This window comes from Psychrobacter sp. TB55-MNA-CIBAN-0194 (assembly GCF_040309505.1).
Classification (GTDB): Bacteria; Pseudomonadota; Gammaproteobacteria; order Pseudomonadales; family Moraxellaceae; genus Psychrobacter; species Psychrobacter fozii.
On sequence record NZ_JBEOOW010000001.1, the window covers coordinates 288358 to 346028 of the forward strand.

Genomic DNA, 57671 nt, shown 5'->3' on the forward strand with positions numbered 1-57671 from the left:
AACACCTAAAGATACGCTTATTTTACTGCATCAAATGGGCAATCATGGTCCTGCTTATTACCAGCGTTACCCTAGCGAGTTTGAAGAGTTTAACCCTGTCTGCATGACCAATGAGCTAGCCAAATGCGATGACCAATCTGTTATCAATGGTTACGATAATGCCATTCGTTATACCGATTACTTCTTAGATAACGTTATTGATACGCTAAAAAATTATGAGCAAGACTATGATGTGGTGATGGTATATATCAGTGATCATGGAGAGAGCTTAGGAGAAAACAATATTTATTTGCATGGCCTACCCTATAGTATTGCACCCGATACCCAAAAGCAGGTACCAGTCATCATCTGGTCGCCTACTAGCAACAGCATTGATAACCATAGTCTTGCTCGTATGACTGATCAGCCCGTATCACATGATTTCATTACGCCCACTTTACTCAGTTTCTTCGGTATCATAACCGATGAAGTGGCAGCAGAACCCACCTTTTTTAAGCTGGCCAGTTAGCGTTTTAATCCATTCACAACTGGCATTTATGCACGAGACATCTATGTACAAAATACTTATTATTGAAGATAATCCTGATATTGTGGCCAATATTTATGCTTTTTTTGAGCCCAAAGGCTTTGAGTTGGACAATGCTCACAATGGTATCAGCGGCTTAACGCTCGCTGCTAATAATCGTTATGACGTGATTTTATTAGATGTGATGCTACCGGGCATGGACGGTACAAAACTGTGTAAAAAGCTAAGAGATGAGCTACATAATAAAACCCCAGTACTCATGTTGACGGCGCGCGATACTATTTCAGATAAAGTCGCAGGATTCGATAGTGGTGCCGATGATTATCTGGTTAAGCCCTTTTCTTTAGTGGAACTAGAGTCACGCATCAAAGCCCTTATACGTCGACATCAAGACGACCACTTCCAGCATAGTATAGAAGTCGGCAAGCTGTCGTTAAACATAGAAGAGCACACCATTACACGTGAAGGAAAGTCGCTAAAACTCACGCCAACAGGCTTTAAAATACTAAATGTGCTCATGAGCACTTCTCCTCGAGTCGTCAGTAAAAACGAGCTAGAAGAAAAGGTATGGGGTGAGGACATTCCTAGTAGCGATGCCCTGCGCACACATATGCATGGTGTACGTGCACAAGTCGATAAACCTTTTGTACAAGCCATGATAGTCACGATACCTGGTGTGGGTTACCAAATCATTGATCCAGATAAAGTATAAAATTCGCTGCTAGCTTTAACAACCTGTCCTTGTGATAAAGAATGTTTAGCTATTTCTATGGCCGCTTCTTTCTTTTTCTTTTTGCCTTTCATTACGAAGTAAATACCATGTTTAGTATCGACTCCATCGTTAATAAGTTTCGAATCTCTTACTTCTTATTTGCCTTATTGCTTTGCGCAACTTTCGTCAGTATTTTTCTGTACGCGGAAAGCAGAATAGAACAGGAGTTAGTCAAGGCCCGTCTATTACAGCAGCTTGATCTTAGTCAAGAGAAGTACGGCGATCAGCCTATTTACACTGCCGACCCAAGTATTAAAATTTACCGCTACGATGTTGCACCTGCCAACCTACAAGCATTGGCGAATGAAAAAGTGCAAGAAATGTCGGTCACTATCAACGATGAGTCTGGCAAAACTCACGCCAACCTTCATTTTTTTATCGATCAGCAGGGTGAGCAAGCTTATATCTTGACCTACGTAGAAGGGGTTGAGATGGTGATGAGTCACTATCCGGTTTTAGAAATCTTCGAAAGCTTAGAAGATATTTTTGCCAATGCCTTGAGAGCGGCTGTCATTTTGAGTTTATTAATCGCAGCGATATTCTCTCAGCTGTCCTCTAGGCAAATCACCAAACCGCTATTAGATTTAAAAAAAGCCGTAGAAACCGATCATCAAAATCTATCCCAACTGACACATATGCCTTCAGAGGTTGGCGTCTTGGCTCGAGCTATCGATGATAAAAACCATAAGCTAGAGCAATATCTAAAGCGTGAGCAGTTGTTTACAGGCGATGTCAGCCATGAGCTGCGCACCCCTTTGACTATTATCATGGGAGCATCAGAGGTACTGGCCTCACAATTAGAACATGACAGTCACTTAAGTGAATTTACCAACCGCATTAGCAATACTGCTAAAGAAACTTCTGAGATTATCAGTGCTTTACTATTACTCTCTCGTGCGCCTGAAAAGCTAGACACGCCGCAAACCTCCATCAATGATATTGCCTCAAATGAAGTGGCGCGCTTAAGATACTTGCTACGCAATAAGGCAGTGACTTGCACCGTAATGGCTGAACAAGAATGTTTCGCGTACGTACGACCCGAGTTACTAAAAATGGCATTGGGCAATCTAATAAAAAATGCGTTTCAATACACTGATGATGGTGAGGTAGTCATTACGATTGATGCCGAAAAAATCACCGTCACGGATACAGGGCTTGGTATTCCTGAAGTGATGATGCCTTTGCTATATGAAAGATTTGAGCGTCTAGAACAACAGAACAATGATCAACAACTGAATACCGCGTTATTGTCAAAAGGTCAGTCTAGCTACCATGTTGAAGGCAGCGGTTTAGGGCTTAGTATCGTGCAACGCATCATGACTCATATGGACTGGCAACTAACGCACCAAGCCAATGAGGCTGGCGGTAGCACCTTTAGTATTTATTATACGTAGCCTCTTCTATAGTCAGTCCTCTATAAAAGAATGCCAGCTTGAACCTCGCTTGAAGTATTGCATCCACACTTAACAATCGCATACGTACATCGCATAAATATAAAAAAGCAAAAGCATCTCATCTTAACGTTTTCTTAACAGCGCCCCGCTCATACTAATACCCAAGTGCTAACCAGTGACCTCCTACACTGGGATCATTAAAACAATAATTATAGAAATGATCGCACTTACTCTATATTTTCAGAGATAAGAAAGGCGAGTAAAAGCACTACGTACTCCTTGCCATACACTCAAAATATCCCTAACGATTGAGCCATCAATATGAGCATCAATACAAGCAACGTCAAAATCAGCTCTATCGTCAATCAACAGATAGATTCCTATTCTAAAAATAAGAGCACACCTGATACTCTTTTGATATCCGAAAACTTTGCGAGCAGTGCAAAAGGTAAAAAAGGTCTGGATCGGATCCTAAACGCAACAGGATATTCTATAGATGGTTTCCGTGCTGCTTATAAGTTTGAAGCCGCATTCAGACAAGTTCTCTGGCTCAATCTACTGCTGTTCATCTTTATTATATTTATGCCTTTTGCTATCAGCATCAAAATGATGCTGGTGTTCGCCTCTTTCTTATCCTTAATCGTTGAGCTTATTAACACAGGTATCGAAGCGAGTGTCGACCATACCTCTACTGAGCAACATCCATTAGCAAAAATAGCCAAAGACGTCGGTTCGGCTGCTCAGTTTCTAGCATTACTATTATTGTTTATTTTGTGGCTAATGGCATTATCGACCTTTTTATCTTAAACAGTATTTGGTGCTCAGTATCACTACCATAATGTATGTATAGTTTATTCAGTTTAAAAGAGAGACAAGGCAACCGAGTGTAGATGTATATGTGATACTTCAAGCGAGGTTAACGCGGTAACTCTTTTATAGAGAATTTACTATAGGGCTAGTTGAGGTTTCAAATGATTCTAGAGGATGATTCAACAGATTGGGTTTGGCTTAAACTCTTGTGCTTAACGATTATTGCGGCTTTAACTTTTGAGCATAGCCAATTTGATATTCGTATTAGTGAGCTGTTTTATAGCCATGGACAATGGCTCATCCAAAAAGATGCACAGCCTTATGCTTTCATTTTTTATGATGGACCTAAAGCCTTATTGATTCTCCTAGCACTCTATTTGATTACCGTATTAATCTTGAAATACAGACAATATCCAAACAGCATTTCTACAACCAATAGCAGTAAGCTCCGTAAATTTATTATCCCTTTATCCATGCGTGAGATAAGCTATCTTTTGACGATTCTTATCGTAGTCCCTACGTCTATTGCACTATTAAAAGGGATGACACATGTGAGTTGCCCCAATCATTTAACACTCTTTGGTGGGAGCTTACCGTATCTAAATGTCTGGCAAAACATAGTCGCCGACACGCCAGCCAAATGCTTTCCAGCCGCACATGCGAGCGCAGGATTTTCTTTGTATGGTTTGGTATTTTTACCCACTCTAAAAAAATATCGTTATAGAATATTTGAGAGTGTGACGGTCTTAGGCTGGACGATGGGACTATACAAAATGCTCTTTGGTGACCATTTTTTCAGTCATACATTAGTATCGATGCTGCTGTCACTAACCATTGCTTGTGCGCTTTCTAGCCTATTTTTTAAGAAGAAGACTACCAGCACAATTAAAAGCATTACCCTCAATGTTTAAAGAACTTTATAGATATCTTTAATAGCAAAAAACATCCTAAAACGATTTGACCGTAACGATGATGCGGCCATCGTCGAGCAAACACTACTTAGGTCATCCATATTACTCCCACTAAAATATTGCTACTAAATATTTGAAAAACAATGTATAAATAATCAATAGTAACCAATATATGAGTCGATAAAAATATGAATCGCACTCGTCGTAATCGTCATTGATGTGTAGATGACCTACAAAGGAATGTAGCCATGAGCCTTCTATTTGAGTGTCAGAATAAGCTGCTACGATAGAAGCCGCCCATACGACTGATGCTGCGAGCAAGCGTTATAGATAGGAGCTATTACTAGCATTATAGGGATATTATGAAACCACTTTCTATACCGATATCAGCACTGGTTGTTAGTCTGGCTTGCAGTACGGCCTATGCTGATAATATCTATCCTGCGCATACTGATTTGCTTTCTAGAACTAGCCTGCCAAATGTTAGTCCACTGAATAGGGATCTCGCCAATCGCGGGGCTTATGTGGCACGTACGGCAGATTGTATGGCTTGCCACCGTGAAGATTACAGCGGCGGCGTACCGATAGAGACGCCTATTGGCAATATTTATTCAACCAATATTACGCCTTCTACGCAGTATGGTATCGGCAACTATACTGAAGTTGATTTTAAAAACGCGCTTCGTAAAGGTCGTTCGCCAAAGCACCAAATCTATCCTGCCATGCCCTATCCGTCCTATCACGGTATATCTGATGCTGATATCAGCGCTTTGTTTGCTTACTTTCAGACAGTACCTGTCATTGACACACCTCCTGAAAAGACCACTCATTTGCCATTTCCATTAAATATCCGTAGCTTGATGCTGGCATGGAATGTCATCAATGTACCCTCTGCTGAAAATCGCTCAGGACTGACTCCCGTACAGCAGCGCGGTGAATATTTGGTAAATAATCTAGAGCATTGCGGCACGTGTCATACGCCGCGCAATCTTACCCAAGGCCTCGATAAAGATCGCTATCTATCCGGAGCACCGCTCGGTAAGTGGTTTGCCCCTAATATCACGCCTGACAATGAGACGGGTATTGGGCACTGGTCTGAGCGTGACATCATCGCTTATTTGCGTACTGGAAAGCTTGATAAGCAAGCTTATGCCGGTGGCCCTATGGCCGAAGCGGTAGCACATAGTACGCGCTATCTCACTGATGAAGACTTGAGTGCGATGGCGTCTTATCTAAAAGTCGTCCCAGCAATCAAGACGGATGATTACTTAATACCAGTTAATGTCGCTCGACTCCCCAGCCCGAAAAGCACTTCTATCACCTATGATTTACTTGAGCAAAAGGATTATTTGACGAAGGCAAAAGCCGACAAGTCTCATGTCGCTATTTATCAAAACAATAGTCAAATCAGTAATCAAAGCAGCAGTCAAAATAACAATCCAAACAAAGTAATGGAAAATAGTAATTCACCAAAATCCCTATATCTGACTCATTGCGCCAGCTGTCACGGTGTCGATGGTTACGCTCAACCTGATGCCCGCTATGCTGCTATCGTCGGTCTCAGCAGCATCCGCCGCGCTAAACCTGATGCGCTTATCGGCGTGATTGCGTTTGGGGCAAAAGGTGCATTCAATACCGCACCCAAGATGCCTGGCTTTGAAAAAGACTTGAGCCACGCACAGATTGCTAGTATTGCCAATTATGTGCGAATCAACTTTGGTGGTTTACCCAGTAGTGATGTGAGTGCTGACGAGGTTAAGCGAGTGATAAAAGAGAAAGGCTAACCCCAAAAATTAATTGAACAGTTTGCGTCTCATGTAGTTGATTCAGTTTGAAAGAGAGTCAAGGCAACCGAGTGCAGATGTATATGTAATACTTTAAGCGAGGTTAACGCTGTCACTCTTTTATAGAGGATTGACTATAGCAATATAGAGACTGAGCACCACAAGGACATTTAAATGAAAGATTTGCTGCATTCCCCTACACGGCGACAACTGCTCTCGATGATTGGTAAGACGGCTGGCGCGACGGCCATGTATCAGGCAATGACCACATTGGGCTTCGCTTCCGAGTCTAGCTTTCAAAAAGAAATAGATCTAAAAGGCGCACCTGCTGGGGCCAGCATCGTTATCCTAGGTGCTGGATTGGGTGGGCTGACAGCGGCTTATGAATTACGCAAAGCAGGCTATAAAGTTACTGTCCTTGAGTACCAAAATCGCGGCGGAGGACGCAGTTGGACGCTAAATAGCGGGGATAAATACACAGAATTAGGAGGCGAAGAAGTCACCTGCGACTTCGAAAAAGGCAACTACTTCAATGGTGGACCATGGCGACTGCCCGTGCATCACTATGCGGTCTTTCATTATTGCAAAAAGTTCAATGTGGCATTACAGCCCTTTATTCAAACCAATGATCGTGCTTACCTGCATCGTACCAACCACTTCAATGGTGCGCCGCAGCGCTTGGGTGACGTGCAAAGCGATATTCGTGGCTATGTATCAGAGCTATTATCCAAAGCCGTCAATAAAGGCAGCTTGGATGATACGGTGACTAAAGAAGACAAAGAAAAACTGTTAGAAGGTCTCAAAGGTTGGGGCGTGCTCGATACTGATTATCGCTATGTCAGAAGCCATGAAACGGGGAAACATCGTGGTTATAGTGTCTATCCAGGTGGTGGGCTGATGCCCGATGCCCAACCCTCTACGCCCATTCCAATGGACAAACTGCTCAGTTCAGGCATGTGGTCTGATCTCTATAACAACTATACGGTTCATGTGCATCAACCCGCTATGTTCCAGCCCGTTGGTGGTATGGGTAAAATCGGTGATGCTTTCACTCGTGAATGCCGCGATATGATTCAGTTCAATGCTAAGGTAACTAAGATTCATCAAGATGAAACGGGTGTCACGGTTGATTATGTCGATGCCAGCAACTCTGAAAGCGGTAACTTAACAAGTAGCGTTAAAAGTATTCGTGCTGATTGGTGTATTTGCAATATTCCACTGTCAGTATTGACGCAAATTGACATCAATGTCTCAGAGCCAATGAAGCAAGCCATGGCTGCAGTGCCTTATGACACCTCCTATAAAGTAGGACTTGAGTTTAAGCGACGATTTTGGGAAGAGGATGAATGGATATACGGCGGCATCACTTATACGGATCTGCCCATTACCCAAATCTCCTACCCTTCACAAGATTTATTTACCTCAGGTTCAGGCGTGTTATTAGGTGCTTATGGCTTTGGAGAAGCATCTTATAAATTCAATGCGTTAACGCCAAAAGAGCGAATTAACGTTGCTTTAGAATATGGCAAATATATTCATCCGCAATACACCAAAGAGTTCCGCGCAGGTACATCAGTCGCTTGGCATCGTATTCCTTGGTCACTCGGCTGCTATGGCATTTGGAGTGAGTCGAGCCGTCAGCAGTATTACGAGTCGCTTTGTAGTATTGACCATCGTATTGTATTAGCGGGTGAGCATTGTTCTCATATTCCTGCTTGGCAAGAAGGTGCGATACTCTCAGGGCTAGACGCAGCCAAGCGCCTACATCAAAAGGCCAAGAAACTTGGATAGCACATCTTTAAATAATAAGTCTTTGGTTAACAAGTCTGGCGTTGAAGCAAGAATGATAACAATGAGACTAGGCACATTAGGAACAATCATGAATATGGTGACATCAAACCCAATCCAATCATCTAGCCCGCTTAGCTCGGGTAAGGCAATAATGACCCTCGTTGTTGGTGGATCGATAGCGTTGATAACGTTGTCAGGCTGTAGTCAGCATAGAACCGAGAACGCCGCTACTATCGCCAGCCAGCAAACAGCGCCCATGGTGTTTGACGATCAAGCTAGCCGCAATAATGGGGCTTGGGGTGGTGTCTATCTATCAAAAGAAGCGCTGACACGCCCGCCTATGGATATCGTCGACGTCAGTGCTATACCAAAAATGAGTAACGATGCCAATCTGCAAAAATGGCTAGCCAAATTTGAAGGCAGTACACAAGGCAAAACTGGGTTTTTCGCTACGGATGGTAAGAAGCTTTATGACGACTCATGTGCAGGCTGTCATATGCTCAAAGGTGAAGGTGCACAGGGAGCGGGTTACTACCCACCGTTGGCCAACAACAGTAAAATGGAGTCTAAATATTATATTATTAGCATTCTTATCAACGGATTGCGCGGTATGCCCTCTTTTCATAGCATGATGGATGATCAGCAGATAGCTGCGGTTACCCAATATGTGCATAGCGATTTAAATAACTATACTGATATAGTGACAACTGACAACGTATCTCAGCTACGCCATGACTTTCCACCTGGCTCTGATCCTAGCGAATAAGTATGCTAAGGACGGCTAATATATGGTCATTCTCAATCATCAGACTTCAGGCTGCCGCATGATTGTTTAGCGCTCTTTAGAGCAGACCATTTCTATATTAAAACGAAAATACCTGTCTTCTAGAGGTATCGATCTTAAACACGCCGCTATCAAAACTGAAGGACTACTTAATTTTATCTTGACTGACCATTGCTATGCCGTTACTGTTTATATGTAGCAATCGTATTATTGTTGATTCAGTTTAAAAGAGAGACCAGGCAACCGAGTGCAGATGTATATGGGATACTTCAAGCGAGGTTAACGCTGTCATTCTTTTATAGAAGATTGACTATATTGACTGCCATTTACATTATCAACTGTACGCATCAGCTATCTATCATAAGAAAGGTCAATACAATAATCGTCAAACGCTCTCTAAAACCTCATAAAAAGTGTCACGGATAGCCGCTTTGAAATAACTGAGAGACAAGAGGCCTGACCTATAGTTGAGTTCAAATAATTTCGATATAAGGAAACCGAGTGCAAGCTATACATTAGTATGGTTAGCGAGGATGACGGTGTAGCGAATTTATGTGGATTTGACTATATATATTTTGAGGTAGTTTGCATGCGTATATATCTATCTACTTACTACGAACGCCTACTTCAAAGGCTATCACACTACATAGCTGCGCCTCGATTACGCTTCATCCTTTTCCTCTTAATGCTTATCCTTATATCTAGCCTATTGACGGGTTGTACGCAACGAGTCTGGAACGAACCCATAGCGGATAAAACCACCACTCGTTACGACTTTGATAATAATTTGCCCCAAAACTCAGATGATGTCTTTGTGGTTCTCGCCTTTTCTGGTGGTGGCACACGGGCAGCAGCGCTTAGCTACGGCGTGCTCGAAAAACTGCGTGATACACCCGTGACTATCAATGGCGTCGAGCGTCGACTGTTAGATGAAGTAGATGTCATCTCCTCAGTATCAGGTGGCAGTTACACCGCTGCTTATTACGGCTTGTTTGGTGATGATATTTTTAAGCAGTTTGCGCCAGAGTTTCTGTATGAAGACTGGCAGTCTCGGCTGATCAAGCTTGCATTACGCCCAAAAAGCCTAATCGCTATGAGCAGCTCTGAATACAATCGAGGCGATCTGGTAGCGGATAACTTAGACAGCAGTCTGTTTCAGCAAAAGACCTTTGCGGATATGGGTCGAGGCAAACTACCTTATGTCATCCTCAATGCCAGTGACCTAAATAACGCCATGACGTTCTCATTCACTCAGCAGCAATTTGATTTTTTATGTTCAGATTTATCGAGCTATCCCGTGGCCAATGCAGTGATGGCCTCTTCGTCTGTGCCTGGCATCTTTGCTCCCATCGCCCTACGTAACTTTTCTGACTGCTCCGAGCGTGGGCAACCTTGGGTGGATAAGGCTTTAAATCAAGACGATCATCTACCGCGCAGTTATGCAATTGCCCGTGCATTAGACCGATATTCACAGCCAGATCGCATGCCTGTCCTTCGGTTGGTAGATGGCGGTGTCACCGATAATCTAGGCGTTCGTGGCTCGATGATGAGTCCTGTGACTCAATATGGCGACGTCCCGAATATGGCTGGTGCATTTAGCCCTGACAAATTGCGTCAGGTCAAACAAGTGCTAATCGTCATTGCCAATGCACAAACCTACTCAGAGCATGAGTGGTCAATAGAGAGTAAAGATCCTAGTTTTCTTGATACCATTTCCGCTGCTAGTGAGGTCGCATTAGGTACTTTGAATAACGAGACTGTCTCATCGGCTAAAAAAGAGTTTTTGCAATGGGGTGAGCATGTGAATGCTCAGCGCGACTCAGACTCTCCTCAAGTTGAGGTGCATTTTTCGGTATTAACCTTTGATCAAGTGAAAGATAAAAACGAACGTGCAAAGTTCGATGCAATGCCAACGACTTTTCACTTGCAACCTGAGCAAGTCGATGATTTGCGCTCGCTTGGCAGCAGTCTGCTTGATCAATCTGAAGAATTTCAAAACTTTCGCAATGCTCTTCAGTGATATATAACCAAGTCTTCTAAGCGAAAGAATATAAGCAAGTTAAGCGAAGCGAGCTATTTAAAAATCTCGATTGAGCTTAACCATTAAATTTGAGTGATTACTCAAATTAACTTGAATGCTTGCTTAAGTCCAGTTACTGTAATAGCTACTGATGCTGTTGCTCTAATACTTATAACTGCAAAGCACCTATATTTAAAATTCTTATATATTAAAAGGAGCTTTTATGCCCTCTAACCTATCTCCCTCAATCATCGTATTTGATGTTAATGAGACATTACTAGATATCGATACCCTCACACCTTTATTTGCTCGTCTGTTCGACAACGAAAATATATTAAGAGAATGGTTCGCTCAGTTGGTGCTGTATTCGCAAGCCATGACCTTATCCAGTCTTTATACATCTTTCGGTGAGCTCGGTGTTGGCGCATTACAGATGACAGCTGATATCCATCAAGTCACACTCACCGATGATGATATCCAAGAATTCAAAACTCGCATGGGTAATATGCCCGCTCATCCTGACGCTGCACCTGCTTTGACCAAACTACGTGCGGCAGGGTTTAGACTCGTGACATTGACCAATTCAGCGAGTAGCACCTCCCCTACACCACTTGAAAAAGCAGGATTGAGTGAATTTTTTGAGCAGTCTTTTAGTGTTGAGACGGTAGCGAAGTTCAAGCCTGCACCTGAGACCTATCAAATGGTGGCAAACGAGCTGTCAGTTGAGATGTCTGATATGTGCCTAGTGGCTTCTCATCTTTGGGATACGATTGGCGCACAAGCAGCTGGTTGCCAAGGGGCATTTCTCACACGGCCTTACAACGCTATGTTACCCGCGCCTAATGTTCCAACCCCTAACTTTATAGCGTCAGATCTTGTCACACTGGTTGAGCAAATTATATCAAAAAAGAAAAAATAACCTTAAAACTATAAAACTATAAAACTATAAAACTATAAAACTATAAAACTATAAAACTATAAAACTATAAAACTATAAAAAAGGAACATTTATCATGAATAAATATATAGCAGGAATAATTGCAGGCTTTATCGCTACTATCGTCATGTCTTTGCTACTCATGTTCAAAAGTATGATGGGACTAATGCCTGATTTTGACATCATCGCGATGATCGCATCCAAAATGGGTGGTAGTAAAGCCATTGCTTTGGTGGCTCACTTTATGATTGGTTCTATCGGCTACGGTATTGGCATCGCATTAGCATCTGGTAATAATTTACATAGAAACTTCGTCGGACTAGGTATCGGGATAGGTTTTGTAGGTTGGCTTGTGATGATGGTTGCCGTGATGCCAATAATGGGCAAAGCGATGTTTGGCTTAGATATGCCAAGCGGTGTCATGATACCTATCGCAACCTTGATGCTACACATTGTCTTTGGCGTGGTATTAGGTAAAGCCTATACCAAGCTTGTTCATAAATAATAAAGCCTATATACAACAATCCATTTATTAATGAAGTTTGAATTTACCCCTATTGATACGCCATATCACTCATACCTTTTTCAGCACTCTCTATGTTGCATGAACAAAGGTATGTAAGATATAGTCTTTATTTGAAGTGTTTTTTAAATATACAAGGCGAGCTTGTTCATTATAGTAGATACCTCTGCTGATTAAGATGACTACCCGTCGAAGTAGATAGAATGTCGAAGTAGATAGAGTATAGTTATTACATCACGTACCAAAAGCCCTACCCTAAAGTCACATTTAATGGACCTAAACGATAACAAGGATGATATATGAAAGTACTTAGAACCCCTGATTCGTGTTTTGCGAACCTATCTGATTACGACTTTGAGCCGAACTACTTAATGGTCGACGATAGCGAAGGGGGTGAACTACGTGTGCATTACCTCGACGAAGGCCCAAAAGATGCCGCTCCAGTATTATTGTTACACGGAGAGCCTTCATGGTCTTATCTATATCGCAAAGTCATCCCAATATTAACTGCCGCTGGTCATCGTGTGATTGCCCCAGACCTTCCTGGTTTTGGACGTTCAGACAAACCTGCGTCTCGTGAAGACTATACCTACCAGCGTCACGTCGACTGGATGCAATCGGTACTTGATCAATTAGATTTGAAGGACATTACCCTGTTTTGTCAAGATTGGGGTGGTCTGATCGGACTTCGTCTTGTAGCCGCACACCCAGATAAATTTACTCGGGTAGCCGCTGGTAATACCATGCTCCCTACAGGCGACCATGATCCAGGGGAAGGCTTTCGCAAATGGCAAAAATTCTCACAAGAAACGCCACTATTCAATGTAGGCGGTGCTATCAAGAGCGGTACTACCACAGAGCTATCACAGGCGGTAATCGACGCTTATGACGCACCATTCCCTGATGAGTCTTATAAAGAAGGCGCTAGACAGTTCCCTGTACTCGTACCTACAACACCGAATGATCCTGCCTCAAACAATAACCGTGCGGCTTGGGTTGAACTGAGTAAATGGACAAAACCGTTCATCACTCTGTTCAGCGATTCAGATCCGGTCACTAACGGTGGTGATAAGATAATGCAAAAGCTTATTCCGGGAACTAAAGGCCAAAACCATACGATTATTACTAATGGTGGGCACTTCCTTCAAGAAGATCAAGGTGAAACATTGGGCGAGCTTTTGGTTACGTTCATTAATGACAACCCTGAATAACCTTTTTTACTATAGTTGGTTCAATATAATTTGGATACAAGGAAGCCGAGTGAAAGTGCTACGAGTAGTAGGCTAAGCGAGACTGACACCGTACCCAATTTATAGAGGATTGACTATAACTGGCAATCCTTTAATAAGCATTTGATAGCAGAGCATTAGAAAATATATTAAATGACGTCATCACCATACCATTAGGGCTGGCAATTTTATTAAATTGCCAGCCCTATTAAATTGTTCATCTCTATTTATGGTATATCACACTGAATCAAACGCTCCGTCGAGAACCATCAGCTTAAAACAACCTCTGACAACTTGGGACAGACACATTATCTCTATCCCCTGCTGCCAGATACGGTCGTTTATTATGCAATTGCTGCTGGCTTGCGTAAGTGTTTTATCAGTGCGATGCCAGCTAATATGAGTACTGCAAATAGCAATAGTGCAAATAGCATACACATCATCATGCCACCCATGCCCATACCTTGCATCATGGTTCCGTTCATCATTGATCCATTCATAGCGGTATCGCTCATCATTATATTTCTCCATGGTTCTAAATTTATAGTACTGATATCAAAAATGATGTTAAAGCATTTCATTTTCAATAGGTTGTTTTGTTAATAATAATAGGTATAAGGTGCTCGATATTAATAATTGATAATGATCACACCATACAGGGCTATAGTTGCTGCTGAGCAGACGTAATATCAACATATACTTCTGTTGTGCCATCTTTATTCATCTGCATTACTTGGTACGGCATAAATTTATCTTGTTGCTCCATACCAGGACTGCCCACTGGCATACCTGGTACAGCAAGGCCAATGGCTTGGGCGGGCGGGCTCGCTAAGAACTGCGCCATATATTTTGCAGGCACATGACCTTCAAAGACGTAGCCATCTGCGGTAACAGCGGTATGACAAGTACGCATCTGCTGCGGAACATCATAACGATCTTTAAATAAAGACAAGTCTTCAGGGTGTTGAACACTTGCATCCAAACCATGACTTTCTATGTGTTCTATCCAGTCCTCACAACAGCCGCAATCTGGCGTTTTGTAGACAGTGGCTGAAACATTTTTAAGTGATGTAGACGAGTCGGTTACAGGAGTCATGACTGGCTCTATCTCAGCAGCGCTTGTCTGTACTGCTTGCGAGTCAGTAGTGGCAGATTTATCGTTTGATATACTTTGTATATTCTGTGCATCCGTACTTGGTTGGCTACAAGCAAAGAGTAACGATGTCAGCGCCACTAATAAAATATGACTCGATATCTTGCGATGCCTATATGTATAAGTACTACTCTCGTGTCTCATAAGACCGCCTCTAATTTGTTTCGTACCAAGATTAATTTAATATTGAGATATGCTTGTGTTTCAATATGCACCAATCAAGCCGCCATTGATTTGAGTGACCACATCAGGAAATTCTATTGGTTTGATTAGATGCTAATAAAAGTGATAGGGCTAGCAGGATTGACATTACAGTCCATTAAATCAGCATGGAGTATACACGGTTGATTCTGACTGATAGATGACACCAACATGACAATTTTGTCATGTTGGTGTCTTTGGATTCTAATGCGCGACCGTTTCCTTTAATATGACGTTGAAATTCTATGATTATGTCAGCTGTATGATTTCTATCAAACATATACTGCCACACAGAATTGACGCATCAAAAACTGATATAACTTGAATCCTAGACACCTGATAGCATTAATGGCATCTACCCTATTCACGCCCATGCCCATGCACTTCAGTTATGATAAATACGCGCATCATACTAAATAGAGAAAATATGAAAGTACTACTGGTTGAAGATGAAATAAAACTCGGTGAATATGTCAAAAAAGGCTTAACCGAAGCAGGTTTTATTGTAGACCACTATATGACTGGTTTAGATGGTCATCATGCGTTGATGACGGATGATTTCAGCGTGGTAGTCATGGATGTCATGTTGCCAGACATTAGCGGCTTTGAGTTAATCCGCAATTATAGAGCGGCTGGAAACTATACGCCTGTATTATTTTTGACGGCAAAAGATGATCTGAGCGACAGAATCAAAGGTATTGAGATTGGTGGTGATGACTATCTGACCAAGCCTTTTGCTTTTGCTGAATTGATTGTGAGAATCAAGAGCTTGCTACGCCGTGCTAATCAAGCAGATTATAAAAGCAGCATCATGCAAATCGCAGACTTAAAGATGGATCTCTCCAAGCGCACAGTCAATAGAGGTCACACCACCATAAAACTTACTGCTAAAGAGTTCTCTCTACTGCAGTTCTTTTTAGAGCACCATGGCGAGGTATTACCGCGCTCTGTCATTGCCTCTCAAGTCTGGGATATGAACTTTGATAGTGACACCAACGTCATTGATGTTGCCATTCGTCGTTTGCGTCTAAAAATCGATGATGACTTTGATATAAAACTGATTCATACCGTACGAGGTATGGGTTATAAGTTAGATGTACCCGACGATAGCAATGACAACGCTGAGTACGCACACAATGAAGAGTAATATCCACAATCGGCGCTTGCCTTTGTTATGGCGTACTATTTTCTTACTAACGATATTTGTCGTTATCTCTCAAGCCATCATCTATATCTGGGTTCAGCGCTCTGTCAGTAACCATTTCGATCAAATGGATACTGAAATGCTGTCTCATGCCGCCTTCAACCTGCGCAAGCGTGTCAATAGCACTGATGAACAAACGACTTTATCTAATGCTTTGACATTATCTGCACCTGCTGATGCGGATCACCTGCATTCTTCATGGCTTGATTACGATATAAAAACCCTTATTTTTGATAAAAACGGAAATCTGCTATCGAGCGCCCCTAGCGGATTTTCAGCCTTTTTACCCGAAGACTTTCAAGTATTGCCATTATGGGACACCTACCATGAGCAACAGTTTTCATTGGCAATGAACGGTAAAAACTACCATGCCATTATTATTCAAAACAACCAAACATTGGCACTGATTGCCTTACCTATCGATGTTCATCAGCAATACCTATTACACTTCAATCGTCAGTTAAGTATTATTTTAGGGGTTATCACCCTGCTACTGATATCAGTGGCCGCCATGAGTGTCTACTGGGGTTTTGCACCGCTATCTACCATCGTCCAAAAAATGAAAGGCATTAATCCTGAGCGCTTGGATGAAAGAGTCATCGTTACTGATATGCCTCGAGAGCTACGACCACTGGCTGAATCTTACAATCTCATGATGGCAACCCTTGAAAGCAATTTTGAATCGCTGTCTCGCTTTTCAGATAATATTGCGCACGAGCTACGCACTCCGCTTGCCACGCTCAGCACCCAAACTCAGGTGATGCTCAGCAAAAATAGAAGCTGCAATGAATATGTCGAACAACTGCATCATCAGCATGACACCCTTGAGCAGCTATCTGCGCTAATCAACAATATGCTACTGCTCGCAAAAACCCAAAAAGGACTGTCTGACTCACAGCTCAATAATATCGATACCGAGTCAATGATGACCAACCTTATCTCTTACTATGAGCTGGTAGCGGAAGAGCGTAACATTACCTTTCAAAAGACAGGTAACTTCCAAGCCGTATTGGGAGATGAAAGTTTATTGCAGAGATTATTTGCCAATTTGATATCAAATGCCACTTATTATGCAGCGAGTGATAGTAGCATCACTATTGAAGCCTTTTCGACTGGAGATTCAACGCTGACGCATACAACTAGGAGTGGTCTACAAAAGGTATCATCACCTGCATTAAAGCAGCCTCCTATAAAAATCGTGATGACCAATCGTTTAGATGAGCCAATGATACAGTTAGAGGTAGATAAATTATCTGAGCGTTTTTATCGTCATCATAAGACAGACAACAAGCACACAGGAGCGGGCTTAGGATTATCAATCGTCCAAACGATTGCACAAGCTCATAAAGGTAATGTCAGCGTGACTATTAAAGATGATTATTACTTTCAAGTCAGTGTTGAGCTATTGAGGGCTTAATTTAAGTGAGAGCCATCTAAATTATGGCGGTACGTTAACGATGGGTTAGAAAAACTCAGTGCTAATTAGTACTAAACAGGAACAACCACCACATCACTTCTCTCTTGCCATGGCTGAAACTCAGTCATGGCTTTCTTGTATAAATAATAAGTTAGTACTATCAGCTAGCAACTCTTCTAAATTCCGTACCCCCTGCCTATTGCCAACATGCTGTCTGACTCATCTCTCAATGATAGTCTGGATACTCACCAAGCAACATATCATTCGCCAGCTTATTGCTCGCTGTCATAACAGCAAACTCTATTCGTATCACAATCCATTAATAATACAGTCGCTTACTATAGCGACTAACAAGCTTATCAGAATGTATCAAACCCTCAAAGGGAAAAGCAAAGTAATGATATTAAGTAAGTATCCTCTCTAGAGTATTGCTAATTTTCCTATCACTCGCACAACTCACGTGCGTTAGTGTGAATGATTGAATATTGGCTAGAAAACGTCACCTTTCTTTAACTTTCATAAACGTACGTAACACTGCAATCCGTTATGATTTCCTTATTCGATAGAGCGACGTTCTATTTATATTTCTAACCATTCAATAAATACTCATACTTATAATGAGATTAAAAGGACCTTACTATGAAAAACATTAACTTGAAAAATATCGCCATCAGTTCACTAATTGCTGTATCTACTTGCTTTGCAATGGTCGGCACAGCAAATGCCGCACCACAAGTGATCGTTGTCAAAGAAAAACCTAAAGCAACACAAGTAGTAGTCGTTAAAAAAGTCCAGCCTAAAGCGAAAAAAGTGGTCGTTGTTAAAGCAAAACATAAGGCCAAGCAAGTTGTCGTAGCGAAAGCAAAACATCCAACAAAAAAAGTGGTCGTCGTTCGATAGAGCAAATTTATATTCATACCTCTTTAACCACTTAATAAATGCTTATAATGAGCTTAAAAGGGCTTTACCATGAAAAAATTCAACATGAAAAACATTGCCATCAGCTCACTAATTGCTGTATCTACTTGCTTTGCTGCGATTGGTCAAGCAAACGCTGCGCCCCAACCAGATACGCATCATTTGACCCAAAAACAAAAAAATTCGATAGAGGCCAAGCAAAAAGCCAAGCACAATGCAGAAATTAAAGCCAAAGCTAAACATAAGGCAGAATCAAAGTATCACTCAGATCTGAAATCGAAACAAAAAGCCAAGCATGATGCAGAGCTGCGAGCAAAACAAAAAGCTAAGCAGAAAGACGCGCATCATGACAGCAAAACAAAGCACAAAGATAGTAAGTTCGAACAAGATAGAAAACATGGATAAGTAAAGAGAGCTGTTATTCATGTCTATTTACACGACTGTATTAGACTTACAGCTTTGGGTCTACTGATGACAGACCCTAGGGCGTGTCCTCATTTTAAAAATGGTGATAAAAATGAGATAAATTGCCGTCAAACGAGGAAAATAGTGCAGATAATATCGAGATATTGACCAACTATTTGACGATGTTTGGCAAAATTTAGCTGTTTTCAGCCCATTTAGAGGACACTCGTTTGAATTGAGGACACGCCCTAATATTAAGAAGAAAAAACCACTACCGCATCTCCCTCTTGCCATGGCTGAAACTTCGTCATGGCTTGTATGAATAATGGATGCGCCAACCAATTTTTTAGCCATAGTTGCAATTTCGGATAAGGCAAACTATAAAAGATATCACGATCTACATGGGCAAACTGACGAATGAACGGCATAATACCAATATCAGCAACAGTCACGCTATTGCCTAGTAGATACGTATTCTTAATCAGTAGCGCTTCTAAATCCTGCAAAAAAACCTCACCTTTTTGTCGATACTCTGTCTGAGTCATTTCAGGATGACGATCGGCATATTTGTAGCGATCTAGCCACTGTTTAAACTCATTGTCGTTTTGTGCCATCAAAGATTTGCCCTGAGATAAAACGCTTTCATCCAGCAGTCCTTGCGGATCTTTTTGCTCAAGCACCCACATCATGATCTCTGCACTCTCTTCAATCACCGACCCATCTGAAAGCTGTAATACTGGTACCGTACCTTTTGGACTAATCGCTAGCATCTGCTCTGGCTTATTCTTTAGCGTGATTTCTCGTAGCTCTACCGGTAACTCGGCAAATAATAAACCAAGACGAGCACGCATAGCATAGGGACAGCGACGAAAAGAGTACAAGCAAGGCAGTGAAGCGTTCATAGATATTTCCATAGTTGAATAGGAATTAAACAGTAGGTAAAGAGTAAATAAAGAGAAGCCAGTAGACACAGACCCACTGACATCAATGTGCATTAAGGAGTTGTTGGATATTCGATAGATTTATAATTGGCCACCGCTTCTACCAATGACTGTGGCAGATAATGCTCTGAAAGATGCGCATGTGGATAATGCTGTTCAATCCACGATTGATAGCTATGAATGGTTAGCGTACCACAATATAATAAATATAAAACCTGCACGCCGATGCTACGTGATAACCCCATCACGCAATGGAAATTGATAATCGTAGTGAGGCTATCCTTTACCTGACCATCTTTTACCTGACTACCCTCTACCTGACTCTCATTATTAGCGTTTATCGCTCGCGTTTCTGCTGATTGTGTCAAAGCTTCAAGTCGCTTAAATAGATCAATATAATCTTTAAGCAATACATCACTCAATGGCTGCAAGTCCAGTAAAGGCAAATATAAGTAATGAACAGGCATCTTAGTGATACCGTTAGCAGCTACTTCAAGATGATAAACATGACTAGATATCTCAGCAGCTAAATCAATGACGATAATCTGATAATGAACTGAGGACGGCAGTTTTTCTGGCAAACTCGGCCATTCTAATGAAGTGCAGTCAAACAGCCAATGCGCTAAATGGCTATGCAAATCAGCCTGCCTCAATCGAGGGGAAGCCACAACTTTGACCCTATCATTAATAGCATATGGTGTGAGCAGATGTCTTTGACTTTTCGAGGCAACTTTAAAATACCACTGTCCCAAAAATGACATACCATTATAAATGATAATGATTGGCGCAAACTTCATCCAAGTATATATGGTGAGTCTTCCACTATTGGACTTTTGAAACCAGCGTGTATCCCGTATTGGCTTGGCCTGTTGATAGGCACAAGCCAACATTATAAAACTGATCAGCCAGTATGAAGCAATAATAATGGCTAAGTTTTCTACAACTTCAGACACTATCATACTCATATTGGCAAGGTAAAACCCTCCTATCGCTATCAATAAAAACCCAATGCTACCCAGTACTAAATACTTGATTACCAGTGCGTTACGGATTCGACTTGAGAGTATGAGCACCGCAACGGCCAACACTGCCCCGCCTAGCATGTCTAGCAAATGATGTTGATATGTCAACACCGTTGAAAGTGCTATCAATGTACATATGCTAATAAGCAATAATCGATAAGCGACTGAAATCCAAAGTTTTTCGGACTCTGCAACATCCCATAATGACACGCCAAGCAATATGGCATAAGTGACATGCAAAGATGGCAACTGATTAAATGGCTTGTCCACCAACTGCAAAAACTGATAGCCGAATTGCGTCCAATCATCAGGTATCACTCGATTGAATGAGAAACTAGCAGGATAAAAATAGAAAATCAAACAGGCAAAAATGGTTGCCAAGATTAAGCGCCATGTCAGTAAGGATAATTGCGTAGATGTCCGTACTAAAAAAAAGCTGACCACAAATAAAATCAACGACCAACTATAAGGAACAATCATAGCTGGAATGAAAGGAATGGCGATATCGAACGGCGTGGCCAAATTATGAATGCTCGAAGGGGCTATCTCGTATAATGAAACACTATACAAAGTCGTCACGTTATAAAGCAGATAAAATATCGATAACGCAATGCACAGATGCCGAAATCGTGTTGGTTTTGATGGCGCACGAGTCGTAGACGAAAGATGTGTAGACACAGTGTTCAATTAAATAGCCTTGAGGTATGCTGAAAGGTTTATAGTCGCTAGGGCGTAATTGATGGATTAAATTATATAAAGTATAGCAAATCACTTTAGATCATATAGTCAAATGCATATAAATTCGTTATCCTCGTTATCCTCGTTATCCTCGTTATCCTCGTTATCCATACTAGTGTATAACTTGCACTCGGCTTCCTTGTATCGGAATTATTTGAACTCAACTATATTTAACGTCTTGAAGACACTTACCTTTATTTCATACCTTTCTATAGCTTCCTATAACTTTCTTCAGTCGTAGCATTTTCAACCAAAGCGCCTTTAATCACAGTACCCTGAATAACAGTGCATTCACACAGCTATAAAAGCTTGATAAACAATCACAAGATTAGTAGCTATCAGTAGCTTACGTGTTTAAAAAATATTTAATCCAAAATAACAAAGGTTATCGACTAGATACTATTTAGTGTTAGCATACTACTTCAAATATTATCTAACATATCTATCAAGGACAGCTGTATGCGACACTATTATATTTTCTTAACTACCTGTATTTTGAGTGGTTGTAATGGCTATATTGCGGATGCTAATGACGCCTCTCAAACTAGTACAGATATTGCCACTCCTGAACACCACTCTCATGGTGAAAATGAAAATCATACGCATGACAGCATTGATATTACCAATAAGATATTAGAAAACCGAGCAACGAATTGTGCCGAATATGCAAACACATATACATCTGATGTTTTGGATATTCAAAGAGATTTAGATTTTGAAGGGAACTTAGAAATAGTATTAGAAAATGGTAAATGTTTGTTTAACACAAACTCAATACCCAACCATAACTTCAATGATGGTGGCGCACATTTTGCAACTGCTGTATCAGAAGTCAATAAAACGTTTAAGGTCACTCAAACACCAACCCCTGCAGCGTCTACAACACCTCTTTCTTTAAGAACAGATAATGCGATTTTTCTAAATGGTGTGAAATTAGATTTGATGGCAGCGGGATGTTTCGGCATAGGTGATGGCAGAATTGGTTGTCACAAGATGAATGCTCCTTTTAGATACGACCCTATGTCACCTGCATCAAGCTTTGGGACAGATTCACATAATGCCCATACTCAGCCAGATGGTACTTATCATTACCATGGCAATCCAAATGCTCTGTTTCATTCAGATCAAGCAATTGAATCACCTATCGTAGGATTTGCAGCCGATGGTTATCCTATTTATGGCTCATATTTCGATGATAATGGCACCGTTAGAAAGGCAGCTTCTAGCTACCAACTTAAATCAGGCACTCGTGTAGCACAAAATGGTATTAACCCCGGTGGAAGTTATGATGGTACTTATATCGATGACTATGAGTATGTAAAAAGCCTGGGCGATTTGGATGAATGTAACGGTATGACCATTAATGGAAGCTATGGCTACTATATTACTGACGCTTATCCATGGGTATTAAAATGCTTTAAAGGAACACCAGACTCTAGTTTTAATAAAAGATAATCACCACCATTATAGTGATAATAAGTTATATTTTTAGCAGAATAAGCGTTTGAATCACACCGCAATGAGTAAGGAAACCGAGTACTATCTATTAGTATGGTTAGCGAAGTTGACACCATAGCAGTCTGAATAATGAGCAGGACATAAAAAAGGCCAGCTCTTTTGAGCTAGCCTTTTAACAAACCTTCGCAGAAACCCCCTACCTCTAAGGTAGCGGGTAGTTCATCAATAAATTCCAGTACGTATTCTACATAAGCACTTACTGTTTTTTCTTAAAAAACCATCTTGCGCCTATCAGCAATACTATCACAGCACCAATGCCTAAGACATAAACAGAACCAAACAAGGTTTTGTCTGCTGTAGCCAATGTCGGTGTGCTTGCTAATTTTATTTTATCATCATCTAAAACACTATCTAGTGCTAGATCATCAGCAGATTCATGCGCATGATTATCTACGTCATGGCTGCTTTCAGCATGGCCATCTTCGTCATGGCTGCCTTCATCATGAGGGTGTCCTTCTTGACCACTTTCATCATGAGTATGCGGTTGAGCATCACCTGCCATAGGCAGTGCATCGCTGTTATTTTGTTGCCATTGACCATCAACTAACTTTAGACTTAGCTGATGTTGATTGCTATCACTAAGCGTATATTGCGTCTTTGGAAATTGGTCAGACAGCAATACGACCGTCATTCGGTTGCCATGTAAGTCTTTAAAGAACGTATTGGTCAAATCAATAGATTCAACCGTATCACCAATACCCTGCGCCTCGGCAGAGAACTGTGTGCCGTGACCCAGCTGTACATTAGGGTTTATTACCTTAATGGGCTGATCATTGATAGATAAGGTCAATGATTTAATAAAGTGCTCATTGGCTAACTGCTGAAACTCCTCCGCCGTTTTGTACGCATCGGGCGAGTACGTTTCGTTAATTTGCGCCTCTACCCCAGTCAATGCGCCGTCTAAACGCACAGAGTAGTTACCATCAGCGGCTTTCGACAGTATAAAAGTCGAGGTATTGGGATTGTGGGCAGTCGCATTGACGCTCACGATACTCAGCCCAAATGCAGCCAAGCACGCAAACGTCGTTGATGACAAACTAGTCTTCCGCATACACACCACGCAGTCCGTCGATAAAGTTGTTATTGCCTGCTTTGTCCACATGGTAATGATACCCTCTCACGTCATCATAATGTCCACGTGCTTCATCCAGATCGGTATATTCGTTGCCATCTGCATCAGTATTGGCATAGATACCATAGCCATCAAGCGCATAGCCAATCATTGGCGCATGACCGTCGTCTTGTGCAATTTTGGTCGTCACACCAGTAGCTGCATGATAATGGTAACCTTCATGAGAATTGATGTGACCACCGGCATCGTCAAACGGTGCAATCGTATAGGCTGACAAAATATTACTGACAGGCGCTGGTGCATCAAAACGTACGCCATTAAAGGCAATACCGCGCACCGATGGGCCTCTAGCTTGAGGGCCTGGACCACCGAACTCAGTGATACTGGCTGAGGCTTTTGGTGTGACTGGAATATAGAAAGTATCGGTCAGGTCTTCTACATATTCTGGCAAGCATTCAACACAATAGTTGCGGTATTCGTCACCAACCTTAGGGTCTGCCGCAGCCACACATTCCTCAAGTGTTGAGGTTTTCATGATTTTACCAGTGGTCTTGTTGTACATATTCCAATTACTGTCACCATAAAACTGTGATAAGTTTTTGATGAACTCACCATCAACATCATGAACCTCACCATCCTCTAACCAAATACCCCCTTTTGAGGCATCATCTGCAATATTGCTTGGACACCATGGCCCCATACCTGTATCGCTTGGCTTGTTTTCGGTAACGATTTTATAGCATTCACCAGTGCTTCCATCTGACAACGAGCATGACACCTTACTAATAGGCTCAACCAAACCATCACTCAAGAAATAAGACGGTTGTACCGAAGGCATAACGGTATCTGCATTTTTGCTAGACACACTGGTCGTGGCGCTTGCATTGGTATTCGACACCTCGCTACTACAAGCGAACAGTCCGCCCGATGCTAGTGTCAATGCTAAGCAGCTTAAGCCAAATTTGGCAGTAGAAAGTTGCATGAATAGTGTCCTCTTTATATGAATAATTGATTAATTCCATATATAAATTAATTGTTAACAATTAGAAAGTTTTAATGAGTCTGACAAAAAATGGAGATGACTAGAATTTTACCCAACCTACAAGCCACACAAATTATTGTTGTAGCTTGTAGGGTTTATAAAATGAGACCCGTATGCAAAAGCTTAGCAAGTCAAAGGGTTGACGAGATCAATCTTGGTTGGGTAATGCAGCTTTCAACGCCGCTTCGGTCACACCGAGGTCTTTGGCAGCAGCGGCAGTGTCGAGCTGTCTTCCGCCATTTTTCATAATCGCGCTTAACAAGTCAGCTTCTGAAACACCAAGTGTTGTCGCTGCCGTATCAAAACCTGGGGGCGTAGCCTGGCCTGGACCTCCTGCTCCTGTGCCATTTTCAGCACCGATGCCTTGTTTGGCAGTGGTCGTGAAGTTATCCTGAGCAACTACACCGCTCAAGCAACTTGGCAAGTTCGGAAACTCTGTCGATGCGTGGTAGTGGTAAGTGCCTTTAGGGTTTTCAAGGGTGGCGCTGGTGTGTCCGTTGCAGGCATCCAGATCGGTCGGTATCTTGCCATCGCTGTCCACGCTACCGTAGATAGCATAACCGTCAAAAGCATAGGCAAACAGGGCATCAGCCTTCTGCTCTAGGGCACAACTAGCATCGACATGGTCATGCTCGAACACTGAGTTGATGTCTGTTGAGGTGGCATGCCAGTGGTACCAGCCACCCGGATCAATATGGCCGCCGCACGTGTCGAGCGCAGGCATGTGTCCGGTTTGTAGCACTGAAGGCGCATCCGCAAAAATAGGCACGCCATCAAGAGCCAACCCAACTTTGGCCACAGTCCCTAGACTGGTTTCTTCGTCAGACTTGACAGGCGACAATGGCAATAAAATAGTCATCTCGACCGATTCATCAGCCGAGGCAGACAAGCAGGCATTACTGACCGTTGGCTGGGTCGTACGCACGTCGACGATATTCACCTTGCCGTCAGCGTCATAGAATTGGTAACCCTGCGTCTCCAACATGGTCAAAAACTTTTCATCGATACGATAGAGCCCTGATTTTTCGCCATCCCAGTTCCAGACACCACCTTTGTCATCTAGCGTCTCTGGGCAAAACGGCCCAATTTTCAAGTTATCAGGTTGATGCTTGACCACTATCTTTGCACACTTGGCAGCGTCGCCGTTTTCTAATGTACAGTCTACAGTTTCAGGGGCCTTTACAAGGGCATCTTGGCTGATGCGTGTCATATCAACACCACCATTAGCAATGCGATCAGCTTCTGAAACTGATAGCGTTTGACTAGTCTCGTTAGCAGCTTCTACCGAATATTGCTCAGCAAGTTGACTACAAGCGGTTAGCGTTAATGCCATACTGATCAGTATGCTATTGTAAAGTATCTTTGTTTTCATAAACCCTCTATTGTGAACAGTAATTATCATAAATTATCAAAAAAAAATTAATCTTGTCACTGGTATTCGACCATGGCTCTAATGACATTGACACTTATAACCCTGACAGCGACTATTTTTTAGTCGATTCGCAGGTGAAAATGGTCGTGTTTTTTATAACGAATACCACGCTACCGATTAAAACTTGCCAAGCTCTAACACGGTTTCTGCAGTGACCGTATTGCCTTTATAGGTTTGAACCGTGACGTAATATTCATGGCCACTACCACCAGAACAAGGTGGCATATAGGCTCCCTCTTTGTCCCAGCCAGCACCGCGATGTTCTGCAATTATTTCAAACCCTTTTGGCATCTCATAACTGTGTCCAGCCACAATCGGTAACTGAACCGCAGTTGCGCCTTTTGGTAGGGTGTAATTCATAATGCCATGCCCGCCATTGTTCATTTTTTTAGAGTCGCGGTCACTGTATACCAACACTACACTGTCTGACCCTGCTGGAATATCAGATACGCTCAGCTTGGGCGTACCTGGATTGACCCCATCAAATTTTTGGCACTGTTGTCCCTTGGGTATCGTTGCTCCATCCCATTTGCTATCCACAAAATTTACATCGAGCGCAAAGGCGTAAGAAGACGTGGTTAGTAACGTCAGTAAAGATAGGTGTTTGATAATATTTTTTGATCGAACAAGTGATTGAATAGAGGTCGACATCGTAAATTTCCTGATAGCTAGTTAGACTGAATAGGTGAAAAATCTCTTATAAAAACACTAATATTAAGACTGTTTTAAAGTTAATTATGCGGAAGCTAATTCTTCTGAATTTGAGCTATTCTCGCCTGGTGTAAAACCACCAAACGCATTGCGTAGCTCATGAGTAATCCTGGCAAGTTGCGTCGCATTTTCAGACCCTATCGCCTCATATATTTCTTGATCTAATTCGCGCCATACCTCATAAATCTGCGTTAATAGACCTTTCCCGTGCTTGGAGAGCTTGAGGACGTTACTGCGCAGCTCATGCTCATCGACACGCCTTTCGATTAAACCCGCTGTCAATAAGCGTGCGGTCATCGTGCTCATACTTGCAGCAGACAATCCAAACTCGTCAGCCAACTGCACTTGTGATGCTTGCCCCATTCTTCCGAGCGCATCTAACACGCGTGCTTGACGCGGCATAACCTCCAAAGGGGTCAGTTTGGTACGTAGACGCTCTTCGATGAGATGACCACAATGCAAAAAAAAGTGAAACTGATAAGGTTGATTAGGCATATTAGATATTATTTAGTTAGCATGTTAATTGTTAGTATACTAACTATATAACACTATTGCAAAGAATGACGTTAATCTGCATAGCATTTTATACATATGCTTCATAAATAAAGTGTTATGTAGATTACATACACTAAATCATAAGGAATTATAACGGCATCTAAAATTGTGGAATTTAAAGAAAGGTAACGATATGGTCAGCTATCCGTAATTTTTACCAAATAATCCCCTCTGTATCAAAAATGGAAAATATTTAAAGTTGTCATAATAGCAACTTATTGTTGGCTAAAAATACCCCAAACCTATTGGAAATACAACGGTTTTAAACTTATACTTTAGTATTTTTCGACTTAGAAGGAGTGAGAGATGCAGTTTTTAGGGATGATAAGTCAGCAATTGAGTCGATTTACAGCATTGGTTATTATTTTGGCAGCGGCAGTGACATTTATAGAGCCTGCGACTTTTTCTTGGGTAACAGGCGATACCCAAGTCATCGTGCTGGGTGTCATCATGCTTGCTATGGGCATGACGTTAGGCAAAGAAGATTACAAAGTATTGGCCAAGCGCCCACTAGATATTTTTATTGGTTCTATCATTCAATATACCGTGATGCCAATATTGGCAATTGGCGTGGCAAGACTGTTTGATCTCTCACCCGGCTTGACACTCGGTTTAGTCTTAGTCGGCACTTGTCCAGGTGGTGTGTCTTCGAACATCATGAGCTATCTGGCTAAAGGTGATGTTGCGTTTTCAGTAGGTATGACCACTGTCTCAACCATCATTGCGCCTTTAGTAACACCACTTTGGTTGAATTATTTGGTAGGTCAATCTGTAGAAATGGATGGCTGGGGCATGTTCCGCTTTATGCTTCTAGTGACGTTGTTACCAGTCGCTATTGGTTCTATGCTAAATATTTTATTTCACAACAAGCACTGGTTTAATGATGTACGTGCCATTATGCCAGGCGTTGCTGTCTTGGCTTTTGCCGCGATCGTCGGTGGCGTTGCAGCCGTATTTGGCAGTCAGTTTTTACAATCAGGATTGGTTGTCATTTTAGCCATTGCCGTACACAATATCATCGGCTATGTATTGGGCTACTACTCAGGCGCATTCTTTGGTATGAATAAAGCCAAAAAACGCACCATATCGATTGAGGTTGGGGTGCAAAATGCAGGATTGGCCACGGGTTTAAGTACCAAGTTTTTCCCTGGTAATGCAGAATCTGCCATCGCTGCTGCCGTTGCTTGTATCTGGCATTCTGTATCCGGCTCTGTATTGGCAAATATCTTTGCTTGGTGGGATAAGCGTCAGCAAGCAAAATTACCTACTACTATCGATGCGGAAGCCATCGTAGATCTTGGTAAACCCATCAAAAATAGTTAATATTATTGAAAAAGGTAAGACTAAAAGCACCACGCTAGGGCGTGTCATCCATCTTTCTGATATAAAGACCCACAATCTAAAGGATGATACGCCCTAGATTATTGGCTACTAGCCAGCTAATTCAATATAGTCAAGTCCATATAAATCCGCTACATCGTCATCCTCGCTAAGCATACTAATGTATAACTTGCACTCGGTTTCCTTGTATCGAAATTATATTGAACCGACTATAGCAATACCCTTGATCGCAACTTCATATCTTAAAGCAACTTTATTAAACGACAGTGAATTCATTTTGAAGTACTGTCGTAGAGTGAATGTAAGTTGTTTGATAATTTTGATAAGTTCTAAATGCATTCCGCGAGAAAAATTTATACCAGTGGCACATTAGTTTTGCTATGGTTAGTGTGGTAAATTGCTTGGACAGTCAAAATAATAAAAGCAGCCAATGAATACCCGTCAATAACAATATATTAAAATCATGATTTTCATATATTGCCAACCCATTTAATGAGAAGGTTAATGATGACTATAGATAATAACGTATTACGTGAGCGCATCAGCTTATTAGGATCATTTTTAGGCGATGCGATTTCTCGCCAAACTGGCGAAAAAACAATTCACACGATTGAAACTCTACGCAAAGGTTTTATTCAACAACGCCGTGAGCCTAACGAGGAAAACAAGCAGCAGCTCATCGACTTCATTGCCTCTTTAGACAATCAAACCTTAAAAAATGTCATCCGTAGCTTTTCTATCTATTTTTTCCTTGCCAATCTAAGTGAAGAAAACTACCTACGTGAGCAACGCCACGCCCAACGCATGCAGTCAGAACATAGCTGGGAAGGCTCGTTCCGTCGTACGCTACTTGAGTGCCGTGAGCGCAATATCGAACCTGCCCAAATGCAAGAGCTGATTGATCAGCTAAAGTTTATACCTGTATTCACCGCCCATCCTACAGAAGCTCGTCGCCGCACAACGATGAACATGTTGCAAAGCCTATTCACACACAGCGATGCGCTAAACAATCTGGATAAAAACAGTGTCGCTTACGAGCAGGCAAAAGACCAAACCGCACAAACGATTGACTTATTATGGTCATCTGATGAAGTGCGTACACGTAAGCCATTGGTTTATGATGAAATCAATAATGGACTGCACTACTTTAATGCCAGTTTGTTTAATGCCATTCCTAAAGTGTATCGCAATATTAAAAAAGCCATCATTGATATCTACCCAGAGCTGACAGACTATCCACTACCTGCATTTATTAGCTTTGGCTCTTGGATCGGTGGCGACAGAGATGGCAATCCTTTTGTGACTTTTGAAACCACAGAACGTGCCGTCCTAATGCATGCAGACACGGTGTTGCGTCACTATCAAGTGTTGATCAAAAAACTGCGCCGCCAGCTCATTCACAGTGATACGATCGTGACGGTCGAGCCTGAGGTGTATGCCAAAATCAAAAGTTATGACGAACTCGATCAGCGAGTATTTGACTACAATCTCGATGATTACAGCAACGAGCCTTATCGTCGACTGCTCTCTATCATTCTTGCTAAAGTCAAAGCCACCAATCGCCGCATTCAAAGCAAAGGCACGGATATCGAGGCCGAAAAAGACGCTTACCGCAATCCAGAAGAGTTATTAGAAGACCTACGCATTATCCGTCATAGCGTGAATACTCATGACACAGCACATGCAGATGGGTTATTGCTCGATGTCGTTCGTCTGGTCAAAACCTGCGGCTTTCATTTGGCGGCGCTCGATATCCGTCAGGAGTCGTCTTATCATAGCGAAGTCATTGCCGATATTTTTGCCAGTGCCTCTAACCTACCAGACTATCAAGCGCTCAGTGAAGTAGAGCGTCGAGAGTGGCTGACACGCTTGCTAGAAAAACCGGGCACACCGCTCATTTATACTGACAACCTAGCAGACAAAACACGCGAGCAGTTAGCGCTGATGAATTCAGTCGCTACCCTACGCAAATTGGTTGGTCAAGACACCTTTGGCAGTTACGTGATTTCAATGACTAATAATGCCAGTCAGCTACTAGAAGTGTTGCTGTTAATGCGATTTGCAGGCTTATGTACGATTGATGCTGACGGTCAATTGTCTGCTGACCTACCTGTCGCACCGTTGTTTGAGACCATCGAAGATCTTAAAAACATCGATAAAATCTTGCCTGCCGTGTTAGACAACCCACTGTATCGTGGACTGCTACAGAATACCGATAACACGCAAGAGATCATGTTGGGTTACTCAGACTCATCGAAAGATGGCGGCATTATCACTTCAGCATGGCAGCTTTATAGTGCACAGCAAACCATCAACCATATCGCTGAGCAATATGGCATCAAAACACGACTGTTCCATGGTCGCGGCGGATCTGTGAGCCGTGGTGGTGGGTCAACGCATAATGCCATCGCTGCACAGCCCGCTGGCACGCTACATGGTCAGATTAAAGTGACTGAACAAGGCGAAGTGCTATATGCTAAGTATGCCAATACGGATACCGCTGTATTTGAGCTGACCATGGGTATCACGGGCACACTCAAAGCCTGCTCTTCAAGGTTTGTGGTGCAACCTACTGAGTTACCAGAGTATGAAGCGCTGTTTGCACGCTTAGCAGACGCAGGTGAACAACGCTATCGCGAGCTGACCGATCATACCGAAGGGTTTTATAAATTCTACTCGCAAGTGACGCCTGTTCAAGAAATCTCTCTGTTAAACATTGGCTCACGTCCTGCCCATCGCAAAAAAGGCCTACCAAGTAAAACTACCTTGCGAGCGATTCCTTGGGTGTTTGGCTGGTCATTGGCACGCTTTACCCTACCTGCTTGGTATGGCGTCGGTAGTGCGCTGCATAGTGTCAAAGCTGACGAAGCATTAATGAAAGAGATGAATAAGCACTGGCCATTTTTTAGCGTGTTTATCAGCAATATCGAAATGGCTTTTACCAAGTCAGAGATGAATATTGCCGAGGCTTATAGCCAACTGTGTGATGATGAGCCGTTACGCGAAAAAATCATGACAGCTGTCACCGATGAATACACGCTGACCAATTCAGGCTTAAACTCTCTGCTTGAACAAGACTCTTTATTATCCAATCAGCAAAACCTTGCTTCATCCCTGCAATGGCGTGACGCTTATCTAGACCCGATCAACTATATACAGATTGAGCTGTTAAAGCGTTCTAGACAAGCAGAGGACTCAAATGATAGCGAGAACCTGCAAGTTGAAGACCCATTAATCCGTAGTATCAATGCGCTAGCAGCAGGCTTACGCAATACTGGTTAGAATGGCTGTCGCATAAACAAGATACTGATATAGATTACCCCTAAATATTGAGGTTCCGTGAGCGGAGCCTCAATTTTTTCATTATGCTTGAATATACTTCAAAATAAACAGCTTATTTTTAGTAGTACTAGAGATAAGCATGTCAGCTAAGATAACTGGTCGCATTCAAACGGGCTTGGCAGGTAATCTTATCTAGACCAACTGACAAGACACCATGTTCCATTGAGTATCCATATCCGCTTGTACTAGGGCATCATGCAGTGCATCGGACACAAATACATAACTCATCAACAAGGGGTCGTGCCATAGATCTAGCTCGCAGTTTAGTGCTGATTTACTAACTAATAGTTGTTTGTCTTTGATAGGTATACTGGTTGCGTATCTTTGCTTGCCATCAAAGCTAGAACTAGCATAAGAGGAAAATGACTCGTTCACCTGAGGGTGCGGGTATTGAATGTATTCTCGTCTTTCACACAGATTAAGAAAATAAAAGGTCTTGTCACTACACAGTTGCTGGGTCTCAAGGCTATAGAGTTGCACTGGCGTGAGCGTACTTTCCCCTAAGCGAAAATGCTGTAGCAACTGAGCACAGGCTTGGGTAAGCACAACGCCACCACTTCTCACTTTAAAGATATATTCAGAGGATGGCGGTAGCTTGGTGTCACTACCCTCTACCCACAAACTGTCTGGTAAATGCTCAGTCTTAAAGAAGTATCTACCTGCTCCTGATAGCTCTAACCTATCTTCTTTGTACGTATTTTTTATTTCTAATAACTTAGGGTCAGCTGTTTTTTCCCTACTTTCAAATACTTTCCAATACTTAGGAAAGTCATATTTTTTACTATTAGCAGGATAGATATCGTAAAAATTAATAGACGTTAGCTTAAAGCCCGCCAGCCAGACGTTGTTTGTATTGCTCATTTATTTTTCCTTAGTTATAGCGTGTCCTCAATTAGCACATTAATATATTTAGTGGCCTTAAAATGGCTAAAACCTCTCCAATTAATGTCTGCAGACGTGACAGCATAGATCAGACTTATCAAGATAACCATCCCAAACTAACCACATACCAGAGTTTGCCGACCATACTTGGATAGTCACCATGTGGTCTCGCCGCGCCCATCAGATCTATGATAAAAGCGCCCACAAACATCATGACAATAGTCGCAATAGCAATACCGACACTATAAACCACCGTCTTCCACATAGGCTGATTGCGCTGCTCAAGGTTGCCTGCTGGTAAATCCTTGTTTAAATCATAAGGGTCATTGGGATCAATCTGACATTCCGCTTGAATATCTGAGCTAAAACGGTGACGATAGCTGGTGAGCATAGAAATCACTCGTCCTGCATAGCGCAGTGCTAATAACGGCAGGATAACCAATGTCACTGGTTGAAATTCAAACGTGCGTTCAGGATACTCCATATTTTCATGGTCATGATGCACTTCATTGAGTATCAAACGCTTAAATGACATGAGCGGTGTTTCACGTTTTTTATGAATGGGATAGATATAACGTATGGCTTCTTTGACTTCTTTTAGTTGCTGATCATCGCCTTCCATATAACGACGAATAAACTCAAAATAGCTGATTAAGCTTTTATCAAAGACATCATTTTTAAAAGCGAGCGCAAACATACCTGTCACGGTTTCGCCATCTTTATCCAAGGCAACCGCTCTGATGTCTCTGTCTTCACTAATATAGGCAATAAAAAAGGTCAATTCGTCCCAGTTATATACCTCTACTTTACGGTTATATTGACGGACATAGACCTTACGGGTTTTACGGTTAAATCGGATAGGAGAATGCCATGTGGTAAATAACTCGGTTGAGAGTACATTTATTAATGGAACAAAGAATAGAAGAATCATAGAAAAAGCAAGAATAAGACAAACACTTAAATACACAATATTAAAATCTGTTATAAATCTCATTATCGCAAAGATAATACCGTTGCTAACAGACAGTCCAACAAACCCTAAAGCCAGCCCCCATCCTACCGCATCGCCACGTCTTCTTTCATTGCGCCCCGTGGTTTCTAGATAAGTTGAATTAAACTGTACAACCGTTTGTTGAGGGTGCAATGGCACATCGTAGGTTGTATCTTTTTCTAACGGTACTCTTTTACGGATGCCTTTTACATCATCAAGCTTTTGCCCAACTGCCTGATAACCAGGGGTCAAAAATGGTGGCTTCTTGGTCAGTCGAAACCGACCTTCCATGTCTACAACATATCCGCTCATTATTCATTGTCCTAAATTTCTATGGCTGCGCTGTTTTCTGCTTTACAGAGACATGCTAGAAGATGTTTTTGCCCATATCATCAGAATTTTATACTTTAGGCGTTGCAACTAAAAATCCAGTCTAAATCCACCGAAATAACAGCAAATCCCACAGTATTTTAAAGAAGCTGGGATAATCACCATGTGGTCGCGCAGCACCGATTATATCAATAATAATAGCGAGTATCGATAAAGAAGCAAGCGTTGCAACCACCATCATCACGACATAGAATACTTTTTCTAATAAGGTAGCAGGCTTTATGAGCGCTGGTATCGGTGGGTTTTTATTTAAGTCAAATTTATCGTTGGGATCTACATCACACTGAACTTCTATCTCAAAAGGGAAATGCGGCGTGGTAGACGTTAATACGGCTAAACGACGTCCCAATAGCTTTAAAAACCAAAAAGGAATATTAATCATAAACGTCCAGTCTAACTTTAAAGTGTCTTCTGGATATTCCATATCATAGAAATCTTGATGATATTCAAATAAAGAACGCTGTACACTTTCTTTAAAGGTTTCTTTACGTTGATGGACGGGAAAGATATGACGGATACTACTGGCTACCTCAGCGAGCTCGCTATCATCTTTGGCAGACATATAGCGATTAACAAACTCAAAATGGCCATATAAGACCTTATATACTCTATCGTATCGAAAAGGCAGACTAAAAGTGCGTTGGATAATACCCTTGTCATCCACATCGCTGCAGCGGATATCCCATGGTGCATTGACATCGGTCTGCATTTGTATCTTTAGACTACCCCAGTCATAGGTTTCTACTTTTTTATTGGCACCTATGACGTAGACTTTGCCCTCTTTACGATTAAAACGAATGGGGAAATAGGTGTAGGTAAATAGCTCTCTGCTAAGACGTCTTAATAAGACGTAAATAAATCCAAACCATATAAGATCTGCTACAATATAAAATAAGGTGGAGAAGCCAAGTCCACTTTTATTAAACTCAGAGAGCATAATATAACTAACAACACCTAAACCAACAGTGGCTACTAAAGAAAGAAATAATTGACTCCAAACAATCTCGCCACGGATAGAGTCCCACATGTCTACCAGCTCCATATAGGTGCTATTAAACTGTACGACAGTACGCTGCGGACGTAGTGGATAATCAAGCTTCTGATATGGGCGCAGCTCATGTTGCAAGTTATCTACTTTATAGGCTTTACCTAAGGTATCGTAGGTTCCGTTTTTTCCGCGGCCTATCATGTCGATCATCGTTTTACTCCGTCATCCTCTTTAAAGCATCGTCATGCGTTTGGATGGCTTGTTTATTGTTGTTTTATCTAAGCAATCACCAGCATCACATATAGTATCGAACCGATAAACCATGTCGCATTCACTGCTATGCCTGAGTACCATTTTAGTTTGACCTTTGTATTTTTATTATCAAAAGCAGCTTGGCGCGCTGCGGTGACAGGCAACACATTGTATGGGTTGTTTTTTCTATCCCACTTAAGCCGACGCTGCACTTCAGGGTGCAATGCAGGATTGGCACTGGATTGATAGATGTTACCTTCGGCTAGATCTAAGTAGCTGACGATACAGGCTCGTGACCACCCCATTAGATTTATGTCATGATTGGCATTAGAGTAATAGACGTCTTTTGATACCTGCACAATGTCAGCGCAGGCCAGTAATGAGCGACTCATGTCTGTTGGGCATTCTTGAGCATATTCGATATTTAAAGGTAGCTCATCTGCTGGACGTTCCATATAGGTACGGATAAACGCCCATTGGTCGTAGGGGTTGAGTCTATGATCATCAAATTTAATCGAATGAATCAATTCGTCTGTTGTTTTATCAACAATATGCAAGTTGAGAGACTCAAATTTAGTACCTTCATTACCTCTGACAGAGGCAATGATATTTTGATAATCAATCAAATGAAAGATAGGTTCTTGCTTTTTATTATGTTCATAATAGGCAATTTCTTGAGTACTTTTTAGTAGCAGAATTTTGTAGTAGCGAGACTTTTTAGTTCTAAGCTGTTTTAAAGTTAGAATAGGTGCAAACCCAAAAATTGAAATAATACTAAAAAAAAGTATTATATCTATCCATTCGATTATATAGTTAGGTGATGGATGTAATGCTATAGTAGTAAAAATAAAAAGCATTTGGCCAAACAGCCATAATGATCCATAAGATGCCAACAAGGATACATTTTGGATAGAGTTTATTGACGGGTGGAATAATAAATAATCTGGGTTAATTTCATGTATAAGCCCACTTAGCCTATATACACTGTATTCTTGCTCGTTGAAGTCAGTAATCTTACCTTTGTAAGGACGGCCAATTATTTTACCTATAGGAAGCTGTTGAGGTATGGGTAATATCATATCGGAACTCAATTAAACTTTATTATCAATTAGCTTATTTTTACTAAACATTATTAAGTGCTATCCAAGCAACGAGACTGGCGTTAACCGCGATCGCCACTATCCATCTGATATTTATTTGCCAGTTTTTACCATCAAAAGCTTTTTGAGCCTCTTCATCAATCAGAAATCGGACTCAAATCACGCTTATCTATCCAACCGAACTTAGTACCCTCTTTATAAGCAACTTTCACCCAGTCCTCATTTTGATCAACAGCTTCAATTAAATCACCTTTGATGTAATAATTCGGTTTGGATCTAGACTTGAATTTTTCATTGAGAATTTCTGCTTGATCTGTTTTGACCGTGTACTTGGTCGGAGGCAAAGGACAGTTTCTGACAAGCTCATCAGCTTCTGTTGGATATGAACCAATCAGGGTAATAAAATCATCTATACTAGACTTATTGTGGTCAATACAATAATACTCTTCACCAGTTGCTATAGAACCCTCAGTTGATGCGTTTGCTATATACCACTTACCGTTTTCAAATGTATAGTAAAAAGTATATTCAGATCTCCCTGTAGAATATTGAGTACTTATAATAAATCCCGAGTAGTCTCGACGCGGTAATATGTTGGATAAAGACCAACCTGTCTCAGTGGTATAGCTTTGCGTACTCAAGCTCAGTGTGTATTTACCACTTTTGTCTCGAGTAAGTACATAGAGTTCATTGCCCTGAAAAAAATCATTATCGTCATTAATACGACTAACCACTAAGTCGTCTATGTCATCCGCATTGACATCGAAAGTAAATATTTCAAACTGATCTTTTGGTAAGTCTTTTTTGATTTCCTGCAAAGATAGCAGCCCATTAAAGGTGAACGCTTCAATCGTGCCATACATTGGCTGCTTAGGATATATTTCAGTTGCTGCTTTAGTAGCATCTTCTATATCCTTAGCCTTGTAGACTTCTTCAGAATTAATTTTGTTTGAACCTTTGTTATTTGATTTAGCAAAATTTACATAAAACTTAAAAGGATCTTGGTCTATATCCTCTTTTGTATTAATAAGCTTCCACGTACCATCAAAGTAATAAACCAATTTTTTTGGATTGTCTTTTATATAGTAGGGAGAGTCGAGATCCTTAGTGAAAACTAAGTCACTTTTATCAATAACCCTAACAAAGATCTCAAAGTTATTTTTTATTTCGTTCAGCGTTAACGCATTAACATCATCTACAACTGAGTCAAATTCAGACATCTTATTTGGAATAAAGAGATTATTTTTAGGAAACAAAAAGACCTGAATATCTCCAAACCTGTTGCTATCACTATATATACAACCGTAGTCAGGATAATAAAAATGACCTTCATTGAAAGTGAATAAATTATTCCCATTACATTTGATTATGCTGTCAAAAGACACTTTCTGATTTTTAACGATAGTTGCCTTATCCTGCCCTAGTGTGCGGTCAGTATTCTCTAGAGTACTATCATTTGGATCGTTAGCAGGAGAATTAACTGAACAAGAGACCAACATTATCGAAAAACATATGAATAACGGTTTTAAAATTTTTGACATTTAGAGAGCCTTTCCATCATCGAAGGTACATTCATATTTATTGCTACCGTAGTCGATTTGACCTAAACCAACCAGCGCAAATGAGACAAGTCCGCCGTCAGTGGCGACTATGCTTGACCAATGCAGGTAAGGATTTATATATGGCTTTTTTTATTTGGATATCTTTAGGCTGGCTATTGGGAATCATCATTCACATACATGCTATATTTAATCGACTATATTCTATTTTTATTTATATACCAAAGCAAGGCTATAAACCAATATTATAAACAGCCAGTCTTTATAAAATATACAGTCGGTTTAATCTCTCGTTTTAGATAGGGCTTGTTATATACAGTAATTTGTCGCAATATATTGAGCATATTTCGACTATTATCCAATTTTAAATATATTTTGACCAAACGAAAATGATTTAAGATTAGATATTTCGCCTTATTTTTTTATAACATATAACTGCCTACTTCTATGACTTTAAAGCCCCTGCTCGTATCTTTATTTATCTTGCCTTTATGTACCCTCTCTGCCTGTGCTAACACGCCTACTACCTCAACGGACAGTAATGGCGTACCGCAAACTCGTAGCAATCTAACGGCAGATGAACAACAGCAGTTAGACGATTTTATAGTTAAGCAAAAGGCTAATATGCGCTTCATCGAAGGTGGTAGTTATGAGATGGGTGACTTTGGGCATAAAGTCACTATCAATGGTGGTGGTCCTATTAGCACCAGTAAAAATAATAAGCCTCTTCATAAAGTAACGCTTGATGGCTTTAGTATGAATGCTTACAAAGCGACTTATGGTGATTTTGATATCTATAGTATGGCAACAGGACAAGAGAAAGTCGGTACTCAGGTCTACATGGAAGCAATACGTCAACCTAATGCAGCAGCTGGTATTAATTGGCAAACTGCTCAAAACTACTGTCAGTGGCTTGGTCAGCAGCTAGATGTACCTATGAGTCTACCGACTGAAGCTCAGTGGGAGTATGCCGCGCGTAATCGTGGTAAATATGTGCTATTCCCAACTGATAACGGATGGATAAACGGTGGGCGTAATATAGCTACATTTGACGAAATGAGTGAACTCTCAAGTAAGTATCGCACCAGTTTAGCTATACCTACTGTCGGTCTGTACCCGCCCAATACATTAGGACTGTATGACATGACCAATCAAAACCTTGAGTGGATGACTGACTGGTATAGCGAGGATTATTATGCTAACAGTCCTGAGCATAACCCAAAAGGCCCTAAGACAGGCACTAAAAAAGTCGTACGCTCTGTCAATGCTGATTGGGGAGATGCACAAAATGTACGAGCCAACGGGTCAATTACTATCATGCGAATCAAACGCTTGCCAACAGCGCCTGTTGATGAGTTTGAAAAGCAAGAGAATGAAGGTAAGACCAATTATGATTATAATACATCAGCTCGCTGCGTCGCTAATAGCTCGCAGGATATAAGCTGATCACCTTTAGTATCATGACTCTTGTTTCTCAACAATAAAAATTAAGCAAAAGATTTAACACCATAATTGATATTACCTATTAGGTGATTCGTAATTCATTGTTTGAATAACCGATCTTAGCAATATACCGTAAAATATATTTTTACTTCATGTATATGTAGGGTATGCTCCAATGGAAATGCCTCAAGCAACACCATCTCTAGACGTATTAGTAGCAAATGACTATCAAATAGAATCCGTTGCACTCATTGACCGCGCCATTCAAATACGCTGGAGTGATGGTATCGACAGCAACTATCACTATATCTGGCTGCGTGATAACTGCCCATCTGCTTTTCATCCGCAAACTGGCGAGCGTAGCTTTGATTTGCTGAGTATCTCAAAAGATATCCATCCACTATCCGTCTCTTTTGATGAGACAACGTTGACGATTGAGTGGTCAGAACAAGAGCATATCAGCCACTTTAAACAAAGCTGGTTACGTGAGTTTGGTTATTCTAGTGCATTGGCCAAGGACCATAGCAGTCCTTATGAAAGTTGGGATGGCACGTTTATTGACCATATTCCGATGTATGACCAGCAGAGCATCATGACCAGTGACAGCGCTTTATATGAGTGGATGAGTGCGCTGGATAAATATGGGCTTACTATCATTGATAATATGCCAGATGACTCTGATGCTGGCGTACAGACCGCCATGCGAGTTGATTACCTGCGTCAGACTAATTTTGGCATGACCTTTGATGTGATATCAGAAAAGTCGCCGATCAATTTGGCTTATACCTCGCTCTCATTACCTTTGCATACCGACTTGCCAAATCAGGAATTGCCTCCAGGCTATCAATTTTTGCATTTTTTGAGTAATGAAAGCGTAGGTGGCGAATCTACTTTTGTGGATGGGCTAAAGGTGTTAGAAGGGTTACGAGAAGAGCAGCCTGAGTATTTTCGTTTGCTTGCCGAATATGCTATTCCCTTTCGTTTTCATGACACTGCCCATGATATCCATGAGCACCACCCCGTCATCAATCTAGACAACTTCGGCAATATTGTCGAAATCAAATACAACGCGCATCTTGCAGATGTTTTTGATTTGCCCAGTGATATTATGTACGACTACTATCTCGCTTATCGAGAGCTGATGGCTCGATTAAAAGACAGTCGCTATAAGATTGAATTAAAATTAGCAGCGGGTCAAATGGTGGTTTTTGATAACCGCCGAGTCCTGCACGGACGTAATGCATTTGATGAAAACGTTGGAGAGCGTCGTCTCAAAGGCTGTTATGTTGACCGCTCAGAGTTCAAAAGTCGTTTACGAACGCTTAAAAAGCAGCTGGCTTAACACAACCTGCAAGCTAACTGATGCTGTGATATAAATAGCAAAAGCATCAGCATCAGTGCTTGGCTCAGTGTCTGTTGATGACTCTAAGTGCTTCCTTCATGTTTTCTTATGGAAAGCATAAACGCTCTATCAAGCAGATTTACGACCTTTCACAAATAACACCACGCTGATGATGACGCTGAACACGCTGCACATAATAAACACGTTGTGCGCGCCGCCCGGCATGTACTCCATAAATGATGTGAAGAACTGACCAGAAAACACTGCCATCGTAAAGTAAGATAAGTTGCGGCCACGTACGTTAGCAGCACTTAGCTCGACGGTCATGTGGTTCAACAGCGGAATACTAAAACCAAATCCAATACCGATCAATAGCGCGCCTAATACTAATAGCAAGGTACTGGCTTGCGTAAAGCAAATATACGACAACGCAAATGCTAAAAATGCCAATGCCAATACTTTGGGTTCATTCAACCATTTGATTATTTTTGGCATAAAGCCTGCGGTAACGACCGCCACCAAAGAGATAAAGGCCAGTAGTTGACCAATTTGTGATTCGTTATAGCTCAATTCATGCATGGTGATGGGCAGTAACACGGTTGAGGTAAAAAATATGGTCATCGCTAAGGTTGAGATAAGATATACATTTTTTAGAGATAAGCCACTAATGATGGTTTTGCTATCGTCCTCATTAATCTGCTCATGGTTTACAGCAGTTGTATGATGCCGTGGTACAAACAGTAGCAGCATGGCTAAAAACACCCACGCAATCAAATAAATCGATAGCGGTAATGCCCAAAACTGTGAAGCCAGCAAACCACCTAAAAATAAGAATATGACCCCGCCCAGCTCAATGGACATCCCTTGCTTGGCAATCATCTTTAAGCGAGCTTCGCCTTGATACCACGTGGAGATTAGTACCGTACAACTCGCCATGACAACTGCCGTTATACCACCCAATAAAAACCGATTGCTAAACACCTGTGCTGGCCCATGTAAAAGATAAGCACTGGCGCCCGTGAGCCCGTATAAAAACAAGCCGATCATCAAAAGCTTATACGCGCCATATTTATCGATTAATTTGCCAGCCAGTGGCGCAAATACCACCGCACCCAATGACGGCAAGGTGATTAATAACACGCTATTGTCGGTAATGCCCAAGCCTGCCGAAATACTGACCAAACCGGGTGCCAGTAACGTGCCGACCATAATGGTCAAACTGGCAATACACAGTAAGGTAAAACTACCTGCGGTTTTTAATTGGTTCATATGTGTCCTTAGTCGATACAAAGTCAAATCGATTCATCGTTACTCTCGTAATAATCGATATCTATGTACTGATGTAACTTATTTTTTGGCAAATGAATTAAATATTGCACTGATGATGATAAAGACGATGCTGACCACCACCACTCCTGGCCATTGGTATAAGGCAAAGGCTTTGACACCCGCCATAGAACCCAATGCCCCGCCTGTGTAGTAACCCAGCATATAGATACCGTTGATACGGCTCTGGGCAGCGGGATCGATACTAAAGACGCGAACCTGATTGGCCACTTGCGCACTGAATACAGCAAAGTCGATTAAAATAATACCAACAATCAATGACACCAAATTACCTGCAAACAACCCTGTAATAGCGAAGCCTGTGGCAGCCAATGCCAATGCGATCATCACTAAGGTTTTAGAGCCCAATTTATTGACCCATTTTCCAGAGGATTTAGCCCCTATCACGCCTGCCAGCGCAATCACACCAAATAGTCCTGCTTGCTGTGCATTGTAATTAAAAGGCGCATCGCTGACATAAATCGCCAGTGTTGCCCACAGTACGTTGAATGAGGCAAACCAAAATGCGCCTGCAAGGGTGAATTTTTGCAGGGATTTGTGTTTTATAAACAGTGCCAAGCTACTTTTGATAAGCGGAAAGTAACGCAGTGTGGTTTGTGGCGTATTGGTTGGCAAAAATACCCGCAGTAATACCCCAAAGATAGCGGCAAGTGCTGCAGACATCACAAACACGCTGCGCCAACCGAACTGCTCCCCTACAAACCCACTTAAGGTTCTGGATAATAAAATACCTATGGTCAATCCCATCATCAGGGTACCAAGGGTTGCGCCTTTGTTTTCAGGAGACACCATGGATGCGGCAAAAGGAATGAGCTGCTGGGTAATATTGGCGCTGACACCAATCAAAAACACCGATAGCAGCAGTACGGGTAAACTGGGTGATATCGCTGCAAAAACACAAGCCGCTACTAATAAGCACGACAGAATACCAATCAGGCGTCTACGCGCAATCGAATCGCCCAACGGTGAGAGGAACAGTAAAGCAAACGCATAACCAAACTGCGTCAATGCCGGAATACTGCCCAGTTGTGAGTCGGTCAAATTAAACTCATGACCGATGAGCGGTAAAATCGGCTGATTGTAATAAAGGTTGGCGGCGGTTGCGGCAATCGCGGCGGTCATCAAAAGCAGAATAAATCGGCTTAATGACTGGCTTGACGATTGGTTTAGTACTGATACTGGCTTATCCATTGTTATCTCGGCTTAATAAATCATGCCGCAAGTATAGAGCCTATCAAACCATAACAAAAATGATAGTATATGATTGAATCCATACAAATACTGTATAGATAAAAAACTAAGATTGAGCAAAATTTTGATTAAAGATATTAATAAAAGGGATTGATGATATGGATATAAAAACACTCAAAAGCTTTATGGCAGTGGCCAAGCACCAGAGCTTTTCGGAAGCGGCGCGTGAGCTTTATACCGTGCAACCTGCCATCAGTCGCCATATCTCATCGTTAGAGACAGAATTGGGTGTTGTTCTGTTTAACCGTACTTCTCGTGAAGTGACTATCACACCTGCTGGCGAGCAACTATTGAAAGACGCCGCTGTTATTTTGAGCTTAGCAGAGCAAGCGAAGACACAAGTTAAACGAGCCCATGACGGACAGGTAGGTACGCTCAATATTGCGCATTTAAGCTCAGCATGTCTGACCTTTATGGCCACACTGGTACGCAGTTATAAAGAAAAATTTCCGCACGTGCATGTGTCCTTGTTTGAAATGACAGTAACCGAACAAATAGAAGCGTTTAATAATGATCGCATCGATATTGGTTTTTCTAGGCCGCTACCGAGCGCTATTGCTAATGACTTTGTTAGCCACAGTATTTATATCGATAAATTAGTGGCGATTGTGAACCAGAGCCATGCATTAGCCGATCAGACAACCATTGAGTTGGCGCAGCTAAAAGATGATAAGTTTATTATTTTTAACCGTGATGAAGCGGTTGGTCTATTTGATGAAACCATCATGCTGTGTAAACAAGCTGGGTTTTCGCCCAATATTATCAGTCAACCCAAGCACATGCAGACATTGGTAACCGAGGTAGCTGCAGGCTTAGGCGTGGCGATTGCGCCTTATTGCGTGCGCAAACTGTATAGCGAGGGCTGTCACTTTATGATGCTAAACAACGTCAGCACACACATACCCGTGCATATCCAATACAAGCAGACCAATAACAGTGCAACGGCTGCCGCTTTCGTCGCGGTTGCGTTAAATGCGACAGATGACATACAGCAAAGCATGGCGTATTAAATCCACAAAAAAAGCCCCATTCGTCTGGTTTATAGAAAAATGGGGCTTAATACTATTCACATATCAACATACAAGCTCAAAGGTTACTCATTATATCTTTAGCACTGAACAGATTTACCAATACGAGAACCATCAACTCGCAGAAACAGGTACTTTGCGAATCAACCATAAGAAATATGCGCCACCAATAATGGCCGCCACAGTACCCGCAGGCAGCTCATAAGGAAAGATAACATAACGCCCAATCCAATCTGCTATCACCATCACACCTGCTCCGAGTAAGGCAGCTAATGGCAATTGACGCTCAATCTTTATCGCACCAAGCGACGTCGCCAAATGTGGCACCATCAAGCCAATAAAACTTAGTGGCCCGACAGCCAATGTACTGGCCGTACTCAGTGCCGCTACCAATACCAACAATGCAAGGGTCACGGGCTTTACGGCGACGCCCAAGTTACGAGCCACACCTGTACCCAAACCGAGGATACGCAAAGGTTTTATCACCAGCAAACTGAGTGCAAACAGAATAAAGGCAATCGCAATAAGATACCAAACCGTACTAGGCTGGGCGCTATAAGTCGTTCCTGATAGCCAGCTAAGCATCGCTTCTAGACGCGGATCGCCAGATATCTTCACCATATGCATCACCCCATCCATCATGGCAGCGATCCCGATACCGACCAATAATAGATAGCCCGAACTTACTCGACGTGCCAGCCAAATAACCAATAGCAACACCGCCATGGCACCAGACAATCCTGAGATGAGCAACGTACCTGCACCTGCGGACAGACCCAAACTGGGCAGCAGCAAAAACCCTAAAATAACGCCAAGCGCAGCGCCCGAGCTGACCCCCAATACTTCTGGGCTTGCCATTGGGTTGCGCGTGAGCGTTTGTAATAGCACACCAGCGATGGCCAGCATTAGACCCGTTGCCGCCGCGCTCAAACTGCGAGGCAGTCGATATTGCTGAGTAATGGCCCAGTCGGTACTGAATACCCAGCCATTGATATCTTGGACGAACAGACATGCCAATGCGATGAGCGCAACCACACCAATACCCCAACGCCATAATACGACCGGTTTATCCTTACCGGTAATCATTGGGGTTACCGTCTCTATCTGCTCACGGCGCTGACGCAAAATCAGCCAGATAATCAACGGAGCACCGAGGATGCCCGTCATTGCACCTGCTGGAATCTGCATGTCAAGTATAGGCTCTAGCAATAACGCAACATTACTGGTCAACCATAGTAATAGCGCACCCAATACAAAGGCGACGACTAAACGCTTGCTAATAGAAGAAATACCCAGCGCATTGACCAGACTAGCAGCACCCAATCCGATAAAGCCAATCAGCCCAACTTCACTCACGACCAATGCAGTTACGATCGCGACGAGCAACACCACCAACGCGCGGATACTATTAATAGGTACGCCTAAACGCTTGGCTTGTAAGTCGTCTAAGCTCATTAGCGTCAGTGGTTTTAACAATGGCAGGCATACGACCAGCATCACAACTGAGGTTATCGATAGCGTCGTACTGGTATGCCAGCTATTCTGTGCCAAAAACCCTGCAGCCCATGACAACATACCATTGCTGCGCTCCGCGAAAAATAACACCAATACATTGGCCACAGCAGCGAGCAAAATATTCACCACTAAACCGGCAAGTATTAAAATCAACGGGTTAAAGCGACTGGGCGCTGACAAGGCAAATACCAAGCCCATACTGATAATCGCACCGACAAACGCGACATAAATACCGCCATAAATTGCCAAGCTTGGCAAAAACAAGGTCACGATTAGCATGGCCAATTGCGCACCCACACCCACACCCAAAGTGGTGTCTGATGCCAATGGGTTTTTGACCAATTGCTGGAGTAAAATACTGACAACCCCAAGTAGTCCACCTGCCAATATGGCCACGATACTGGTTGCAACCAAATGCAGCTGTGTCGCCATACTGGCAATATCTAGCTGTGAGCTTGGCATCAACAGATCACCAATCGGACGTGTCCATTCTTGAGCGATCAACGTCCAACCACTCCATAGTGACAAGGCCAGAAGCACAATGAACATGCTCCATAATCGCCACAGACCACTAGAGGTAGAAGCATCTGACCGAGGTGACTCTGGAGATGGGGGTAATGGGTCTGGTAGATTTTTCGTGTTCTTTAACGACTTAGACAACGAAGGCGATGAAAGTGAGGACATAGAATCAACATTATTAGTAGTATTGTCAGCAGGCAGGTTATGAGGATGCTCGGCGGTATGAATGCTCATGAGGCTGCACCACCTTTTAATGTGACATTTGATAAATTATTTGCCAAACCGACCAGTGATGCCATGCCGCCATAGATCCATACTGGCGGTAACTCGCCCACACAACGATCATGACCATAGCTTAGGCGCTGCCATATCAAACTGTCATCAATCTCAGCACGCGTGATTGGACTCAAAGGATTAATAATTAATAGGCAAGTATCATTATCTAACGTGGCCAAATCACCCATACGTATCGGCACAAAACCCCATTGGTTGCCCTTACCTAATACATCAAGCTCTTTGCCCATATGCGCCAATGCAGGCTGAAACAAACTGTTTGCCACATACATACGCATATTATTGGCATCAGCAAACTGAACCACAGCGAATTTCTTAACGTTTGGATAGCGCTGTTGTAGCCGTTCACTAGCAATGCCTATGTCATCATTACTTTTTACAATATAATCTTCAGCCAATTTTGGCTCGTTAATCAGCTTACCTAATTTGCGAGTTGGCTCAGTATAATCGGCCCATGTCGCAGTATCCCCTTTGGCTGCGAACGTCACAGACTCAGCAGGGACATCGCCATATAAATTGCGGGCATGTTGATAAAACGAATTGTCTACAACCAAATCAACAGGCAACTGCGCGACCAATTCGGCATTAGGCTGATAACGAATACCCAAATCAATCGTCGCTGGCGGTAATGTTGGCGTCCCTACCCATCTGTCCCATACTCTGACATCGCCCGTGGCAATCGGTGGATAGCCCATGGCAGTTAACGTTGCTGCATTGCCCCAATCAGGCGAGGCAATATTAATTTTTACATGCGGCGCGCCGTCTACCTGAGCAGCTGTTTGAGCAGTTGCCTGAACGTCTTTTTGCTCAGTCACTGGCTCCTGACATGCAGTTAGCATAGTGGTTAATGCCAAGCTGACAACAAGAGACAACCTTTTTAATGGTATCTTTAGGGAGTCTGGTGAGCAATTTTTGATTGACGGTTTTACGGCGTTTCTGGAGACATTTTTAGAATGGTTATTTTTATAAAGAGCAGGGAACATAGCGACCTATCTTTTGAGCGAATAAGATGAAACAGGCGAATAAAAAAGATGAGGCAAATATTAAGCGATGGCGACAGGTTGCCCAGTGATAGGATGACTGAGCAATTGCATATCGACATTGAAGATATTGTGTAATATGTCTGGTTGCATGGTGCTTTGGATATCGCCGTTGTGGCACACTTGGCCGTTTTTCAGTGCGATAACTCGATCAGCATACTGCGCTGCCAGATTGATATCATGGACAATAATGATCACACTCAAGCCCTGCTCATCCACCAAACGACGAATCAGTTGAATCACTTCAAGCTGATAATGCATATCAAGTGCCGCCAAAGGCTCATCTAATAACAGGTATCGAGTGTCTTGCGCCAGACACATCGCCAGCCAAACGCGCGCGCGCTCCCCGCCTGATAATGTGGCTGTAATACGGTCAGCGAACGCCTCAACTTGTGTGGTACGCATCGCTTCTGCGACTTTATCTTTGTCTATCTGAGTAGGCTTTTGTAGCCATTTTTGATGAGGATAACGCCCCAGCATGACCAGCTCACGTACCGTAAACCCAGCAGCCTCAGGCAGTTGCTGCGGCAAATATGCCATTTGTCGTGCCAGCTCCTTGCTACTGTAGCTACTCATAGGACGATCATCTAAGCTAACGCTACCGCCATTACTTATCATCTCGCCTGCCAACGCTTTGATCAAAGTTGACTTGCCAGAGCCATTATGTCCCACCAAAGCAACCAATTGATTGGTATCAATCTCACAGCTCACATTATCTAGCAAGGTGTTTCCTTGACGACTGATAGTCAGTTGGTTTGCACGTAACATAGCGATACTCGTCATTAATTTAAGTCGTGGTATTTATATTGGAAAGCCAATAAAAACCGATTTTACTCGTAAACAGTAATAAAAACAATTATCATTAAGATAAAATACAACTCTTTTAATCTTTAATGCACAATTGTTCGTGAGTACATATATGACCTATTCTCTTTCCTCTGCTAAAAATGAGCCTGATATTCAATCAAACGTTTACACTTCCCTAGATATCCCAGAACTTGCCCATACCATTGCTCATATCAATGAAGAGCATTTCGATGAACTGCTTGGATTTTTGAAAGCGTTTACTTCCTTGACGACCGATGAGATGGATAATGCAGATATACAGTTGTCTGATATTTATGCTGAAGGTGTCGCATTACGGGTACAGCCGAACGATTCAGCACATCCGCGCGCAAATGCTCAAAATACAGCCGTTCAATATCATGATTTTTTTATCCCCTTTACCGCGCCTATCACACAGCTTAGCGAACTACAGACGCAATACATTTTGCTTAAACAACGCGCAGATAAAAAACTCGGCAAAAAAACCATCAAACTGACTGAGCAAAAATTCATCGTACAAGACAGCTATCAGGTCAGCGAAAACATGCTGCGTCTGGTCTTGACAGCACCAGAAACCAATACCTCTAATCCAGTACCCGTCAATGAAGCAGGTTATGCGTACTTATTTGATTTAGACCATAACGTCACTGATGAGCATGACCGCCCTTCGCGCTCTCATTGCTATTACACATTAAGAAAAGCATGGTCAACCTCGGATGGCATGCAGGCATGGGTTGATGTGTTCCTACACGGAGATACCTCTGGCGGCAATTGGGCGAGCTCATTGCAAGCAGGTGAGAGCGTAATCAGTAAGCGTGAGTTTCCAGAGAAAGTTGAGCATCTACATGAGGGTCAAGCGCTGTTAGTAGCAGATGAGACTTCGATGCCGACCGTAGCACGCTTACTGGAGCTGTGGGACAATCCTCTACCACCACTCATCCTCTGTGTTACTCAAGATGAAAAAGATCAAGCTTATTTTGATGACGTCAAAATAAACACTGATAACATGAGCAGTGACATAGAAAGCAATACAGATAATAAGTTTATAGTACTGCCATTAGTGACAGGTCAGGTGAATTCAGGAAAAGAGTTAGCCACGTTGATAGACAATACGGTGGGCGACTATCTAGCCACGCATCCGCTAAAAATTGATAAGGTCTGGGGAGCGCTTGAAGCAGGTGCCGCAAAATCACTGCGTCGATTACTCAAACAAAGACTCACATTAGAGCGCGCTGATGCGGTCGTTAAAGTCTATTGGCGTAAGGATTGAAACAGACATAAAGACTCATATAATAAAAGCTAAGGCAGTAAAAGCTGAGTCTATATAAATGATGCTGAACGGATGGGAAATACACAAGTTTTGAAGAGATTGAAGTGAGAACATATTCTGGGGTCTACCCTAAGAATAGACTATATAGTCACTGACACAAAGCAATCCTTCAAAGCATAGAACAAAGCCAGTATCATATGGTGCATTCAATAATATCGAAAGGAACACAACGTGTCACACGCTCAGACCACCAGCCCTACTAGTAGTGAAACAACTGGCTCTAGCAAAAAACAGCATTCATCGTTAAAGGTATTAACCGTTGTCGGCTATCTAGAAGGCACTTCTTTCTTATTATTGATGGGCATTGCTATGCCACTTAAATATATGATGGGTATGCCCGAAGCGGTAAAATATATCGGCATGGCACACGGCATATTATTTATCGCTTATATCCTTGTCCTACTGATTACTGTCGGTAGAATAAGAATGCCGCTTTGGGCCATGCCTGCAGGCGTGCTTGGCTCATTTTTACCCTTTGGGCCCTTTATATTCGACCATTTTCTGAAGAAAACTTTGAACAAAAACGCAGAAAAGTAAGCGTAAAAACATCTTTCTAGTATAGATAAACAAGATACCCCAATGCGTCTCATAAAAGACGTATCGGGGTATTTTTTTGCCATTTTATCAATACCACCTTCAATATTTTATTCCTTGTAATGAGTAAGGTAATTACCGTAGAATAGCATTCCTTATAAGTCTTGTTAATTTTTCTTTTTTGATTATATCAGTGATAAGGCTATCGATTAAATTAAGAATATGCCCTAGTGCAATGAACATACTATGACGCTAAAACAACCCAATAATGCGCGGCGATATTCACTATTATCACCAGCAATGATGTGGACAGGCATGCTACTGGCATGTCTTGCATGGCTGCTGCACACTACTCCATTATTGACGCCTTTATGGAGTGACAACGCCAGTCTGGGTCATGGCATTTGTATTGAGCTTGCGCCTGTCGTATCAGCCTCTCATGATCATAGCATGCACTCGCAGCATCATTCTGAAGCAGCAATATCTGTACATGCAGAGCCAGCCTCACATTCTGAGCACAACGCGCAACAACATAATAGCTGTGACATCTGTACATCCATGTCAGCAGTTATCACTCCGCTTATCATCAAATCACCTGAATTCAATCTCATTGAGCTAACTACTATTGTAGCGATGATAACACCTACGATAGAGGTCTATTATGCAACTGGCTTCTTACGACCATTCTCCCGTGCCCCTCCCTTTATCCTGATTGCTTAATCAGTCACTACCAATAATATTGACAGCTGATTTAACAGTTGGTAACCCGCTCAACGATAAAACGTTGAGAGCATAACTGACGACCGTATATAGCGTCGTACAGCGAGCTATTATCATTATTAATGCGCTGCCTGACCGTGACTGATCACCAAAAATACAATCCTCTTATCATGTGTTTTTTAAAGTTTTCAGGAAAAGAATATGTTACAACCATTAAAAAGTACGACCCCTGCTCTAAAGCTTAGCGTGTTGGCAATGGCTTTGTTTCAAATCAGTAATGCCTATGCCCACAATGGAGAGGATCACTCTAATACTGACGATATTCCAATGACCTACCTGCCCACTATTACAGTAATGGCAACCGCATCAGATGCCAGTAACCTTGGTACATCTGCGACGCTTAATAAAAATGATATCGACAACAAACAGGTAGCAACCAGTGATACTGCAACCATATTGACCAAAATTCCAGGCATAAATGTGCAGAGTGCTGGTGGCATCTCAAACTTGCCCGTCATTAGAGGACTGGCTGATAATCGTCTGCGCATTTTAGTGGACGGTGTTGACTCCATCGCTTCTTGCCCAAACAGTATGAACTCACCGCTATCCTACATATCGCCTAGCGCCGTGGAAGAAACCACAGTCTATGCAGGCGTCACGCCCGTGAGTGTCGGTGGTAACAGTATTGGCGGCACCATCGTAGTAGAATCAGCAGAGCCAACGTTTTCAGAAGACAGTACCGTTGTGACGTCAGGCGAGGTTGGCACATTCTATCGAAGTAATGGTAATGGCTACGGTGCCAACATTGAAACCACTATCGCTAACGATACTTTAAGCCTCAGTTATAAAGGCAGCTACGCCAAATCAGACAATTACGACGCTGGTGGTGACTTTAAGTCTTACACAGATGCGAGTGGCGACGGCAAAGAACTCTCCAAAGATGAAGTTGGTTCGACTGCCTTTGAAAGCCAGACTCAGTCTGTCAATGTGGCTTATCAAAATGGCGATCATCTGTTGCAAGGTACCTATCTTTGGCAACGTGTGCCAGAAGAGCTTTACCCAAACCAGCGTATGGACATGCTCGACAACCAGCTCGACCGCATCAATCTACGATACAAAGGCCATTTAAGCTGGGGACAATTAGAAGCACAGGCGTATCATGAAGACGTCGAACACTATATGAACTTTGGTGAAGACAAACAGTTCTTGTACGGTACGGCTCCTGGTATGCCTATGTATACCAACAGTGAAACCATCGGTGCTAACCTCAAAGGCATTATCGATTTGACTAACCAAGGCACTGTGACCGTAGGCGCTGAGTATCAAGACTACACCCTCGATGACTTATGGCCAGCCTCTGGTACTGGCATGATGGGGCCTGGTGAGTTCCAAAATATCAATAATGGCGAACGCGAACGTATCGGTGTCTATGGCGAGTGGGAAAAACAGATAGCACCAAAGTGGACCACACAGCTGGGTGCTCGTTACGAAAACGTGCGTACCAGTGCTGACGAAGTCAGCGGCTATAATATGATGGCCAATCAAGCCCGAGATAGTGCTGCTTTCAACGCAAGCGACCGTAGCACAATTGACAACAATATTGACGCCACTGCCATTGCACGCTACGACATCGACACTCAGCGATCAATAGAGATAGGAGTCGCACACAAAGAGCGCACCCCTAGCCTATACGAGCGCTATATATGGTCGACATGGGGCATGGCATCGATTATGAACAATACCGTGGGTGATGGTAACGGCTATTTCGGTGATCCTGATCTGAGTCTAGAAAAATCTAACACGCTATCTCTAACATTCGATTGGCGCGGCGCTGATGACGACTGGGGCGTCAAAGCAACGCCTTATTACTCACACATCGATGATTATGTTGATGCCATACAATGGGATTCAGCAACCAATACCGCCGCAACTACCCAAACCAGCGACCAGTATAACGTGATGCGTTATACCAACCAAGATGCAAGAATATATGGCTTAGATATCACAGCAGACCGTGACTTGGCATCTAATGCTTGGGGTGATTGGGAACTTACAGGCTCATTGAGCTATACCAATGGCAAAAATAAAGACACAGGCTCCCACCTATACAACATCATGCCACTCAATGCTAGCATTGCGCTCAATCACGAAAACAATAACTGGAGGAACCAAGTCGAAGTGGTTGCCGTCGCTGCTAAAAACAAGGTGTCGACACCGCGTAATGAGATTAAAACAGCTGGCTACGGTTTGTTAAACCTGAGCACTGGTTATCAGTGGGATGCGATTAGCGTTGAGGCCGGTATTGATAATATATTGGATAAGAACTACGCATTACCACTAGGCGGTGCGTATATGGGTCAAGGCAGTACCATGGGTATCAATAACGAGCTAACCACAGGCTCTAACTGGGGCACGGCCGTTCCCGGTGCAGGTCGCTCATTTTACATGGGTATCAACTATAAATTCTAATCGGTACTAAAGTCTAGGGTGTGTCTTCATTTTCCGAGTGAATTGAAGACACGCCCTAGTATTAACAGCTGTCCTAAATATTGTTTGGGACAGCTTTATAGTAAGAATAGCATCAGAGCAATAGTGAGCAGATAACACCTAATGGCTCTTTATTCGACTAATAGTCAGCCCTGTAAAGCCAAAGAGCAGCGTCAATAGCAAAGACAAATAACAGAAAAACGCATAAGGCAGATAATCCAACACCGGCACCCCTAGCGCCTGACTGATAAATACCCCGCACACACTCCAAGGCACCAACGGATTAATCACCGTCCCCGCATCCTCAATCGTACGAGACAAATTCTTTGGATGTAAGTTCAAGCGCTCAAACGTCGAACGAAAAGCCGTCCCTGACAATAGAATACTTAAATACTGCTCACCGATCAGCACATTAATACTCAGTGCTGACATCGCTGCTGCAAAGATCGCCCGTCCTGACGTCGTCAACGTGTCTTTGATACCAGATAGCAATGCTGGTAACACACCCAATGCCGTGAGCAACCCGCCGAGACTCAGTGCCAATATCACAATCGCCTGCGTAAAGAACATACTTTGTACACCGCCGCGCGATAGCATTCCCCCTACTTCACCTAGCTCTAATGACTCAGCCGGTGCATACCCTGCAAACAGGTAACCACCCAATTGTCCAAAGCTTGGACTACTATGTATATAAGTGATAATAAGCGCCACAGCAATGGTGCAGATAATCGTATAGATGGCATTGACTCGAAAGACCGCCAGTCCCACTAATACCACGAACGGCAATACCGCATAGTTTTGTACCAAGCCACTGTCGATGAGCTGTCCTTGTAAGACAGTCACCTGACTAAGATCAGAACCTGCTGTCTGACCTGAGAACATCCAAAACAAGATAACCGTGAGTATCCAAGCAGGAACGGTGGTGTACATCATATTGCGAATGTGTTCAAACAGATCGATACCGACAACAGAGGATGCAATAGTACAGGTATCAGACAAGGGGGACATCTTATCGCCGAAGAACGCTCCTGAGACGACGGCACCAGCCGCTATCGCTACATTGGCATCAAAGGCATTACTCATCCCGATAAACGCCACACCAAGCGTTGCCGCTGTGGTTAGACTACTACCAAGTGCAATACCAATAATGGAAGTCAGTACAAAGGCGGAGATGTAATAATACTCTGGTGAGATGAGCTGAAAACCAAAGTACATGAGGGTGGGTATGGCACCTGACATCATAAGAGCGGCAACCATCAAACCAATAAAGAAGAACAGGTAGATGGCACCGATACCGCGCATGATACCTGAGGCCATTTGCGCTTGCATGTCATCAAAGCTCAGTCCTTTAAAGGCACCAATGCCCAGTAGGATACAGATAGCAAGTATCAAGGAGAGATGCGGCACCCAGCCAAAGCCGATCATGGTGATACCCATAATGGCGATGACGATGGCTGATATGATGAAGGCTTGCTGAGGGGTGATATGGGTGAGGATTCTTGGAGGCATCACACATCCTTATGTTGCCAGTTAAATTTAGTTTTTGAATTGACGAGTCTTTTTACGCTTGATCTAGCAAGCGATCGGTCTTAGCCGCCATGACAAAATCATTGCGATGTAGACCTTTGATACTATGCGACCACCAAGTGACGGTCACCTTGCCCCACTCTACCAGCATGCCTGGATGATGCCCTTCTGCTTCAGCGATGTCTGCCAACTGATTGGCAAATGCCATTGCCGTGACGAAGCTTTTGAATTTATATTGACGTTGTAATTGCTTGATACTCTCTACTTCAATCAGCGACCAACTAGGAATCTGCTGTAACAGCTCACGCGCCTCAGCATCGTCGACTTTCGGTGCGCCGATACGGCAGGCTTCGCAACTGTCTTGTGATAATGTCATCATTATTATGTCCTTTTATATTCGTTGATAGATAAATGTACGTCCATGTTGACGCTTATACTTCACTACTGCATGTTATATCGCATGAAAGCTATCTTTAACACCATAATCAATCAGGCATTTTTTATAGGATAACTTGGCTCAAACAGACCCATTGACATGGCTTTTTTGACCACTCCCATGATATCGCTATCCACGATGTCAAATAGCGTATCCAAATTATCAATCACATAGTAAATCGGTTGGATATGATCGATACGATAAGGGGTGCGGAGTACGTCGAGTAAATCAAACGCACGATGCTCTGGTTGGCGCTCTACTTGATGTGGGCTTTCACCTTGCTGATCAGAATGCTCTCTAAGCGCATAGACTGTTTCAGATGGTGAGCTTAAAATGCCGCCGCCATAGATTCGGCGATTATCTTGAGTTTGTCCGACCAGACCAAACTCGATGGTAAACCAATAGAGCCGTGCCAAAAACCACCTTTCTTCCTTACTGGCATTCAGACCCAACTTGCCATACGTCTCATTAAATGTCGCAAACGCAGGGTGCGTCAGTAGCGGGCAATGTCCAACGATTTCATGAAAGATATCAGGCTCTTCGATATAGTCCATATCATCCAATCGACGGATAAAGGTTGCGACTGGAAAGGATTTATTGGCCAACAGTTTGAAGAATTTTCCAAAGCTAATGAGCGCAGGCACAGCAGCTGTCTGCCAACCTGTAGTGGCTTGTAATACTTCGTCAATATCTCGTAGCTGAGGAATACGTGTGATCGGTAGGTTTAATTTGTTCAAACCCTCTAGATATGCACTACAAGCACGATTGGGTATATGCTGAGCTTGACGCGCTAGCAACGCTTGCCACATCGCATGCTCATCATCACTGTAGTGAATATGACCATTACTATCTGGCTGGTGCGAGATATACGGCTGTTTTTTGTTCGTCGCGTTAGGACGATTGGGCGCATCGTCGCTTTGCTTGTTAGTTGCAACGCTATTGGTGCCGATGGCTGTATTAAGAGGATCTATATGTGATAGGCGTTCCATGCCTGTATTCCTTTTATCGCAATCCGTACATTACCTTTGCACTTGTGATATTTGTACTCGTGCTTTTTAGTAACGTACCTATTGAAGAGTCCATGAGGACAAGCCAAACTCCTTTTGTCTTGTCCAGTTGTTGCATTTTTTGAGTGTAGTGTGATTTTATGGTGTTTCAGTCTCTGGCTGACCAACCGTGCCGCGACGTACTTGATCGCGTTCTATCGACTCAAACAAGGCTTTAAAGTTACCTTCACCAAAGCCGTCTGCATAATCACCTTTACGTTGAATGAACTCGAAGAACACTGGGCTACCTAAGATAGTTTCAGAGAAAATCTGTAGCAGTAGACGCGGTGCGCCGCCAACTGTTGTACCGTCTAATAAGATACCGCGCATTT

At 42.5% G+C, this 57671-nt stretch carries 49 protein-coding genes (2 of these 49 only partly in view); 26 read left to right on the forward strand and 23 right to left on the reverse strand.

The window, feature by feature from the left end; genetic code table 11:
* From AAEY75_RS01105 to AAEY75_RS01160, 12 genes are all read left to right on the forward strand, one after another.
* Positions 1-508: the end of a phosphoethanolamine transferase gene (locus AAEY75_RS01105; RefSeq protein WP_352257875.1), read on the forward strand. Its footprint begins 1190 nt before the window's first position; 508 of the gene's 1698 nt are visible here — the last part of the coding sequence; its start codon lies beyond the left edge, outside the window; the stop codon is at positions 506-508.
* Positions 509-551: 43 nt separating this feature from the next.
* Complete coding sequence (locus tag AAEY75_RS01110) at positions 552-1238, forward strand: response regulator transcription factor (RefSeq protein WP_352257877.1); 687 nt, start codon at positions 552-554, stop codon at positions 1236-1238.
* Between the two features lie 107 nt (positions 1239-1345).
* Positions 1346-2692 carry a sensor histidine kinase gene (locus AAEY75_RS01115; RefSeq protein ID WP_352257879.1) on the forward strand — a complete coding sequence of 449 codons (1347 nt, stop codon included), beginning with the start codon at positions 1346-1348 and terminating at the stop codon, positions 2690-2692.
* A 321-nt stretch (positions 2693-3013) separates the two neighbouring features.
* On the forward strand, positions 3014-3499 hold the full coding sequence (locus AAEY75_RS01120; RefSeq protein ID WP_352257881.1) for a diacylglycerol kinase: 486 nt from the start codon (positions 3014-3016) through the stop codon (positions 3497-3499).
* Positions 3500-3663: 164 nt separating this feature from the next.
* Complete coding sequence (locus AAEY75_RS01125) at positions 3664-4413, forward strand: PAP2 family lipid A phosphatase (RefSeq protein ID WP_352257883.1); 750 nt, start codon at positions 3664-3666, stop codon at positions 4411-4413.
* Between the two features lie 362 nt (positions 4414-4775).
* A complete protein-coding gene (locus AAEY75_RS01130) occupies positions 4776-6197 on the forward strand; it encodes a cytochrome c (protein ID WP_352257885.1) in 1422 nt (473 codons plus the stop codon).
* A gap of 174 nt (positions 6198-6371) precedes the next feature.
* A complete protein-coding gene (locus tag AAEY75_RS01135) occupies positions 6372-7988 on the forward strand; it encodes a flavin monoamine oxidase family protein (protein WP_352257887.1) in 1617 nt (538 codons plus the stop codon).
* A 151-nt stretch (positions 7989-8139) separates the two neighbouring features.
* On the forward strand, positions 8140-8754 hold the full coding sequence (locus tag AAEY75_RS01140; protein ID WP_502944359.1) for a c-type cytochrome: 615 nt from the start codon (positions 8140-8142) through the stop codon (positions 8752-8754).
* Positions 8755-9559: 805 nt separating this feature from the next.
* Positions 9560-10792 (forward strand): patatin-like phospholipase family protein, encoded by a 1233-nt coding sequence (locus tag AAEY75_RS01145; protein WP_352257891.1) that lies wholly within the window; start codon positions 9560-9562, stop codon positions 10790-10792.
* Positions 10793-11015: 223 nt separating this feature from the next.
* On the forward strand, positions 11016-11711 hold the full coding sequence (locus AAEY75_RS01150) for a haloacid dehalogenase type II (protein ID WP_352257893.1): 696 nt from the start codon (positions 11016-11018) through the stop codon (positions 11709-11711).
* A 94-nt stretch (positions 11712-11805) separates the two neighbouring features.
* Positions 11806-12234, forward strand: a complete 429-nt coding sequence (locus AAEY75_RS01155) for a DUF6789 family protein (RefSeq protein ID WP_352257895.1) — start codon at positions 11806-11808, stop codon at positions 12232-12234.
* Positions 12235-12551: 317 nt separating this feature from the next.
* Positions 12552-13463: a haloalkane dehalogenase gene (locus tag AAEY75_RS01160; RefSeq protein ID WP_201551578.1), complete on the forward strand. Its 912-nt coding sequence runs from the start codon at positions 12552-12554 to the stop codon at positions 13461-13463.
* A 362-nt stretch (positions 13464-13825) separates the two neighbouring features.
* On the opposite strand, the gene AAEY75_RS01165 is transcribed toward AAEY75_RS01160, so the two are convergent.
* A complete protein-coding gene (locus tag AAEY75_RS01165) occupies positions 13826-13999 on the reverse strand; it encodes a hypothetical protein (protein ID WP_201551579.1) in 174 nt (57 codons plus the stop codon).
* A gap of 143 nt (positions 14000-14142) precedes the next feature.
* Complete coding sequence (locus tag AAEY75_RS01170; protein WP_194196394.1) at positions 14143-14778, reverse strand: DUF411 domain-containing protein; 636 nt, start codon at positions 14776-14778, stop codon at positions 14143-14145.
* A 484-nt stretch (positions 14779-15262) separates the two neighbouring features.
* Here AAEY75_RS01170 and AAEY75_RS01175 point away from each other — a divergent pair, with 484 nt between their 5' ends.
* The 4 genes from AAEY75_RS01175 to AAEY75_RS01190 all read left to right on the forward strand — a co-directional run bounded on the left by AAEY75_RS01175 (position 15263) and on the right by AAEY75_RS01190 (position 18779).
* Positions 15263-15982, forward strand: coding sequence for a heavy metal response regulator transcription factor (locus AAEY75_RS01175; RefSeq protein WP_352257898.1), 720 nt, complete (start codon positions 15263-15265; stop codon positions 15980-15982).
* Entirely contained in the window at positions 15972-17456 is a 1485-nt protein-coding gene (locus AAEY75_RS01180) for a histidine kinase dimerization/phospho-acceptor domain-containing protein (RefSeq protein ID WP_352257900.1), read from the forward strand. The genes AAEY75_RS01175 and AAEY75_RS01180 overlap by 11 nt, the downstream gene beginning before the upstream one ends.
* Positions 17457-18095: 639 nt before the next feature.
* Positions 18096-18356, forward strand: a complete 261-nt coding sequence (locus AAEY75_RS01185; protein WP_201551586.1) for a hypothetical protein — start codon at positions 18096-18098, stop codon at positions 18354-18356.
* Between the two features lie 69 nt (positions 18357-18425).
* Complete coding sequence (locus AAEY75_RS01190) at positions 18426-18779, forward strand: hypothetical protein (RefSeq protein WP_201551588.1); 354 nt, start codon at positions 18426-18428, stop codon at positions 18777-18779.
* A gap of 254 nt (positions 18780-19033) precedes the next feature.
* On the opposite strand, the gene AAEY75_RS01195 is transcribed toward AAEY75_RS01190, so the two are convergent.
* Together AAEY75_RS01195 and AAEY75_RS01200 are read right to left on the reverse strand one after the other, a co-directional pair.
* Positions 19034-19681, reverse strand: a complete 648-nt coding sequence (locus AAEY75_RS01195) for a glutathione S-transferase (protein WP_201551590.1) — start codon at positions 19679-19681, stop codon at positions 19034-19036.
* 92 nt (positions 19682-19773) lie between these two features.
* Positions 19774-21420, reverse strand: a complete 1647-nt coding sequence (locus AAEY75_RS01200; RefSeq protein WP_352258240.1) for a phosphatase PAP2 family protein — start codon at positions 21418-21420, stop codon at positions 19774-19776.
* A gap of 519 nt (positions 21421-21939) precedes the next feature.
* Here AAEY75_RS01200 and AAEY75_RS01205 point away from each other — a divergent pair.
* Positions 21940-22935, forward strand: a complete 996-nt coding sequence (locus tag AAEY75_RS01205; RefSeq protein ID WP_352257903.1) for a YHYH protein — start codon at positions 21940-21942, stop codon at positions 22933-22935.
* Between the two features lie 259 nt (positions 22936-23194).
* Here AAEY75_RS01205 and AAEY75_RS01210 read toward each other — a convergent pair whose 3' ends face one another.
* The 5 genes from AAEY75_RS01210 to AAEY75_RS01230 form a co-directional block, all read right to left on the reverse strand.
* Positions 23195-24049 carry a hypothetical protein gene (locus AAEY75_RS01210; RefSeq protein ID WP_352257905.1) on the reverse strand — a complete coding sequence of 285 codons (855 nt, stop codon included), beginning with the start codon at positions 24047-24049 and terminating at the stop codon, positions 23195-23197.
* Positions 24036-25052 (reverse strand): YHYH protein, encoded by a 1017-nt coding sequence (locus AAEY75_RS01215; RefSeq protein WP_352257907.1) that lies wholly within the window; start codon positions 25050-25052, stop codon positions 24036-24038. The genes AAEY75_RS01210 and AAEY75_RS01215 overlap by 14 nt, the downstream gene beginning before the upstream one ends.
* 208 nt (positions 25053-25260) lie before the next feature.
* Positions 25261-26484, reverse strand: a complete 1224-nt coding sequence (locus tag AAEY75_RS01220) for a YHYH protein (RefSeq protein WP_352257909.1) — start codon at positions 26482-26484, stop codon at positions 25261-25263.
* Positions 26485-26661: 177 nt separating this feature from the next.
* The gene (locus AAEY75_RS01225; protein WP_197216992.1) at positions 26662-27195 is read right to left on the reverse strand and encodes a YbhB/YbcL family Raf kinase inhibitor-like protein; all 534 of its coding nucleotides are present in this window, start codon (positions 27193-27195) and stop codon (positions 26662-26664) included.
* Between the two features lie 84 nt (positions 27196-27279).
* Positions 27280-27750, reverse strand: coding sequence for a MarR family winged helix-turn-helix transcriptional regulator (locus AAEY75_RS01230; protein WP_197216990.1), 471 nt, complete (start codon positions 27748-27750; stop codon positions 27280-27282).
* A gap of 366 nt (positions 27751-28116) precedes the next feature.
* Between AAEY75_RS01230 and AAEY75_RS01235 the strand changes: the two genes are divergently transcribed.
* Positions 28117-29133 carry a bile acid:sodium symporter family protein gene (locus AAEY75_RS01235; protein WP_197216988.1) on the forward strand — a complete coding sequence of 339 codons (1017 nt, stop codon included), beginning with the start codon at positions 28117-28119 and terminating at the stop codon, positions 29131-29133.
* A 525-nt stretch (positions 29134-29658) separates the two neighbouring features.
* Positions 29659-32433, forward strand: a complete 2775-nt coding sequence (gene ppc / locus AAEY75_RS01240) for a phosphoenolpyruvate carboxylase (RefSeq protein ID WP_197217315.1) — start codon at positions 29659-29661, stop codon at positions 32431-32433.
* A 192-nt stretch (positions 32434-32625) separates the two neighbouring features.
* Here ppc and AAEY75_RS01245 read toward each other — a convergent pair whose 3' ends face one another.
* From AAEY75_RS01245 to AAEY75_RS01265, 5 genes are all read right to left on the reverse strand, one after another.
* Positions 32626-33354: a hypothetical protein gene (locus AAEY75_RS01245; RefSeq protein WP_197216985.1), complete on the reverse strand. Its 729-nt coding sequence runs from the start codon at positions 33352-33354 to the stop codon at positions 32626-32628.
* A gap of 118 nt (positions 33355-33472) precedes the next feature.
* Positions 33473-34678: a DUF6708 domain-containing protein gene (locus AAEY75_RS01250; protein WP_197216984.1), complete on the reverse strand. Its 1206-nt coding sequence runs from the start codon at positions 34676-34678 to the stop codon at positions 33473-33475.
* Positions 34679-34799: 121 nt separating this feature from the next.
* Positions 34800-35954, reverse strand: coding sequence for a DUF6708 domain-containing protein (locus tag AAEY75_RS01255; protein WP_197216982.1), 1155 nt, complete (start codon positions 35952-35954; stop codon positions 34800-34802).
* Positions 35955-36022: 68 nt separating this feature from the next.
* Complete coding sequence (locus tag AAEY75_RS01260; protein WP_197216980.1) at positions 36023-37075, reverse strand: hypothetical protein; 1053 nt, start codon at positions 37073-37075, stop codon at positions 36023-36025.
* A gap of 158 nt (positions 37076-37233) precedes the next feature.
* Positions 37234-38637 (reverse strand): SH3 domain-containing protein, encoded by a 1404-nt coding sequence (locus tag AAEY75_RS01265; RefSeq protein ID WP_352257912.1) that lies wholly within the window; start codon positions 38635-38637, stop codon positions 37234-37236.
* 465 nt (positions 38638-39102) lie between these two features.
* Here AAEY75_RS01265 and AAEY75_RS01270 point away from each other — a divergent pair, with 465 nt between their 5' ends.
* Positions 39103-40101 carry a formylglycine-generating enzyme family protein gene (locus AAEY75_RS01270; RefSeq protein WP_197100395.1) on the forward strand — a complete coding sequence of 333 codons (999 nt, stop codon included), beginning with the start codon at positions 39103-39105 and terminating at the stop codon, positions 40099-40101.
* Positions 40102-40273: 172 nt separating this feature from the next.
* Complete coding sequence (locus tag AAEY75_RS01275; RefSeq protein ID WP_352257915.1) at positions 40274-41440, forward strand: TauD/TfdA family dioxygenase; 1167 nt, start codon at positions 40274-40276, stop codon at positions 41438-41440.
* A gap of 129 nt (positions 41441-41569) precedes the next feature.
* Here the strand turns inward: AAEY75_RS01275 and AAEY75_RS01280 are convergent, their stop codons facing one another.
* Both AAEY75_RS01280 and AAEY75_RS01285 read right to left on the reverse strand, forming a co-directional pair.
* Positions 41570-42709: an MFS transporter gene (locus tag AAEY75_RS01280; protein WP_352257917.1), complete on the reverse strand. Its 1140-nt coding sequence runs from the start codon at positions 42707-42709 to the stop codon at positions 41570-41572.
* Positions 42710-42787: 78 nt separating this feature from the next.
* Positions 42788-43978: an MFS transporter gene (locus AAEY75_RS01285; RefSeq protein WP_352257919.1), complete on the reverse strand. Its 1191-nt coding sequence runs from the start codon at positions 43976-43978 to the stop codon at positions 42788-42790.
* 158 nt (positions 43979-44136) lie between these two features.
* Between AAEY75_RS01285 and AAEY75_RS01290 the strand changes: the two genes are divergently transcribed.
* Positions 44137-45048: a LysR family transcriptional regulator gene (locus AAEY75_RS01290; RefSeq protein ID WP_352257921.1), complete on the forward strand. Its 912-nt coding sequence runs from the start codon at positions 44137-44139 to the stop codon at positions 45046-45048.
* A gap of 132 nt (positions 45049-45180) precedes the next feature.
* On the opposite strand, the gene fhuB is transcribed toward AAEY75_RS01290, so the two are convergent.
* The 3 genes from fhuB to AAEY75_RS01305 all read right to left on the reverse strand — a co-directional run bounded on the left by fhuB (position 45181) and on the right by AAEY75_RS01305 (position 49202).
* Complete coding sequence (fhuB, locus tag AAEY75_RS01295; protein WP_352257923.1) at positions 45181-47334, reverse strand: Fe(3+)-hydroxamate ABC transporter permease FhuB; 2154 nt, start codon at positions 47332-47334, stop codon at positions 45181-45183.
* The gene (locus AAEY75_RS01300) at positions 47331-48233 is read right to left on the reverse strand and encodes a TroA family protein (RefSeq protein WP_352257925.1); all 903 of its coding nucleotides are present in this window, start codon (positions 48231-48233) and stop codon (positions 47331-47333) included. The genes fhuB and AAEY75_RS01300 overlap by 4 nt, the downstream gene beginning before the upstream one ends.
* Before the next feature lie 204 nt (positions 48234-48437).
* The gene (locus AAEY75_RS01305; protein ID WP_197216968.1) at positions 48438-49202 is read right to left on the reverse strand and encodes an ABC transporter ATP-binding protein; all 765 of its coding nucleotides are present in this window, start codon (positions 49200-49202) and stop codon (positions 48438-48440) included.
* 151 nt (positions 49203-49353) lie between these two features.
* Here AAEY75_RS01305 and AAEY75_RS01310 point away from each other — a divergent pair, with 151 nt between their 5' ends.
* The 4 genes from AAEY75_RS01310 to AAEY75_RS01325 all read left to right on the forward strand — a co-directional run bounded on the left by AAEY75_RS01310 (position 49354) and on the right by AAEY75_RS01325 (position 54312).
* Positions 49354-50529, forward strand: coding sequence for an SIP domain-containing protein (locus tag AAEY75_RS01310; protein WP_352257927.1), 1176 nt, complete (start codon positions 49354-49356; stop codon positions 50527-50529).
* A gap of 231 nt (positions 50530-50760) precedes the next feature.
* The gene (locus AAEY75_RS01315; protein WP_352257929.1) at positions 50761-51126 is read left to right on the forward strand and encodes a DUF3817 domain-containing protein; all 366 of its coding nucleotides are present in this window, start codon (positions 50761-50763) and stop codon (positions 51124-51126) included.
* Between the two features lie 243 nt (positions 51127-51369).
* Positions 51370-51843: a DUF2946 family protein gene (locus AAEY75_RS01320; RefSeq protein WP_201551621.1), complete on the forward strand. Its 474-nt coding sequence runs from the start codon at positions 51370-51372 to the stop codon at positions 51841-51843.
* 201 nt (positions 51844-52044) lie between these two features.
* Positions 52045-54312: a TonB-dependent receptor gene (locus AAEY75_RS01325; RefSeq protein ID WP_352257931.1), complete on the forward strand. Its 2268-nt coding sequence runs from the start codon at positions 52045-52047 to the stop codon at positions 54310-54312.
* Between the two features lie 138 nt (positions 54313-54450).
* Here AAEY75_RS01325 and nhaC read toward each other — a convergent pair whose 3' ends face one another.
* The 4 genes from nhaC to hppD all read right to left on the reverse strand — a co-directional run.
* Positions 54451-55839 (reverse strand): Na+/H+ antiporter NhaC, encoded by a 1389-nt coding sequence (gene nhaC / locus AAEY75_RS01330; protein WP_352257933.1) that lies wholly within the window; start codon positions 55837-55839, stop codon positions 54451-54453.
* 52 nt (positions 55840-55891) lie between these two features.
* Entirely contained in the window at positions 55892-56236 is a 345-nt protein-coding gene (locus AAEY75_RS01335) for a 4a-hydroxytetrahydrobiopterin dehydratase (RefSeq protein WP_352257935.1), read from the reverse strand.
* Positions 56237-56346: 110 nt separating this feature from the next.
* Complete coding sequence (phhA, locus tag AAEY75_RS01340) at positions 56347-57282, reverse strand: phenylalanine 4-monooxygenase (RefSeq protein WP_352257937.1); 936 nt, start codon at positions 57280-57282, stop codon at positions 56347-56349.
* Positions 57283-57438: 156 nt separating this feature from the next.
* Positions 57439-57671 carry the 3' end of a 4-hydroxyphenylpyruvate dioxygenase gene (hppD, locus tag AAEY75_RS01345; RefSeq protein ID WP_352257939.1) on the reverse strand. The gene runs 868 nt beyond the window's last position, so 233 of the gene's 1101 nt are visible here — the last part of the coding sequence; its start codon lies beyond the right edge, outside the window; it ends in the stop codon at positions 57439-57441.

What these genes read in the sequence shown, in the direction of transcription:
- AAEY75_RS01110 (WP_352257877.1), top strand. Translation starts at nt 552, where the DNA reads ATGTACAAAATACTTATTATTGAAGATAATCCTGATATTGTGGCCAAT.
- AAEY75_RS01115 (WP_352257879.1), top strand. Translation starts at nt 1,346, where the DNA reads ATGTTTAGTATCGACTCCATCGTTAATAAGTTTCGAATCTCTTACTTC.
- AAEY75_RS01120 (WP_352257881.1), top strand. Translation starts at nt 3,014, where the DNA reads ATGAGCATCAATACAAGCAACGTCAAAATCAGCTCTATCGTCAATCAA.
- AAEY75_RS01125 (WP_352257883.1), top strand. Translation starts at nt 3,664, where the DNA reads ATGATTCTAGAGGATGATTCAACAGATTGGGTTTGGCTTAAACTCTTG.
- AAEY75_RS01130 (WP_352257885.1), top strand. Translation starts at nt 4,776, where the DNA reads ATGAAACCACTTTCTATACCGATATCAGCACTGGTTGTTAGTCTGGCT.
- AAEY75_RS01135 (WP_352257887.1), top strand. Translation starts at nt 6,372, where the DNA reads ATGAAAGATTTGCTGCATTCCCCTACACGGCGACAACTGCTCTCGATG.
- AAEY75_RS01140 (WP_502944359.1), top strand. Translation starts at nt 8,140, where the DNA reads ATGACCCTCGTTGTTGGTGGATCGATAGCGTTGATAACGTTGTCAGGC.
- AAEY75_RS01150 (WP_352257893.1), top strand. Translation starts at nt 11,016, where the DNA reads ATGCCCTCTAACCTATCTCCCTCAATCATCGTATTTGATGTTAATGAG.
- AAEY75_RS01155 (WP_352257895.1), top strand. Translation starts at nt 11,806, where the DNA reads ATGAATAAATATATAGCAGGAATAATTGCAGGCTTTATCGCTACTATC.
- AAEY75_RS01160 (WP_201551578.1), top strand. Translation starts at nt 12,552, where the DNA reads ATGAAAGTACTTAGAACCCCTGATTCGTGTTTTGCGAACCTATCTGAT.
- AAEY75_RS01165 (WP_201551579.1), bottom strand. Translation starts at nt 13,999, where the DNA reads ATGATGAGCGATACCGCTATGAATGGATCAATGATGAACGGAACCATG.
- AAEY75_RS01170 (WP_194196394.1), bottom strand. Translation starts at nt 14,778, where the DNA reads ATGAGACACGAGAGTAGTACTTATACATATAGGCATCGCAAGATATCG.
- AAEY75_RS01175 (WP_352257898.1), top strand. Translation starts at nt 15,263, where the DNA reads ATGAAAGTACTACTGGTTGAAGATGAAATAAAACTCGGTGAATATGTC.
- AAEY75_RS01180 (WP_352257900.1), top strand. Translation starts at nt 15,972, where the DNA reads ATGAAGAGTAATATCCACAATCGGCGCTTGCCTTTGTTATGGCGTACT.
- AAEY75_RS01185 (WP_201551586.1), top strand. Translation starts at nt 18,096, where the DNA reads ATGAAAAACATTAACTTGAAAAATATCGCCATCAGTTCACTAATTGCT.
- AAEY75_RS01190 (WP_201551588.1), top strand. Translation starts at nt 18,426, where the DNA reads ATGAAAAAATTCAACATGAAAAACATTGCCATCAGCTCACTAATTGCT.
- AAEY75_RS01195 (WP_201551590.1), bottom strand. Translation starts at nt 19,681, where the DNA reads ATGAACGCTTCACTGCCTTGCTTGTACTCTTTTCGTCGCTGTCCCTAT.
- AAEY75_RS01205 (WP_352257903.1), top strand. Translation starts at nt 21,940, where the DNA reads ATGCGACACTATTATATTTTCTTAACTACCTGTATTTTGAGTGGTTGT.
- AAEY75_RS01210 (WP_352257905.1), bottom strand. Translation starts at nt 24,049, where the DNA reads ATGCGGAAGACTAGTTTGTCATCAACGACGTTTGCGTGCTTGGCTGCA.
- AAEY75_RS01215 (WP_352257907.1), bottom strand. Translation starts at nt 25,052, where the DNA reads ATGCAACTTTCTACTGCCAAATTTGGCTTAAGCTGCTTAGCATTGACA.
- AAEY75_RS01220 (WP_352257909.1), bottom strand. Translation starts at nt 26,484, where the DNA reads ATGAAAACAAAGATACTTTACAATAGCATACTGATCAGTATGGCATTA.
- AAEY75_RS01225 (WP_197216992.1), bottom strand. Translation starts at nt 27,195, where the DNA reads ATGTCGACCTCTATTCAATCACTTGTTCGATCAAAAAATATTATCAAA.
- AAEY75_RS01230 (WP_197216990.1), bottom strand. Translation starts at nt 27,750, where the DNA reads ATGCCTAATCAACCTTATCAGTTTCACTTTTTTTTGCATTGTGGTCAT.
- AAEY75_RS01235 (WP_197216988.1), top strand. Translation starts at nt 28,117, where the DNA reads ATGCAGTTTTTAGGGATGATAAGTCAGCAATTGAGTCGATTTACAGCA.
- ppc (WP_197217315.1), top strand. Translation starts at nt 29,659, where the DNA reads ATGACTATAGATAATAACGTATTACGTGAGCGCATCAGCTTATTAGGA.
- AAEY75_RS01245 (WP_197216985.1), bottom strand. Translation starts at nt 33,354, where the DNA reads ATGAGCAATACAAACAACGTCTGGCTGGCGGGCTTTAAGCTAACGTCT.
- AAEY75_RS01250 (WP_197216984.1), bottom strand. Translation starts at nt 34,678, where the DNA reads ATGAGCGGATATGTTGTAGACATGGAAGGTCGGTTTCGACTGACCAAG.
- AAEY75_RS01255 (WP_197216982.1), bottom strand. Translation starts at nt 35,954, where the DNA reads ATGATCGACATGATAGGCCGCGGAAAAAACGGAACCTACGATACCTTA.
- AAEY75_RS01260 (WP_197216980.1), bottom strand. Translation starts at nt 37,075, where the DNA reads ATGATATTACCCATACCTCAACAGCTTCCTATAGGTAAAATAATTGGC.
- AAEY75_RS01265 (WP_352257912.1), bottom strand. Translation starts at nt 38,637, where the DNA reads ATGTCAAAAATTTTAAAACCGTTATTCATATGTTTTTCGATAATGTTG.
- AAEY75_RS01270 (WP_197100395.1), top strand. Translation starts at nt 39,103, where the DNA reads ATGACTTTAAAGCCCCTGCTCGTATCTTTATTTATCTTGCCTTTATGT.
- AAEY75_RS01275 (WP_352257915.1), top strand. Translation starts at nt 40,274, where the DNA reads ATGGAAATGCCTCAAGCAACACCATCTCTAGACGTATTAGTAGCAAAT.
- AAEY75_RS01280 (WP_352257917.1), bottom strand. Translation starts at nt 42,709, where the DNA reads ATGAACCAATTAAAAACCGCAGGTAGTTTTACCTTACTGTGTATTGCC.
- AAEY75_RS01285 (WP_352257919.1), bottom strand. Translation starts at nt 43,978, where the DNA reads ATGGATAAGCCAGTATCAGTACTAAACCAATCGTCAAGCCAGTCATTA.
- AAEY75_RS01290 (WP_352257921.1), top strand. Translation starts at nt 44,137, where the DNA reads ATGGATATAAAAACACTCAAAAGCTTTATGGCAGTGGCCAAGCACCAG.
- fhuB (WP_352257923.1), bottom strand. Translation starts at nt 47,334, where the DNA reads ATGAGCATTCATACCGCCGAGCATCCTCATAACCTGCCTGCTGACAAT.
- AAEY75_RS01300 (WP_352257925.1), bottom strand. Translation starts at nt 48,233, where the DNA reads ATGCTAACTGCATGTCAGGAGCCAGTGACTGAGCAAAAAGACGTTCAG.
- AAEY75_RS01305 (WP_197216968.1), bottom strand. Translation starts at nt 49,202, where the DNA reads ATGTTACGTGCAAACCAACTGACTATCAGTCGTCAAGGAAACACCTTG.
- AAEY75_RS01310 (WP_352257927.1), top strand. Translation starts at nt 49,354, where the DNA reads ATGACCTATTCTCTTTCCTCTGCTAAAAATGAGCCTGATATTCAATCA.
- AAEY75_RS01320 (WP_201551621.1), top strand. Translation starts at nt 51,370, where the DNA reads ATGACGCTAAAACAACCCAATAATGCGCGGCGATATTCACTATTATCA.
- AAEY75_RS01325 (WP_352257931.1), top strand. Translation starts at nt 52,045, where the DNA reads ATGTTACAACCATTAAAAAGTACGACCCCTGCTCTAAAGCTTAGCGTG.
- nhaC (WP_352257933.1), bottom strand. Translation starts at nt 55,839, where the DNA reads ATGCCTCCAAGAATCCTCACCCATATCACCCCTCAGCAAGCCTTCATC.
- AAEY75_RS01335 (WP_352257935.1), bottom strand. Translation starts at nt 56,236, where the DNA reads ATGATGACATTATCACAAGACAGTTGCGAAGCCTGCCGTATCGGCGCA.
- phhA (WP_352257937.1), bottom strand. Translation starts at nt 57,282, where the DNA reads ATGGAACGCCTATCACATATAGATCCTCTTAATACAGCCATCGGCACC.